The following is a 55,799-nucleotide window of genomic DNA, read 5'->3' as shown; positions in this document are numbered from 1 at the left end:
GCGGTCCACGGCGTTGTAGCAGGTGTTGACCATGCCGTCCGAGAACCATTCGTAGAGGTTGTTCCCGAGGTCGAAGAGCGCCTTGGAGGGGGTCTTGTCCCAGTCGATCGCCTTGGCCGCGTTCATCCAGAACCCTTCGGGGTCGGATTGCCACTGTGCGTAGACTTCCTGATAGGTCGACATGAAAACCTCCTCCGCAAACTGTCTGCCGAGGTGGTAGTGACGTCACGTCGCCGTCGCAAGCCTGTTGGCGGTAACCTGCGACCATATGGCGGGAGAATTTGCAGAAATCAGCGCAAGCGCCCTGCAAATTTTTGCAAAGACGCGGCGGTTTCGCAGTTTCGGGGCCTATGTGGCGTGAGTTTGCAAAGTCGGACTTCGCAACCGGAGAATCGCGCCCGCTTGACAGGGGCGAGACGGCGCGGCTCAAATCCCCACATTGCACCATCGCATTTCAGGCAGTCATTCGGGGGATCACATGCAACGTCTGATCGTATTTCTGGGGGCTCTTTTCGCCGTGTTCGCCGGTCCGGCGCGGGCCGATTGGGTCTCGGGCAAGGGGCAGGGGATCGAGGGGTATTATGCCACCGAGTGCCCGATGAACCATCATAAGGGCACGGGCGATCCGTTTTCCGTCTGCTTCTCGTTGTCCTGCGAGGGTGGGGACGAGCTTGTCGCCAATATCTACGTCGAGAAATGGGATGCGCTTTCGCGGCTCGACCGGTTCGAGGTTCTCATGATCCCCGATGGCGGGCGGGTCGGGCAGTTCGACATGAGGCTCAGGGATGAACGGGTCTGGTCGGCGCCGTTCGAGTTTCGCCATGTCGACTGGCTCGCGGACATGAAGCGCGGGTCCGCCGCGACCCTGTCGATGATGCTCGCGCCGGATCAGGAGGATCGGAAGTTTCCGGTGACCCTGCGCGGGTCGACCAAGGCGCTGACCTTCGTGGTCGAACAATGCGGGTTGCCGGATTTCGCGGCCCAAAGCGTGCGCCTGCGCACCTTCGACGACCCCGAGGCGGCGGTGCGCGACGAGATCGAGCGCGATTGTCACCGCCAGCGCGGCACCGTGACCTATCAGGAGGGGTTCCGGACGGACCGCGATCTGAACGACGACGGGCTGATGGATGTCGAATTCAACTATGGCGCGGCGGTCTGCGACACGGCGCCGTCCTATTATTGCGGATCGGCGGGCTGCACGGGGGCGCTGTTCGTGTCGCATCCCGACGGGCGCAAGATCCGCGTGCTTCGGACCAACTATTTCGAGGTGACCAAGGGCGAACCGGGGGCGATCCAGATCAGCTACCACGGCAGCGCCTGCGGGAAGGCCGGGGTTGAGCCGTGCTTCAAGCATTATCAGGTCGACTATTTCGACCTGATGCCCATCGACCTCGACTAAAGCGGGGGCCAGTCGACTTCGCCCGCGCGGGCCAGCCCCTCGCGGGTGAAGCGGTAAAAGACGGCGCAGGGGCCTTCGCTGTCCGGGGCGCATTCGCTTTCGTGGCGGCGAAAGACCATGCCGCCTTCGACGGTGCGGAACCCTTCGGCGATGCCACGGAAGGCTTGGACGAAGCCGCCGCCTCGGGCGAGGTGGATGGCGACCTCGCAGCCCGCCCAGCCGCACCAGGCCGAGCCGATGGGGCCGCAGTTGGCGGTGCCGTAGTTCACGACCCAATCCATCTGACCGTCGCCGTCGAAGTCTTCCTGCCGGGTGAAGCCGTCGTTCATCACGGCGGCGCGGCTGTGGGTGTCGATGCAATAGGCCGTCACTTCGTCGCGGGCGGCGCGGTCGGGGTCGCGGGCCGGGGCGATCTCGGCCTGCCAGCAGGAGGCGAGCGCGTGGTCGATGGCCTCGCGGCTGCCCTTGAGGGACAGGTGGTCGTGCCAGAGGTAGGTGTCGGTGAAAAAGGTCAGCGCCCCGGACGTTCCCGCTTGCAGGGCTTCGATCCCCGCCCGCCACGCTGGGCCGGAGAGGCCCTTGACGTAACGCCCGTCGCCCGCCGCCGTGAGCCGCAGATCCCAGATCTGGCGCCCGTCCACATCGACGGCAAGGCCGATGTCGCCCGGTTCGTCGAACCCTGCGATGGAGGCCGCGATCAAAAGCGGTTCGCCCGGCACGCATTCCAGCGACAGGCAGTTGTGGACGCCCATGCCGGGGTTTTCATAGGGGCAGATCGCGGCCCCGGTGACGCGGGTGATGGGATTGTCGGGAATGACGGTCCATTCCCGCGACTCGGACAGGGCGGGCACCGCTGCGAGCGGGGCGGCGGCAAGGGTCAGAATCGAAAGCATCCTGCGCATTCGGACAGGTTAGATCGCTTGGCCCGCTCTGCAAACAGCGAGAGGCACCCGCAACCGTCTACGACTTTAGTCGTATTGTTCCGCTATCTTTCGAAGGTGCGGCATATCCTTTTTGCGTTTTGCGAAATGTGAGCCTCCGGGCAGGCGGGTTTCTTGAAAACGGACGCAAAAACAGGGGCTTCCTGCGCGGTCGTTAACCGGGCGGTTCAATTCCATGTTTCTGGATTGTCCAATGAAATTAGACACTTGCACTCGAATCGGGGCGCTTCGAAAACATGAGCGCAAAAAGCATAAATTCTTTCACCATCGCAGGTTGTCCCCCTGTCCTTGCCACAATCTTGCCAAATTCCTTGTCGACACTTTTTGCATTGAGCAAAGGTAGAAGCCGTTCGATCGGTCAGGTTACAGGGTCCAATTTTAATCAGTTTCGCAGCGGTCGGCGCTTCTCCAGACAGATAAATCATCGGGTTCCGCCCTTCGTCCGACGAACATGCGTTCGGCCGGCCGGACCCGGTGCCACCGAGACCGAGGCACGAAAATGGCTGATGCGACAATTACCGCAACGCCCTATGACGGCGACCTGCTTACCCTCCAACTCTTGTCCCCGGACGTGACGCATGTGCTGGCGGACTTCGGCACCCCGACCACGCAAACCCTGAACGACGATGACGGCTGGCTTTCGGATGCGGATGACGGGATCGCGACCTTCGGGGGCGACCCGATCGATTATATCGGTTCGGGGACGGCCACGCCCGGTGTGGACGTCGGCGGCTTCATCGTGCCGCTGGGCACGTCGGTTCCGCTCGTCGCCTTCGAGGCGGGGGGACAGATCTATTTCCACTATCCCGAGGGCCCGCCGAACCTGTTGTCCGCCGTCGCGCTCGTCACCAGCCTGTCGCCCGCGCCCTATGAGGTGTTCACGCCGCTGTGCTTCGGCGCGGGCACCCTGATCGCGACCGCCGAGGGCGAGGCGCGGGTCGAGGATCTGGGCCCCGGCGACCGGGTGCTCGATGCCTTCGGCAAGGTGCACGAGGTGATCTGGCAGGGTGGCCGCGTGCTCGACATTCCCGACGCGCCGGATTTCGAGAAATGGCGGCCTGTGCGGGTGCGCGCCCATGCCTTCGGCCCCGGTTGCCCGGCGCGCGACACCTTCCTGTCGCAGCAGCACCGCGTGTATTTCGAACATCCCGGCCTGACCGTGCCCGACGGCGCGCATGGCGCGTTCGCCCCGGCCCGGCAGATGGTCAACGACCGCTCCGTGCGCATCGCGCGGGGGCGGGCACGGATGAAGTATCATCATGTGCTCTGCGCCGAGCATGTCGTCCTGCTCGCGAACGGGATGCCCGCCGAAAGCCTGTTTGCGGGCGCGCTGATCTGGGAGATCGCCGAGCAGATGCCCGAGGCGGTCCGCGCCCGCCTGCCCGAACTCGCTCGCACAATGAAACCGGCCGCACCCGATATGGGCGCAACCCAGTCGGAAGACCTGAGCGACACCCTGGCCGACAGCTCCCCGCTCCTTGGGGCTGGCGGTGGCCGGTCCGAACCGGACTGGTCGCACGGGGTTCGTATCCGACAGGGATTTCAGGCGGCCTGACCCCTGGCCCGTGCGACCTGCGCGGGCCAGGGACCTTCCCTGCCGTCACCAAGGGGGTGGCCCGCGTTGCACCCCGTGCGCCAAGCGTGCATGACTCGGGGCACTGATCCGGAGGTGCCCGATGCGATTCATGACGCTCATTCTTGGTCTGTTCGGCCTGTTTTCCATGCCCGCCATCGCGCAGGACTGGAGCTTCAACCCGGATATGCAGGGCGAGGTTCAGGCGGTGGCCTGTCCGCTCGACGATGACGAGACCGGGAATTACCTGTGCCTCATGGTCGGCTGCGAACCGGAGCAACCCCTGCGCTGGCGTCTCGTGGCAGCGGGGGGCAATCTGCCGGACCCGCTGCGCATCAATATGTTCATTGACGAAGAGCCTTCGGGGTTCCTGTCGCTCGGTCAGCTCCAGTCGGACGTCCCGTTCGACTTCGTGGCGCAGGTCGATCCAGAGCGCGACGTTCGCCTGCTCGAGGCGCTCAGGGCGGGCGGCGGGGCGATGATGATCCTCGACCCGGAAGGCGCTGCGATCGAACGCCCCTTGTCGCTGCGGGGCAGCGGCAAGGCGATCGCATCGGCGATGGAGGCCTGTCCGATGCGCGCGCCCGCGGTCGCGGACCCGGTGGCGACGGTGCTGTCGTCGCTGGAGGCGGAGTGCAAGGATCTGGGCGGCGTGCTGGAAATGGTCGGAGGGTTCGAACGGTCCGAGGATCTGGACGGCGACGGGCGCGACGATCTCATCATCGAATATGGCGGCGCGCCCTGCACCACGGCCCTGTCGCTGCATTGCGGGTCAGGGGGCTGTGTGTCCGACATCTATATGGCGCGCGACCGGGGCTACATCCGGGCCTGGTCCGACGTCGTGCGCGACGTGCTGAACGAAGAGGGGCCGGGGGTGGCGATCTCGGTTCACGGTTCGGCCTGTGATCTGGCAGGCGTGGAAAGCTGCGTGCTGCGGGTGGACCTGTCCGGGGACACGCCGCAGGTGGTCGAAACCATCGCCGGGGCCGATGCGGACGCCCTCATCGAAGCCCTTGGCGGTGTCGGCCCCGTGGAGTGAGCCGCGCGTCTGCGCCCTAGCCGTAATGCGCCACAGGCGTGCCGGCGATGGCCGACATGTTCAACAGCCCCCGTGCCGTGATGGAGGGCGTGACCACATGCGCGCGGTTGCCCATACCCATGAGGATCGGCCCGACCTCAAGCCCGCCGGCTTTCATCTTGAGCATGTTGCGCACGCCCGAGGCGGCATCCGTATTGGCGAAGACCAGCACGTTCGCGGGCCCTTCGAACCGGGCACCGGGGAACATGCGTTCACGCACGTCGACGTCGAGCGCGCTGTCCACATGCATCTCGCCCTCATAGGCGAAGCTGCGCGCCTCGCTGTCGAGAATGTCGAGCGCCCCGCGCATCCGGCGCCCCGTGTCGCAGTCGAGGTTGCCGAACTGCGAATAGGAACACAGCGCCACCTTGGGGGTCAGGCCGAAGCGTTTGACGTGCCGCGCCGCACCGCAGACGCTTTCCGCGATCTGTTCGGCGGTGGGTTCGGGGTGAACATGGGTATCGGCGATGAAGAGCGGCCCGTCTTGAAGGATCATGAGCGAGAGCGCACCGACGGGATGGTATTTCTCGGCCCCGCCGCCAAGGATTTCTTGCACGTATTTCAGGTGCCACAGGTATTGCCCGAAGGTGCCGCAGATCAGGCTGTCGGCTTCGCCGCGATGCACCATGATCCCGCCGATGGCGGTTGTGTTGGTGCGCATGACGGCGCGGGCGATGTCGGGGGTGACGCCGCGCCGGGCCATGATGGCATGGTAGGTTTCCCAATAGTCGCGGTAACGCGGGTCGTTTTCGGGGTTCACCACCTCGAAATCCGTGCCGGGCTTGAGCGGCAGGCCCGCGCGGGCGAGGCGGGTTTCGATGACCTCGGGGCGTCCGATGAGGATCGGCGCGTCGGTCGTTTCCTCGAGCATCGCGTTGGCCGCGCGCAGCACGCGCTCGTCCTCGCCCTCGGCAAAGACGATCTTGCGTTCGGCGGTGGCGGCGGCTTCGAACACGGGCCGCATGATAAGGGCCGAACGGAACACCGAACGGTCGAGCCGATCTTTGTATTCGGCGAGGCCGGGCAGGGGGCGGGCGGCGACACCCGATTCCATCGCGGCCTTGGCGACCGAACTCGCCACGACGCCCATCAGGCGCGGGTCGAAGGGTTTCGGGATCAGGTAATCCGCGCCGAAGGTGAGTTGCTCGCCTTTGTAGGCGGCTGCCGCCTCGGCGCTCGTCGTGGCGCGGGCCAGCGCCGCGATGCCTTCGATACAGGCGATCTGCATCTCGTCGTTGATCTCGGTCGCGCCGACGTCGAGCGCGCCCCGGAAGATGAACGGGAAGCACAGCACGTTGTTGACCTGATTGGGGTAATCCGAGCGGCCCGTGGCCATGATCGCGTCCGGGGCCACTTCGCGCACGAGGTCCGGCATGATCTCGGGCGTCGGGTTGGCGAGCGCGAAGATGATCGGGCGGTCGGCCATTTTCGTGATGTGCTCTTGCTTCAGCACGCCGGGGCCGGAGAGCCCGAGGAACAGATCCGCGCCCGCGATCACGTCGTCGAGCGTTCGCAGGTCCGTCTTTTGCGCGTAAGCCGCCTTCTGCGGGTTCATCGAGGCTTCGCGCCCCTCGTAGACCAGCCCGTCGATATCACAGAGCCAGACGTTTTCACGTTTGACGCCGAGTTTCAGGAGCATGTTGAGACAGGCGATGCCCGCCGCCCCGCCACCCGTTGAGACGACCTTGATATCCTCGAACGCCTTGCCGGCCACGCGCAGCGCGTTGGTGGCGGCGGCGCCGACGACAATGGCGGTGCCGTGCTGGTCGTCGTGGAAAACCGGGATGTTCATCCGCTCGCGGCACAATTGTTCAACGATGAAACAATCGGGGGCCTTGATGTCTTCGAGGTTGATCGCGCCGAAGGTGGGTTCCAGCGCGCAGACGATGTCGGCCAGCTTCTCGGGGTCGCTTTCGTTCACTTCGATATCGAAGCAGTCGATGTTGGCGAACTTCTTGAACAGAACCGCCTTGCCCTCCATCACCGGCTTCGAGGCCAGCGCGCCGATGTTGCCCAGCCCTAGCACCGCCGAGCCGTTGGAGACGACGGCGACGAGATTGCCGCGCGCGGTGTATTTCGACGCCGTGACCGGATCGTCCTTGATTTCAAGGCAGGCTTCCGCGACGCCGGGGGAATAGGCGAGCGACAGGTCCCGCCCGTTCGCCATCGGCTTGGTGGCGCGGATTTCAAGTTTTCCGGGTTTCGGATATTCGTGATAATCCAGCGCGGGGTGGCGGGCGTTCTTGGATGTATCCTCGGCCATGCGGCGTCCTCCTGAAGATGGTTTAATGTTAAACCACTTTCCGTCGCGCGGGGGATAGCCGATCACGCGGGGTCAAGGCAAGTGTCGTCGCGATTCGCCTTGCGCGTGGCGTAAATCCCCCCAAACTGGACCATACGGTCAAAGGAGGCGCCCGTGTCAGAAAATACGGTGTCGGAGAAATCCCTGTTGGACGAGGCCAAGGGTGTCTGGCCCAAGGCCTATGCGCCCTATTCCGGGTTCCGGGTGGGGGCCGCGATCCGGTCGCCCTCGGGCCGGGTGCACCTTGGCGTGAATGTCGAAAACGCGGCCTATCCCGAAGGCACCTGCGCCGAGGCGGGTGCGATCGCCGCGATGATCGCGGCGGGCGACACCGAGATCGCCGAAATCGCGGTGGTGGGCGATGCGCCCGATCCCGTGACCCCGTGCGGCGGCTGCCGCCAGAAGATTGCCGAGTTCGCGCGCAAGGGCACCAAGGTGACGATGGGCACGCTCGACGGTGGCGAAATGGTCGTCACCATCGAAGACCTGATCCCCTGGGCCTTCGCCAAGGCGCAGATGGAGGGGAAATGACCCGCGCCTTTCTTGTGGTGCTGGACAGCGTCGGGATCGGCGGCGCGCCGGACGCGGATGCGTTCTTCAACGACGGCACGCCGGACACGGGGGCGAACACGGTCGGCCATATCGCCGAAGCCTGTGCCGAGGGCCGGGCGGACGACGGGCGCGAAGGGGCGCTGATGATGCCGAACCTCGACCGGCTCGGCTTGGGTATGGCGGTCAAGCTCGCCTCGGGCCTGATCGCGCCGGGTCTGGGGGCCGAGCCGTGGGGCGCGTGGGGCGCGGCGACCGAGGTGTCCAAAGGCAAGGACACACCATCGGGGCATTGGGAGCTTGCGGGCGTGCCGGTGCCCTTCGACTGGACCTATTTCCCGGATGCGGAACCCGCGTTCCCGCCCGAGATCACGGCGGCGATCTGCAAGGCGGCGGGCGTCGACGGCATCCTCGGCGACAAGCACGCCAGCGGCACGGTCATTCTGGACGAACTGGGGGCCGAGCACATACGCACCGGCCTGCCGATCTGCTACACGAGCGCGGACAGCGTGCTCCAGATCGCGGCGCATGAGGAGGCGTTCGGGCTGGAGCGGCTCTATGCGTTGTGCGAGGCGATTGCGCCGATGTTGCATGAGCGGCGGGTGGGGCGCGTGATCGCCCGGCCTTTCCTTGGTGACGCCGAAACGGGGTTCGAGCGCACGGTGAACCGCCGCGATTTCGCGCTGGCCGCCCCCGAGCCGACCCTTCTGGACTGGGTCTATGACGCGGGCCGCCCGATGCACGCGGTCGGCAAGATCGGGGACATCTTCGCGCACCGGGGCGTCACGGATAACGCCAAGGGCACGGACGAGGCGTTGATGGAGGCGTTGATCGGCTTGGCCGACACCGCCGAGGATGGCAGCCTGACCTTCGCGAATTTCGTGGAGTTCGACTCGAAATACGGGCACCGGCGCAATGTGGCGGGCTATGCCCGTCACCTCGAATGGTTCGACGCGCAGTTGCATCGGTTCTTCGACAGGATGAAGCCCGGTGATCTGGTGATTTTCACCGCCGACCACGGCAACGATCCGACGTGGGTCGGCACCGACCACACGCGCGAACGGGTGCCGGTGCTGTGTCACGGGATCGGGACACGCAAGTTGGGTCAGATCGCCTTCGCCGACGTGGCGGCGAGCGTGGCGGATCACCTCGGGCTGAGTGAGCGCGGGGCGGGGAGGTCGTTCCTGTGACCTTGCCCGAAGAACTTGCCGACGCGATCAAGCGGATGCCCAAGGTGGAACTGCACCACCACATCGAGGGTGCGGCGCCGCCGGCCTTTGTGCGGGGGATGGCCGCCGAGAAGGGCTTGAACATTTCGAACATTTTTGATGAGCGTGGCGCCTATGATTATGCCGACTTCTTGCAGTTTCTCGATGTCTATGAACAGGCGACCAAACCCCTGACCAGCCCGGAGGATTACGGGCGGCTGACCGTCGCGGTGCTTGAGGAAGCTGCCAAGGACAACGTGATCTACCTCGAGACCTTCATCTCGCCCGCCTTCTGCGGGGGCGGCGACGTGGCGGCGTGGAAGGAATACCTGCACGCGATCCGCGAGGCTGCGGCGACGGTGCCGGAGGTGACGCTCAGGGGCATCATCACGGCTGTGCGCCATTTCGGCCCGGACGAAGCCAAGCGCGCGGCGATCTGCGCGCAGGAGACGGTGGGGTCGTTCATCACCGGCTTCGGCATGGGCGGCGATGAGAACGCGGGCACGTTCCGCGATTTCACCTATGCCTATGACGCCGCGCGCGAGGCGGGGCTGCGGCTTACCACCCATGCGGGCGAATGGGGCGGACCCAAGGTGGTGCGCGAGGCGATCGAGGTTCTGAAGGTCGAGCGGATCGGGCATGGCGTGCGCTCCATCGAAGATCCGAAGCTGGTGGATTATCTCGCGGCTTCCGGCGTGGTGCTGGAGGTCTGCCCGCAATCGAACGTCGCGCTGGGCGTCTATCCGTCGACCAAGGCGCACCCGATCCAGAAGCTGCGCAAGGCGGGCGTGACGGTCACCGTGTCCACGGACGATCCGCCGTTCTTTCACACCACGATGACGCGGGAATTCGAGGAATTGGCGCTGGCCTTCGGATGGGACGTTGACGATTTCCGCGCTCTTGGCATAACCGCCGCCGATGCCGCATTCTGCGACAAGGCCACGCGCGCCGCCCTGAAGTCGAAACTGGAGAAATTCGTTGCCTGACCATCTGACCGTCGTCGAACACCCGCTCGTGCAGCACAAACTGACCATCATGCGGGAAAAGGAGACGTCGACGGCGGTGTTCCGGCAGTTGCTCAGGGAAATCTCGCTTCTGCTCGCCTATGAGGTGACGGGCGATCTGGCCATGACGACCAAGGTCATCGATACGCCGATCACCGAGATGGACGCGCCGACGCTCAAGGGCCGCAAGCTGGCGCTGATTTCGATCCTGCGGGCGGGCAACGGTCTGCTCGACGGGATGCTGGAACTGATCCCTTCGGCCCGCGTGGGGTTCGTGGGGCTTTACCGCGACGAGGCGACGCTGGAGCCGGTGCAGTATTATTTCAAAGTGCCCGAATACCTCGACGAACGTGTGGTGATCGCCGTCGATCCGATGCTGGCCACCGGGAATTCGTCCGTCGCGGCGATCGACCTTCTGAAAAAGGCCGGGGCCAAGGATATCCGGTTCCTGTGTCTGCTGGCGGCACCCGAAGGCGTGGCGCGCATGAAAGAGGCGCATCCGGACGTGCCGATCATCACGGCGGCGCTGGACAAGAAGCTCAATGAAAAAGGGTATATCGTGCCCGGTCTGGGCGATGCGGGCGACCGGATGTTCGGAACGAAATAGCCTGTTTCCAATATCTTGACTGAGATTTAGGGTTTCACCCACTGGACAGGCCAAAATCCATCCGCCATGGTGAACCCTAAATCTAGTGTTGGGGGACACGGTATGAAATTTTTCAAGTATGCAAGTGCCTTGGCCATCGCTGCCACGATGTCCGCCGGAGCCGCCCAGGCCGTCACGCTGGCGCAGGGGGCCAAGCCCCGTGAAACGCCGCCAGCCGGATACAAGGGCGATGTCTATGTCGACAGCCGTGGATGCGCCTATGCCCGCGCCAACGTGGGCAGTGCGACCAACTGGGTGCCGCGCCTTTCGCCCAACCGGGGAGAGGTGGTCTGCGGTCTGAACCCGACCTTCGCGGCCGGAAATGCACGCGGTTCGGTCCCCGCGCCGATCGCGCCGCCCCCGCCGGGCGACGTGGCGACGGCCGCCGCCGCTGCCCCTGCGCCGAGCGCACCGACCACCCAGACCCTGCGTACGCCGAGCCCGGCACCGTCCCCCACCAACGTGTCCGCCGCCCCGGTCCGCCCGGTCGAGACCCAGCCGCGTCAGGCCGCGTTCCAGACGACCACCGGCCTGTTCGCCAATCTGCCGACGCCCAGCCCGGCGCCCGAGCCTTCGAACCTGTCGGCGGGCCGCAACACGTCGAGCGGCACCGATCTGGCGGTCGCGCCGTCGAACAACCGCCGGATGGAAGTGACCTGTCCCGGGACCACCGGCACGGCCCGCGTGATGATCGGCGGTCGTCAGGTGAACGTGAACTGCGGGGCGAGCGCCACGCAGCCCCGGCTCTACACGGTTCAGCACACGAACGGCTACACCACCGAACTGGTCGCGACCCCGGCGCCCGTCGTGATGGCGCAGGCCGCGCAGGTCGGCACCTATGGCCAGTACCGCCCGTCGGTGCGCGCCACCCCCTATGGCGCCGTCCCGGTGATCCCCAACCCGCCGTCGCCGCGCGTCACGGTGAATCATCCGACCTATCAGGTCTATGCGGCCACGCCGGACAAGCGCGCGCTGACGACCGCGCCGCGCATGACGATGCAGGACGCTAATATCACCTCGACCTACCGCGTGCCCCATGCGGGCGAGAGCTATGAGTCCTATATCGCCGACAAGGCGCGCGCCCATGCGCAGTCGGGGATCTTCTACGAATACGGGGCCGAGCTTCAGGCGCGCCCGCTGCCGTCGCCGTTCCCGCAGACCGGGGCCGATTATTCGATCAACGGCTATGCCGTGAACCCGCGCTATTCCGGTGTCGAAGTGCCGGACGTCTACAATCCGCGCGTGCGCTATCACCGGGCACCGCAGGTCCAGTCGGACAACACGGTCTATTCCAACCCGCCGGTCGCGCGCGCCACGCCCGCACCCACCGTGCCGGAAGGCTACCGCGCCGCCTGGGACGATGACCGGCTCAACCCGAACCGGGGGCCGCGCACGATTCAGGGCGAGGTGGATATGGTTCAGGTCTGGACCAACACCGTCCCGCGCAGGCTTATCACCGTCCCGCGCTGATCGGGCCGAGACGCGACATCGAGAACCCCGCCCAAGTGGCGGGGTTTTTCATGTCTCGCAGATGCTTTGCAGGCTGACCCAGGACGCGTCGGGGAGGAGCGGCTCCGCCGCCGTGACCGGAACCGGGTCGGCCTCGATCAGGGGCAGCGTGGTCTCGCCCGACGGGTCCAGCGCATAGGCATAGGGTGTGGACCTAAGGCCCGCCGCTTCGAACGCCGTCAAGAGCGCGTCGTTGTCGAGCGGTTCGGCTTCGGCGGTCAGGAGGTGGCGGGCGTAGTCGTCGAGGACGGCGTCCGAAACCTCGCCCGTCGTCAGAAGCTTCGCGGTAGTCATCAGGCCGGCATGGTCGAGAAGCGCACGCATCGGGTCGGTCTGACGCGCGCGCAGGTTCTCGGCGAGGATGAAGCCGGCGACCACGTCGGGCTCGTTCTCGTCCACGATCAGGTCGCGGTTCACGAGGATGATGCTGCCGGGCACGACACGTGCGGTCGCGACCCCGTCGAGAACGACGAACACGCGCGTGCGGCCCGTGCCGAGGACACGGCGCGCCAATTGGTCGAGGGCGGACTGGCCGCTCCCGTCACAAGGGGCGCCCGAGACGCGGCGGATGCGGTTCATGAGGCGGTCCCCGACCTCGGTCCGGGTGGCATCGGGAAGCAGCGCGACGGTCTGGCGGGTCAGCGTTTCCGGCACCCAGACCAGCGTGGCCGTCACCAGCGCCGCCGCGACGGCCCCGGTCAGGACGAGCCGCACGCGCCCGCTGCGCGGCCTGCGCCGCGCGATGGCTTTGCGGATACGCTCGATCGCCGCGATCATGTCGTCATCCGAAAGCTCCAGTTCCTCGGCCTCGTCGGCGGCATCCGAGGGCGCGTAGAGGGCGGGGCGTTTCGAGGGGTTCGTGCGGTGGACGGCGGCGAGCGACCAATGGGCGAGCGCGCGTTCGGCGGTGTCGGTCAGGGTGAGCGTGGCATCCCCGATGGACACGACCACTTCCACCCGCTGCGCCGTGGGATCGGCGCGCCAGAGGCCGGAGGCTTCGAGCCTGTCGTATTCCTTGAGGGCCGTCATGGGGGCCTGCCGCTGCTCATCTTGTCTGTTTTGCGCAGGATACGCCCCGGCGGCGGTTTTGCAAAGCGGTCGCTCACAAGCGGGGTGCGCGCGGGCGCGCACGCAGGATTTGCGCCGCCCCGGCAAGGCCGGGCCGTCGCGGTGGCACGCGCCGATGGCGCGTCTGGAGGACCAGTCCTCCAGACCTCCTGAAGTATTTCGGAAACGAAGAAGATCAGGCGCGTCGGCGTGCGAAGATCAGGATGATCCCGCCGATCAGGCCGACGAGAAGGTAGTCGATGAGGGGGATGCGCGCGACCTCTTCCAGCCGGGTCCAGCCGCGATCGGCATAGACGACGAGCGTCGCTGCGGTGATTGCAAGGCCGAGGATCCAGCGGGCGCGGCGCGACAGGCCCAGACCGTGCATTTGGGTGACGACTATGAGGGCCGCGAAGCCGAAGGCGAACATCGGCCAGAAATCCTGACCGCCGACCACCGCGACGATCACGCCGTGGACCAGCACTGTGCCTTCGAGCACGAAGGTCCACCAGCGGTTCGTGTGGACGCGGGTGAAGATGAAGCTCGCCTGAATGAACAGGAGGAAGGTGTAGAAAAAGCCCCAGATGTGGCCCCAGGTCACCTCCATCGGATGATACCAGTAGGTGAAGGTCACGGCCCAGGCGAAGTAATAGCCGTGGCTGCGGATGAGGAACGGGCGGGTCGCCGCGAACCACGATTTGCCCGCGCCGAAGAAAAGGCCGCGTCGGGGCGCTTCGATCAACAGGACGAGCACGAGGACGAGGACGACGGAGCCTTGCGAATACATGACCGGGACGTCCTGTGCGAGGCCGTCGTAGAAGAGCGCGGTCTGGAGCGCGTGGAGGGCCGCGAAGACCGCCGTTCCCGCGAGTGCGACCCAGTTGAGCGGGTGCATCGTCGCGCGGTTCCTGAGCCGGTCGCGGTTGGTCTGAGCCCACCAGATGAGGCCCCAGATGAAGGCCTGATGCGCGAGGTATCCGCCCCAAGCGGTCGCGCGGCTCCAGACATCCGGGTCGGGGCGTTTCCACAGATACCAGTTGTAGCCCTGATCGGGCGGGAACCGGACCTGCGCGATGAACGGGTGCAGAAGCTGGATGGCGAGGGCCGCGAGCACGGCGAGCGCGACGGACAGCGCAAAGGGGCGGGCGATGGCGGGTGGCATTCTGTGTCCCGGTCTTTCTTGCGACTACGCCACGTCGGGCGCGGCGGATCAACCCGGATCATCGCTTTGCCCAATTTGCGGGCAGCCGGGCGCCCGGACCGTCCTGAGGGTGCGGGAAATTTGCATAGGCGGCGGGGCTTGCCTAAAACCGAGGCAACGGTCTTGCGGGCCCCGACGCCGCAGGACAGCGTGAGGCCATGGAAGGCGCGGATCCGGGCATGAACTACGACAAGATCGACAAGAAGGCCCGCAAGGTTCTGCAAAGCAACGACCGTGGGCTTTACACGGTGCCGACCAAGGGGCTCTATCCCTATCAGTGGAACTGGGACAGCGCCTTTGCCGCCTGGGGCTTTTCGGTGTTCGATGCCAAGCGCGCCTGGGCCGAGTTGGAGACCCTGTTCCAAGGCCAGTGGGACACCGGAATGGTGCCCCATATCGTATTTCACAAGCAGAGTTTCGGCTATTTCCCCGGCCCCGACGTATGGGACATCAACCGGGTGCCGCATACATCGGGGATCAGCCAGCCGCCGATCGCGGCGACGATGGCGCGCGCGGTCTATGAGGCCGACAAGCGATATGGCCGCATCCATATGGAACTGCTCTACGGACGGCTGGTGAGTTGGCATCGCTGGTGGATGAAGAACCGGGTCGAGAACGGCATGGTCTGCATCACCCACCCATGGGAAAGCGGGCGGGACAATGCGCTCGACTGGGATGCGGCGCTCGTCGGCGTGGATACGAGCGAGGTGGGCGAATACCACCGCTCCGACACGGATCACGTCGATGCCTCGATGCGGCCCTCGAAACTCGACTACGACCGCTATGTCGCGCTGTTGCAATTGTCCAAGGCGACGGACTGGAACGAAAAGGTCATCGCCGACAAGAGCCCTTTCCGGGTCGCCGACTGCGGCATGACATTCATGTTCCTGCGCGCGTGCCGTGACCTCCTCCATATCGCGGCGGAGTTCGACATGGGCACGGACGAGATCGAGGGGTGGATCTTCGACCTCAAGCAGGGCGTGAAGAGCCACTGGAACGAGGCGCGGGGGCACTATGACAGCGTCAACGTCAAGACGGGGGCGTTCACCAACACGCTGACATCGGCCAGTTTTCTGAACTGGTATGCAGGTATTCGCGACGACCGGCAGCTAAAGCATCTGCACCGCATTCTGGATCAGGTGCAGTACGGCATTCCGTCGCTCGATCCCGACCATCCGCATTTCGACGAACTGAGGTATTGGCGCGGGCCGGTCTGGGGGATGATGAACGCGATCATCGGTATCGGGCTGGCCGAAACCGGGCATACGGTTCTGGCCGAACGGTTGCGCAAGGATACCCAGAAACTGATCGCGGAGCACGGGTTCTACGAATATTTCAACCCGGTCGACGGCGCGGCGGCGGGGGGTGGCGAGTTCACGTGGACGGCCGCGATCTGGCTGACCTGGGCCAGTCCGCATGCCAAGGGGCGGTTCTAGGCCGTTAGGCGAATCTTCATGCGAAGGTGCGAAGCCTGACTGGAATGGCACGGTGACGTGCGGCGTTTCAGGTCAGGCTTATGCGGTTTCTCAACAATCTGAGCATCTCGAAAAAGATGCCGATCATCATGGTCCTGCTGGTCGTTCTGTCGGCCAGCGTCTCGGGTGTGCTTCAGGGGACCGAACAGAAGGCAGCGCTGCTGGATGGGGCGACGGCGCAGTTGGAGGCGATTGTCGACACCCGGGCCGAACTGATGGCGCAGGCGACGCTGAACGCGGTCCTGCATCTTGACGGGCTGGTCGAGGGGCCCGCGACCGCGGCACAGGTCGCCGCGCTTCTGAACGGTGTCGCGATGCTTGGGGCGGATGCCGAGGCGCGGTTGACCGAGGCGTTCGTCACGGCGAACCCCTATCCCGAAGGCGAACGTGCGGAGTTGCTGGAGCCTGCGGCGGCGGGGCTTTGGGCCTATGGCGGCGCGCACAAGGTGTTCCACCCGCAGGCCCGGACCTTCGCTTCGCACTACGATTTCCTCGACGTCTTCGTGGTCGCCCCGGACGGGCGGGTGATCTACTCGATGAACAAGGGTCCGGATTATGCGACCAACCTCGTGACGGGAACGCAGGCCGACAGCATTCTGGCGCAGACCTTTCAAACCGCGATTGCGGCGGGGGCGCGCGCGGCGGAGGTGCCTGTGGGCGGCCGCTTCGGCCCCTTTCACGGCGATGTCGCGACCTTCATCATGCGTGGCGTGACGGGCGAGGATGGATCGATCCTCGCCTATCTCGCTGTCCAGCCGGATACGCAGGTGTTTTCGACCATCGCGAACGACCCGAACGGGCTGGGCGAGACCGGGATCGTCTTCGTCGTCGGCGAAGACGGAACGTTTCGTTCCCGCTCGCGGTTCGACGCCGGGTTCACGGTGACCGATCCGGTGGCGGCTGGCCCGCAGATCGACGCGGTGCTGGGCGGCGCGACCGGCGCCCAACTGGGCACGGGTCAGGCCGGACAACCGGCGCTGATCGCCTATCGCCCCCTTGGCGGTGCGACGCCGGGTTGGGGCGTGGTGGCCGAAAAGGACATGGCGGAAATCCTCGCGCCGACCCGCGATCTCATGATCCAGATGGCGATTCAGCAGGGTCTAGTCATTCTCGGCGTTTCTATCGTCGCCGTCCTCTTTTCGGCGTCTCTGGCGCGCCCCCTGCGCCGGGTGACTGGGGCCATGGCCGAGATTTCCGAGGGCGCGCTGGACACCCGCGTGCCGGATGTTGCGCGGCGCGACGAAGTCGGCCAGATCGCGAACGCGCTTGAAAGGTTCCGTGTCGGGCTGATCGAAAACGACAAACGGCGGTTCGAGGGTAATTTCCGGTCGGCCGCTTTCGACAACAGCAGCTCCGCGATCATGATGACCGGGCTCGACCAGACCGTCATGCATGTGAACGCGTCGCTGTCGAACATGCTCAAGCGGTATGACACGGCGTTCCGGGCCACGGTGCCGGGCTTTTCCTCGGACGAGATCGTGGGTCGCTCGATTCACGATTTCCACCCGCCCGCGATCGAAAACCGCGTCGAAACGCTGCTGCGCGACCCAGCGAACCTGCCCTATAGCGCCGACATCGCTTTTGGCGACGTGCGGATCACGCTGACGATCACGGCGGTCTACGACATTGCAGGCAAGCACATCGGGTTCGTGACCGAATGGACGGATGTGACGGAAGGCTACATGAACCGTGCGCTTCTGCGCGCGATGGAGGCCAATCAGGTCAAGGTCGAGTTCACCGCCGAGGGGCACTTGCAGCGGGCCAACGATGTCTTCGCAACGACGATGGGCGTGACCGCGCCGGTCGCCGCGCGATATCGGACGGTGGAAGACCTGTCGCCTGCGCTGGGCGAGACGCTTGAAAAAGTCCGCGCGGGCGAAGCGGTGTACGGACGGTTCGAACTCGACAGGCCCGATGGCACGCGGTCGATGATCGACGGATCCTTCGCGCCGGTCAACGACGGGAACGGACGCTTGATGCGGATCGTGCTGGTGGGCAACGACGTGACCGAGGCGACGCTGGCGATGCGTGACAGCGAAGAAAAACGGCTGGAAATGCAGGAAAATCAGGCCCGGGTCGTGGACGCGCTGCGCGAAGGTCTGGAAGCTCTGGCCGAGGGCGATCTTATGACCCGGATCGACGAGGCCTTTACCGAGGATTACGAACAACTGCGCAACGACTTCAACAAGGCGGCCGACAAGCTGCTGGAGGCGATGCGCGGCGTGATCGAAAACGCCGATCTCATCACCGGCGAGGCGGCCGAGATTTCCACCGCCGCCGACGACCTGTCGGCCCGGACCGAGAAACAGGCCGCGACGCTGGAGGAAACCGCCTCCGCGCTCGATCAACTCACCTCGTCGGTGCGGTCGGCGGCCGATGGCGCGACCCATGCCAACGAGATCGTCGACAAGGCCCGCGAGAACGCGGAAGCCTCGGGCGAGGTCGTGCGCGAGGCGGTGACGGCGATGGGCGAGATCGAAAACTCGTCGACCCAGATCTCCAAGATCACCGGCGTCATCGACGATATCGCCTTCCAGACCAACCTTCTGGCCCTAAACGCGGGCGTCGAGGCGGCCCGGGCTGGCGAGGCAGGGCGCGGCTTCGCCGTCGTCGCCTCGGAAGTGCGGGCGCTGGCGCAGCGGTCATCCGATGCCGCGCGTGAAATCAACGAGCTGATTTCGGCCTCGGGCGGTCAGGTCAAACGCGGCGTGGACCTCGTCGGACAGGCGGGCGAGGCTCTGAAAGGGATCGTCGAAAGCGTGTCGGAAATCTCCAAACACGTCTCCGAGATCGCGGTGAGCTCGCGCGAGCAAAGCTCGGGCCTTGCCGAAATCAACGCGGCGGTGAACCAGCTCGATCAGGTGACCCAGCAAAACGCGGCAATGTTCGAGCAGACGACAGCGGCGAGCCATGCGCTGACCCGCGAGGCCGAAACGCTGGCCCGGACCATGGGCCGCTTCCAAACCGGCGCCCCGGCCCGCGACGCGGCTGCCCCCGTGGCCTTCACGACCAAACGCGACACCTCACCGGCGCGGCCACCTGTCAGCGAGGCCCGGGCGACCGCGACTACCGCCACCGCCGTGGCGCAGGCGCCCGACGATGATGGGTGGGACGAATTCTGAGGGACGGGCGCGCGCGTTTACGTCAGCCTTCAGTGAGGCACGTGTCGATGACCGAGGCGATCCCGGTCATGAGTTCGCCATAGAGTTCGGGCCCGGGGGTCAGGGTGCTTCCCATCGGATCGAGCACGCCCGTGCGCAGCCCGGCGCCGGTTTCGATCGCCTCGAGCAGCCCCGGATCGGACCCCGGCTCGGAAAAGGCGCAGGTCACGCCGTGGTCGTCGACAAGGTCTTTGAGGGCGGACAGGGCCGCGGCAGAAGGGGCAGAGGCATCGCCCGGCTGCACGCTGCCGAGGATGTCGATCCCATAGGTCGCGGCGAAGTAGCCGAATGCATCGTGGAAGGTGACGATCTCCGCGCCGGCATGCGGTTCGAGCCGGGCCGAAATCGCGGCATCCATCTGAGTGACATCGACAATCGCAGCCTGCGCGTTCGCGACGTATGTTTCAGCGTTTTCCGGATCGCGCGCCGCGAGTTCTTCTGCCACCGCACCAAGCCAGGCGCGGGCGTTGTCCGGCGACAACCAAGCATGCGGGTCGGTGCCGTCGTGATCGTGCGCCTCGGTATCATGTCCGGCCTCGTGATCCTCTTCCCCCCCGTCCGCATGTGCCCCGTCATCGTCGGGGTGCCCGTCCTCTTCTTCCAGGGCGGCGTCGGAGCCGTCGAAATCGCGCAGGGACGTCGCCGGATGCTCGAGCAGCGCTATGGTTTCGGCGCGGGCGAGTCCGTCGATCGCACGGGCGAGCCACGGCGCCAGATCTTCCCCGACCCAGATCACCAGCTGCGCTCGTTCCAGCATCCGTGCCTGACTTGGTTTCAGGGTCACCGAATGCGGATCGGCGCCACCTTGCAAGAGCAGTTCAGGCTCGCCCACACCGGCCATGACTTGTGAGACGAGCGAGTGGACCGGCGCGATATCGGTCACGACCTGAGGCGGTTCGGCAAATGCGGGCAACGGGGCGAGGGCGGCGGCGATGAGGGGCAGGCGCATGACTTGTCCGGCCTCCAATAATGTTATATCGTTACGCATCTGTAATATCATAACGCATCGGTATGCAACCCATGAGCCTCGATCCCTCCGCCGCTTTCCATGCCCATGACCACAGTGCCTGCGCCCAAACCGCCCTGGAACAGGCCGAGAGAATCTGCGCCAAGGCAGGCGCCCGGTTCACACCGGTGCGGCGTCGGACCTTGGAAATCCTGCTGGCGGAACACCGGGCCCTCGGCGCTTACGACGTTTTGGACAGGCTGGCGGAGGACGGGTTCGGAAAGCAACCGCCCGTCGCCTATCGAGCCCTCGATTTCCTTGTCGAACACGGGCTTGCCCACCGCATCAGACGCCTGAACGCTTTTGCCGCCTGCACCCATCCGCAAGACGCCCACGCCCCCGTCTTTCTCATCTGCTCGGACTGCGACGCCGTGGCCGAGGCGCCGGGGGGAACGGTGCGCGACGCGCTGGAACAGGCCGCCGGGGACATCGGGTTCTCGGTCGCGCGCGCCAGCATCGAAGCGGTCGGCCTGTGCCCGGCCTGCAACGAGGCCGCCGCATGAGCCTGATCGAGGCCAAGGGCCTGTCGCTTTCCTACGGCGCGCAACCCGTGCTCGAGAACGTGAACATCGCCATCGAACCCGGAGAAATCGTCACGCTGGTCGGGCCGAACGGGTCGGGAAAATCCTCTCTCGTCAAGGTGTTGACCGGCCAGGTGAAACCCGATGCGGGCAAGGTGCGCCGCAAGCCGGGCCTGCGTCTCGGCTATGTGCCGCAGAAGCTGGCCCTCGAACGGTCCCTGCCGATGACGGTCGCACGGTTTCTGAACCTGCCCGAACGGCGCGATCCCGAAGCGATCCGCAGGGCGTCAGAGGAAACCGGGATCGAGGGGTTGGAGCACCGGCAGGTCGCCGACCTGTCGGGCGGGCAGCAACAAAGGGTTCTTCTGGCCCGCGCGCTTCTGACGTCGCCGGAACTTCTGATCCTCGACGAGCCGACCCAAGGTCTCGACCAGCCGGGCGAAGCGGCCTTCTACCTGAAACTCGAACACCTGCGCGACGCGCTGGGATGCGCGGTGCTGATGGTCAGCCATGACCTGCATGTCGTGATGAGCGCGAGCGACCGGGTGATCTGCCTGAACCACCACATCTGTTGCGAAGGCACGCCGCATGTGGTGCGCGATGCGCCGGAGTATCGCGCGCTGTTCGGCTATGGCACCGGCGGGGCGCTGGCGCTGTATCAGCACGAACACGACCACCACCACCACCATCATCACGACCACGATCACGACCATGTTTGACGATTTTCTCGTGCGCGCGGGGTTCGCGGGCGTCGGGCTCGCATTTGCCACCGGGCCCTTGGGCAGTTTCGTCGTCTGGCGCCGGATGGCCTATTTCGGCGACGCGACCGCACATGCGGCCATTCTCGGCGTGGCGCTTGCGCTGATCTTTTCCGTCCCGGTGACGCTGGGCACGCTGGCCGTCGCCCTCGCCATGGCGCTGGTGGTGAGCGGTCTGGCCACGCGCGGTCACGCGATGGACGCGACGCTTGGGGTCCTCAGCCACTCGGCGCTCGCGCTCGGACTGGTCGCGATCAGCTTCGTGCCGGGCGTCCGGGTGGACCTGTCCGCGTTCCTGTTCGGCGACATTCTGGCGGTCGGCCGACAGGACCTTTTGGTGATCTGGGGCGGCGCGGCCGTGGTCGTCGCGCTGCTGGTCTGGCGTTGGGCCCCGCTTCTGACGGCGACGATGTCGGAGGATCTGGCGGTCGCATCGGGCATCGATCCGCGGCGGGAGCGGCTGGTCCTGACCCTCGCCCTCGCCATCGTGGTCGCCGTCGCGCTCAAGGTGATCGGGACGCTTCTGATCGCGGCCATGCTCATCATTCCGGCGGCTGCAGCGCGGGGCTTCTCGCGCACACCCGAGGCGATGGCGGTTTCGGCGGTCGGCATCGGGGCGGCGTCCGCGCTTGCCGGGCTTGGCGCGTCTTACCTGGTCGACACGCCGGCGGGGCCGTCGATCGTGACCGCTGCGGCGGTCATCTTCGCGATCACGGCGGCCGTCACGCGGCGGTGAGCCGTCAGGGCAGGACGTGCAGCCAGAGCCAGATCGTCAGGATCGAACTGGCGGTCGCGGCAAGCACGCCCGTCGCGTTTACGCGTTTCGACACGCCATACATGTTTGCGAAGAGGAAGGCATTGACGCCCGGCGCCATGGAGGCGGTGAGCACGGCCGACCGGAACTGCGCGTCGGAGAGGCCGGTGAGCGTGCCCATGACCCATGTGACCGCAGGGTGCAGGACGAGCGAGACGAGCACGATCCACGCCACAACGCGCATGTCGCCTTCGGGTTTGTAGGCGACGAGCAACCCGCCAAGGCCGAAGAGCGCGGCGGGCAGGGCGGCGCGGGCCACAAGGTCCACGGCGTCGCGGGCGGGGCCGGGGAGCGTGAGGCCCGAGAGGTTCGTAGCAATGCCGAGCGCGATGCCGATGACGAGCGGGTTGCGCGCCATGGATTTGGCGACGCCCTTGACCGGGGCCAGAATGCCGCCGCCCCCGGTGCGCACGATCTCCATCGCCGTGACGCCGATCAGGTAGCAGACCGGCGCATGGATCGCGATGATCGCATAGTTGGGGCCGAGCGCGTCCGAGCCGTAGGCGCGCTCCATGATCGGCAGGCCCAGAAGGACCGAGTTGGAGAAAAGCGTGGCGAAACCGATGGCGACGCTGTCGGTCCACGGGCGTTTGAACAGGTAGCGCGCGCCGAACAGGCCCGCGAAGAAGCCGAGGATCGCGCCCGTGTAGAACGAAGCCAGCAGGTTCCAAGCGAAATTCTCGCCCAGTTCGAGGGTCGAGAGGGCGCGGAAGAGCAGCACGGGCACCGCGAAATTCTGGGCGAATTTCATCAGCCCTTGAACGGCGTCGTCGGAAAAGCCGAGTTTCCAGCGGGCGAGGTAGCCGAACCCGAGCACGAGGAAGACGGGCAGGATGACCTCGATCAGCGCCTGCATCAGATGTCGTAGCTGATCTGCATCCCGTCGTAGGCGGCGGTGATGTGTGCGGGCGTTTCGGCCTCGATCGTGGTGTGGTCAATGTCGATATGCATGTTGGTCAGGACGCCGCGTTTCGTGCCGGAACGTTCCAGCCATTCGAGCGATTTCTCGACATGGGCATGGGTCGGGTGCGGGGTGTAGCGCAGGGCGTCGAGCACCCAGCAATCAAGGTCCTGAAGCGCGTTCCAAGCCGCGTCCTTCATATCGGACACGTCGGGCAGATAGGCGAGGTCGGCGACGCGGAAGCCGAGGGCGTCGATGTTGCCATGCTCGACCTCGAACGGAGTGAAGGTGATCGGGCCACCCGCGCCGGTGAGCGTGAAATCCTCGCCGTCGCGGATCGTGTGCATGTCGAGGATGGGGGGATAGCTCGATCCCTCCGGCTGGACGAAGGCGTAGCCGAAGCGGGAAAAGAGCGCGTCCTGCGTGGCACCGTCGGCATAGACCGGCAGGCGCTTGCGCATGTTGTAGACGATCATGCGCAGGTCATCGATGCCGTGAACATGGTCGGCGTGGGCATGGGTGTAAATCACCGCGTCGAGCGCACCGACATTCGCGTCGAGCAATTGCGCGCGCAGATCGGGGGAGGTGTCGATCAGGATGCGGGTGGTGGCATCCCCTTCGGCCCGTTCGACCAGCATCGAACAGCGGCGGCGCGCATTCTTCGGATTGGCCGGATCACAGGCGCCCCAGTTGCCGCCCAGTCGCGGGACGCCACCGGACGAGCCGCAGCCCAGAATGGTGAAGGTCAGGCGCGCCATCAGGCGGCCTTCCAGAACAGGCGGTCGAAATTGTCCTGCGTCGCGCGGGCGAAATCGGCATAGTCGAGCCCGAACACCTCGGCGCCGACGCGGGCCGTATGCGCCGTGAAGGCGGGTTCGTTGCGCTTGCCCCGATGGGGCGGGGGCGCAAGGTAGGGGCTGTCGGTTTCGACGAGGATGCGGTCGAGCGGCGCGTCGGCGAAAATCTCACGCAAATCCGAGGATTTCGGGAAGGTCGCGATGCCCGACATGGACAGGTAAAAGCCAAGGTCGAGCGCGGCCCGTGCCAGCTCCGGCCCCGACGAAAAGCAGTGCATGACGCAGGTGTATGCACCCGCGCTGTGCTCTTCGGTAAGTATACGTGCCATATCGTCATCCGCGTCCCGTGCGTGGATGATGAGCGGCAGCTTGGTCTGGCGGGCCGCTTCGATATGGACGCGCAGGCTTTCCTGCTGAATCTCTTTGGAATCAGCGGTGTAATGGTAATCGAGCCCGGTTTCGCCGATGCCGACGAACTTGGGGTGGTCCGCGAGCGCCACGAGATCTTCGACGGTGGCCAGAGGCTGATCCGCCGCGCTCATCGGGTGGGTCGCGGCGGCGAAATAGACCGGATCGTGCGCCTCGGCGACGGCTTGCACTTTTGGCACATTCGCCAGTTTCGTGGCGATCGTCACCATCCGCGTCACGCCGGCTTCGGCGGCGCGGGCGACGATTTCATCGATCTGACCCTCGAAATCCGGGAAATCGAGGTGGCAATGGCTATCGGTGATACTTGGCTGCTCGGTCATGCGGCGTAGGCTGCTGCGGTCTCGTTGATCCTGAAGGTGATATCAAGGATGAGGGCGGCAGGGTCAAGGTTGACCGCCCGCCCATGTCCGGCGCGCGAAGACACGTCTTGCGCCACCTCGGCCCAACGGCGTGCGCGCCATGCGTCGGGGGCGAGCCGGGCGAACAGCGCGGCCTCGCCGGGGGCGGCTTCGATCAGCGGCGGGTGACCGGCGCCGGAACGTGCGAGGCGGGCGAGGAACTGGTCCACGAGGTCGAGGATCAACGCATAGCGCGTGGCGTTCGCGACGCCTGCCGCGCTTTGCGCCAAGGCGATGGCGCGGGGGCGGTCATAGCGCGGGGCATGGGCGAAGATGGACACCAGATCTTCGTAGATCTTCAGCCCGCCCAACTGGCTGAGGCGCAGGGCCTCGCCCACGGACCCGCCCGCGAGTTCGCCCAAGGCTTCCGCGTCGGGGCCGGGCATGTCGCCCGCGTTTTCCAGCGCGCGGGCGAGGTCGGGGGGCGCCAAGGGCGACAGGCGCAACTCGCGGCACCGTGACCGGATCGTCGGCAGGAGGCGCGAGGGCTGATGGCTGACGAGGAGCAGCGTCGCACCCCGCGGAGGCTCCTCCAGCATCTTCAAAAGCGCGTTGGCGGCCTGCGTGTTCATCTCGTCGGCGGCATCCACGATCACGACGCGCCGGCCCCCGTCCGAGGCGGAGAGACCGAAGAATTCGCGCAGCTTGCGCACCTCGTTCACGCGGATATCGGCGGACAGCTTGTCGCCCTTGTCGTTCGGGCCGCGTCTGAGCAGGAACAGGCCGGGTTCGGCCAGTTGCATCGACCGGCGCACCACGGGGTGCTCGGGGTCGATGTCCAGCGTTTCGGGCGGCGGCGGCGCGCCGAACATGCCGCCGTCGTCGGCGGGTGTGGCCAGCAGGAACCGCGCGATCCGCCAGGCGAGCGTCGCCTTGCCCACGCCGCGCGGGCCGGAAATGAGCCATGCATGGTGCAGCCGCCCGCCGTTATAGGCGGTCAGGAACCCCTGTTCGGCCGCGTCCTGCCCGACAAGCGCACGGGTTTCGCGCGGGTGGGGCGCACCTTCGATGCGGTCGGGTTCGGGAAGCTCCATCGGATCGGCCATGCGGCCAACTTAGAGCAATCGCGGGCAGGCGAAAGGGCGATTGCGCGGCTCAGGCCGGTTTGCGGATCACGCAGGCGAAATCGGCGCGCAGGCCCTTTTCGTATTCGTCGTATTCCGGGCTGCCGGGCATGTCGGCCCAGCGGCGGGCGTAGATCGAGAACGGCCACGGCACGCGGGCCAGCGTGGCTTCGCGGCGGGGCAGGTCGGCCTTGAGCGAGGCGAAGGTGTGCGGCGTGATGTTGCGATAGGTCAGGACTTCGAGCCCTTCCTTGGCGGCGGCCTCGCGAATCTCGCCCTCGACCTTGGCATGGTCGCCCTGACGGTAGCCGCCGGAAAAGCTGATGAGCCCGCCGGGTTTCACGACGCGCCCGGCCTCTTCGACGAAAAGCGTCAGGCCGAAGTAGGTGGGCGATCCGACGGCGACCACCATGTCGAAACTGTCGTCGGCGAAGGCCAGCCCGCCGGAATGCCCTTGCGTGATCGTGGCATCGGTGAAGGGCTTGGTGCGCCGTTTGGCGAGGCGGACGGCGGATTGCGAGCGTTCGGTGCCGGTCAGCTTCGCCTGCGGGTAGAGGCGCGACAGGTAAACGAGCCCGCCGCCCTGACCGCAGCCCACGTCGAGGATCGACGTCGGCGCAGGGCCGTGATCCTTCACCATCGTGCGGCCCGCCTGATGATACATCATGGCCGAATGATCCTCGCCCGCGAACTCGGGGTAGGAGGTGTAGTCTTCGTCGAGCGGCATGTATCCGCCGTTGAAGAACCACATCCGCCGTGCCGGAGACAGGCGATACAGCACCTCGTAGGCGACGAGGTCGAACAGGTGGAACGCGAAGCCGAAAACCCGCTTGCCAAAACTGTCATGGGCGCGGAGAAAGTCTGGCATCTTGCCTCCCGGTCGTGATTAAAGGGCCGGAGCCTTAATGCGATAGCCACAAGAAAAATGGAACAGCCAATGAGCGCCAATCAGGGACAATCGGAGACGCGCAGTTTCCTGTTCCTGCAAGGGCCGACCTCGGGGGTGTTCCGCGATCTGGGCCGGGCGCTGGCCGCGCGGGGGCATAAGGTGCTCAAGGTCAATTTCTGTCCCGGCGACTGGCTGTTCTGGCGCGGCAAGGACACGCGGATGTATCGCGGGTCGCTGGCAGACTGGCCCGACCATCTGCGCGCGCTCATCCGCGAACGTGGCGTGACCGACATCCTCTATTTCGCGGACCGTTTTCCCTATCACAAGGCGGCGCAGCGCGTGGCGCATGAGGAGGGGGTGCGCAGCGTGTCGATGGAGTACGGCTACCTGCGGCCCGACTGGCTGATCCTCGAAGAGGGCGGGCAGTCGACCTATTCCCATTTCCCGAAGGATCCCGCCAAGATCGAAGCGGTGGCAGAGACGCTGGAGCCGGTCGATCAGGCCCAGATCTATGACATCCCGAGTCTGGACGAGGCGGTGCGCGAGGCTTCGTTCCACCTGTCGAACGCCTTCTTCGGATGGCTCACCCCGCGCTATCGCCCGGATCGTTATTACCCGGTCTTGGTCGAGTTTCCGGCCTATGTGCCCCGGCTCCTGAAGCGGCGGCGCAACGCACCGAAGGCGGATGCGCTGGTCAGGCATTTCGAGGCGACGGCCGAGGTGCCGCGCTTCCTCGTGCCGCTACAGATGCAGAACGACTATCAACTGCGCGACAATGCGCCCAAGGGGTTTCAGACCGAGTTCATCCGGCGTGTCATGGCCTCGTTCCGCGATTATGCGCCGGAAGGGGCCGAACTGATCTTCAAAATTCACCCAATGGACAACGGGCTGGAGCGGTGGGAGCGGGTGGTGCCGCGTCTGGCCGCCGAACACGGGCTGGCCGAACGGGTGCATTTTCTGGACGGCGGGTTCCTGCCCGACATCTTCTCCATCGTCGCGGGCTGCGTGGTCATCAACTCGACGACCGGCCTGATCGCGCTTCGGCGCAACGTGCCGACCAAACCTTTGGGCGTGGCGGTCTACGACATCGAGGGGCTGACGCATCAGGGCGATCTGGACGGGTTCTGGACCGATCCCCAGCCCCCGAAGCCCGGCATGCTGAACGCGCTCGTGCGCGCCATGGCCTATGGCATCCATGTGCGTGGGTCGGTCTATGGCGACGAGGGCCGGGCGGCGTTCATCCGTAACGCGATCGAACGGCTGGAGCAGCCGCGCATCAACCAGTTCGGGCTTTATGAGCCGCGCCCGCCGCGTGTCGACAAGGCCGTGTCGCTGGGCATCGCGGTCGATTGGCCCGTGGGCAAGATCGCGTCGTGACCGGGGCGCGCCGCATCCTGCTGACCGGGGCAAGTTCGGGTCTGGGGCGGGAACTGGCGCGCGCCTTGGCGAAACCGGGCGTGACGCTGTGCCTGTCGGGGCGACGTGAGGCGGCCTTGGCGACGGTCGCCGACGAATTGCGCGCCAAAGGAGCCGAGGTCGAGACAGCCATCGTGGACCTGACCGACATTCAGGCGGCCGAGGGTTGGGTCGATGCCGTGGCCCACGCGCCCATCGACCTCGCGCTCCTGAACGCGGGGATGTTCGACGGGCGCGGCAAGGACGGTAAGCTGGAAAGCCCGCGCCGGGCCGCGATCCAGATCGAAACGAACCTGACCGCGCCCACCGTGCTGGCGCTGCGTCTGGCAGACCACATGCGTGAGGCGGGGCAGGGCACGATCCTGTTCGTCTCGTCGCTGGGGGCCTTTGCCAATCAGGCCGACGCGCCGAGTTACTGCGCCTCGAAAGCCGGGATCACGGCATTCGCCCGAGCATTGCGCGAAGACCTCGCCCCCGACGGGGTGCGCGTGGTGATCGCGCATCCGGGCCATATCGAGACGCCGCAGACCGAGGTGCATCGCGGCCCGCTGCCGGGGATCATGCCCGCAGAGCAAGCGGCGAAAACCATCCTCGCAGGGCTGGCGCGTGGGACCGCCGAAATCGACTTCCCCGGCCACCTCAGACTGGGGCTGAAACTCCAGTCGCTGCTGCCGTGGAAAATGCAGGCGAAGATCAATCAGGGGCTGCGGTTTCACGTCGATCACGGCGACGACCCCGACAAGGGGAAGTAACGTCAAGGGCTTGGCCGGTTCGGGCGATGCCCGAAATCCGGGCATTGCGTCGTGATAAGCGGCTTGAAAGCCCTCGGAAATTTTTGAACGTCGGGTCAAATCCGGCGAAAAAGCCAAAATCTATCAACCACCTTGAAAAAACCCGTGCTAGGCTTTCGCATGTCTGCAGGGGGAATCGCTGCCGTCCCGGTCACGCGTTGCCTGCCAAAAAAATAAACTAACCTGCCGCGCCCGAACGTCTTGGCGTGGTTCGACATGGAGGTCTTAATGACGTTTCTCAACAAAATCACGGCCCGCACCGGGCTTGCCGCCGCGCTGCTCGCCGGCACGGTGATGACGGCTTCGGCCTTCACCGCCTGTCAGGTGACCGACACGGGCGGCATCGACGACGCGGGCTTCAACCAGACCGCGTGGAAGGGCGTGCAGGATGCGATGGAGGCTTCGGACATCGAAGGCCGTTTCCTGGAATCGCAGGCCGAAACCGATTACGAGGCCAACCTGAACTCGCTGATCGAAGGCAACTGCGACATCATCGTCACCGTCGGCTTCCTCATGGGCGACGCGACCAAGGCAGCCGCCGAGGCCAACCCGGAGCAGAAATTCTCGATCGTCGACTTCGCCTATGATCCCACGATCCCGAACGTGCTGGGTCAGGTCTATGCGACCGATCAGGGTGCGTTCCTTGCCGGTTATCTGGCCGCTGGCATGTCCCAGACGGGCGTCGTCGGCACTTTCGGCGGCATCAACATCCCGCCGGTCACCGCGTTCATGGACGGCTTCTATTACGGCGTTCAGTATTACAACGAACAGAAGGGCACCGACGTGATGGTTCTGGGCTGGAACCCGGAAAGCTCGGAAGGCCTGTTCACCGGTAACTTCGACAGCCTCGACGATGGCCGTGCCTTCGCCGAGAACCTGCATCAGGAAGGCGCCGACATCGTCATGCCCGTCGCCGGTCCCGTGGGCCTTGGTTCGGCGCAGCTTGCCGACGAGATGGGCACCGACAGCCTGAAGATCATCGGCGTCGACGCCGACCAGACCCAGACCGACCCGGAAAAGGCGCATGTCTATCTGACTTCGGTCCTCAAGCGCATGGACTCGACCGTGACGCAGGTGATCGACATGGCGATGAACGACACGTTCGAAGGCGGGCTGATCGTCGGCACGCTTGAGAACGAAGGCGTGGGCCTTGCCCCTTATGGCGCCTTCGAAGATTCCATTCCGGAAGAGCTGAAAGCCGAGATCGAGGCCGTGAAAGCGGGCATCATCGACGGATCGATTCAGGTCGGCATGTAATCTGACCCTTTGCCGCCGCCGGTGAAACCCGGCGGCGGTTTTCCGTCCAAAACCTGTCCAATCGGGGAGGGCAGCCCATGGATGTCGAACTGCGCGGTCTGACCAAGCGCTTCGGCCCCGTCGTCGCCAACGACAACGTCAATCTGCACATCCGCGCGGGCGAGGTTCTGGGCCTGCTCGGCGAGAACGGTGCGGGCAAATCGACCATGATGAACATGCTCTCGGGGCTCTACACGCCCGACGAGGGCGAGATCCTGATCGACGGCAAGCCGGTTAAGTTCGAAGGCCCCGGTGACGGGATCGCCGCGGGCATCGGCATGGTGCACCAGCATTTCATGCTCGTCCCCGTGATGACGGTCGCCGAAAACGTCGTGCTGGGCGTCGAGCCGACCGGCAAGTTCGGATACCTCGACATCAAGAAGGCCCGCCGTCAGGTCGAGGAGATCAACGAGAAATACCGACTGCACGTGCCCCCCGACGAACTGATCGAAGAGCTTCCGGTGGGCATCCAGCAGCGCGTCGAGATCCTCAAGGTGCTGTTCCGTTCTGCGGATGTGCTGATCCTTGACGAGCCGACCGCCGTGCTCACCCCGCAGGAGGTGCGCGAATTCTTCGGGATCGTGGACACCTTGAAGAAAGCCGGGAAAGCCATTGTTTTCATTACGCATAAGCTGCACGAGGTTCTGGAGATTTCGGACCGGATCAGCGTGCTGCGCCAAGGCCGGATCACCGGCGAAGGCGACCCCAAGACGCTGACGGAATCGGATCTTGCCGAGATGATGGTGGGCCGCCCGGTCAGCTTCACGACCGCCAAGGGCGATGCCAAGCCGGGCCGCACCATGCTGGAATTGCACGATGTGACCATGCTGGACGAGAACGACGACAAGGTGCTCGACCGCGTGTCGATGACCGTGCGCTCGGGCGAGGTCGTGGGCGTTGCGGGGGTGCAGGGCAACGGCCAGACCGAATTGGTCGAGGCGATCACGGGGCTTGAGCGTGTGGCGTCGGGCAAAATCGACTTCGACGGCACCGACATCACCTATGCCCGTGTGCGCGAGCGTCACAAGATGGGCATGGCCCACATCCCCGAGGATCGGCACAAGTCGGGAATGGTGGACAGCTTCTCCGTCGCCGAGAACATGGTGCTGAACAACTATTACGCGCCGGAATATTCAAAAGGCTGGGCGATCGACTGGCCTAAGGTGCACGAGACGGCGGCGAAATATTGCGTCGAATTCGACGTGCGCACGCCGAGCGTGTTTCTGCCCGGCGGGGCGCTGTCGGGCGGCAACCAGCAAAAGATGGTGGTGGCGCGCGAATTGGAGCGTCAGACCAAGCTCGTCATCGCCTCGCAGCCGACACGCGGGGTCGACGTCGGGTCCATCGAGTATATCCACGAGCGGCTCATCGCCAGTCGGGACGAGGGCGACGGGGTGCTGATCGTATCCTCGGAGCTGGACGAGATCATGGGGCTCTCGGATCGCATTTACGTCATGTACGACGGCAGGATCGTCGCGGAATTCGACAACACCGGCGGCAAGGCCGACCGCAATGCCGTGGGCCTCGCGATGGCGGGGTCGTTTGAAGGAGAGGCCGCATGAGTTCGGGACCGGACCTCAAGGAAGTGAATGAACGGATGCGCGGCTTGATGGCGCGCACCACCCATGGCCGCGACGATTTCGAGGATCTCGTGATCGTGCCGCTGTTCGCCGTGGTCGTGGCGCTGATCTTCGGCGCGCTCATCATGCTCGCCACCGCCGTCGACTTGCCGACCATCGGGCGCAGCTTCGTGGCGCTCGCGGTCGGCTCGGTCGGGTCGCTGTCGGCCTGGTCCGAGACGCTGACCGCTTCGATCCCGCTGGTTCTGGCGGGTCTGGGTCTTGGCCTTGGCTTCCGGGCGGGCCTGTTCAACATCGGGGCGGAGGGACAGCTTCTGATGGGCGGTCTGGCCGCCGTCGTCGCGGGCTTCACCTTGGCCGGTCTGCCGTGGATCATCCATTTGCCCCTGACGCTTCTGATCGGGGCGCTGGTCGGGGCGCTTTACGCGGCCATCGCGGGGTTTTTAAAGGCGACGACCGGGGCGCATGAAGTCATCTCGACCATCATGCTCAACCTCATCTCCTATCGCCTGCTCGACTGGCTCCTGCGGCAGCCCTTCATCCAGCGCGAGGGTCGGTCCGACCCGATTTCCAAAGACGTTCCGCCCTCGGCGGAACTGCCCCGCATCCTTGATTTCATCGACGTGAACCTGCGCCTTCACGCGGGTATCTTCGTGATGCTGGCCGCCGTCGCTTTCGTCTACTGGATGCTGTTTCGCTCGAAAATCGGCTTCGCCTTCCGCGCTTCGGGCGAGAACCCGGATGCGGCGAACTACGCGGGCATGAACGCGGCCTTCATCATCGTGCTGGCGATGGGCACGGCGGGTGCGCTCGCCGGTCTTGCTGGTGCGACGCAGGTCACCGGCGTTCTGGGCCGCGCGAGCCCCGGCTTTTCGGCCGGGATCGGGTTCGACGCCATCGCCGTCGCGCTTCTGGGCCGGTCGCATCCCGTCGGCATCCTGTTCGCCGGCATCCTGTTCGGTGCGCTTGAGGCAGGCGGCCGCCAGATGCAGGTTAGCGCGGGTGTCTCCATCGACCTGATCGGGATCATTCAGGCCCTCATCATCATCTTCATCGCGGCCCCGCTTCTCGTGCGCGCGATCTTCCCGTGGGGCTTCCGGAAACGCACCAAACGCGTGGGTGACGCATGACCGACATGACCAGCCAAGCCACCCCGTCGTCCGACGAGAAACTCGACAGCGCCTCGGCCCGCCGTGCGCGGATCATGGGCGGGGTGCTCATCGCGCTCGCCCTTCTGGTGCTGTTCGGGCTGAACGTGACACCGGGCGAGGTCGCGACCTTCCGCCTGACCACGCCGCGCGATGCCATTCAGGTCGGCAACCTCGTCGTCCCCGGCGGGCCGTTCAACATGATCGCCGCGGCGCTGCTTGCCTTTCTCGGCGTGCGCCAGTTCCTGCGCGGCGGCGCGAAGTGGACGAACCTGAGCCTCGGGATCGGTCTCGCCATTCTCGTGATGGCCTTCCTCGTCTGGGCGACGGCGGGCAAATCGTTCTCGCTCACCGGCATGTTGCAGGCCACGATGGTGCGTGCCGTGCCCATCGCGCTGGGCGGGCTCGCGGGCGTGTTGTCCGAGCGTGTGGCGGTGGTGAACATCGCCATCGAAGGGATGCTTCTGGCGGGCGCCTTCACCGGTGCGCTCATCGGGTCGCTTCTGGGCGGGTGGGTCGGCATGTTCGCCGCGATCCTCGTCGGTGGCGGCTTCGGCATGCTCCTCGCCGCCCTCGTCGTGACCTACCGAATGGACCAGATCATCGCGGGGGTGGTCATCAATCTCTTCGTCTTGGGCGTGACGAGTTACGTGTCGTCGCAGGTGTTTTCCGAATACCGGCACCTGAACAACGCGCCCACCTTCCGCGCGTTCAAGATCCCGCTCTTGGGCGACATTCCGGTCATCGGCCCGATGCTGTTCAACCAGAACCTGTTCGTCTACGGCGCCCTGATACTGGTCGCGATCTCGACCTACTACCTGTTTCACACCAAGAACGGGCTGCGCGCGCGCGCCGTGGGCGAGCACCCCCGTGCCGCCGACACGCTGGGCGTCGACGTCTATCGCACGCGCTATATCCACGTGACGCTGGGCGGCATGGTCGCGGGCTTCGGTGGCGCATGGTTCACGCTCGGCTCTGTCGGGCGGTTCGACGAGAACATGACGAACGGGCGCGGCTACATCGGGCTGGCCGCCATGATCTTCGGCCGGTGGCATCCGGTCGGGGCGCTTTCGGCTGCGCTGATCTTCGGCTTCGCGGATTCGATCCAGCAGAAACTGGCGCTTCTGAACACGCCGATCCCGTCCGAATTCCTCGCCATGGCGCCTTATATCGCGACGATCATCGTGGTCGCGGGCCTGATCGGCCGATCGAAACCGCCAGCAGCGAACGGGACGCCCTACACCAAGGAATAAAGGGGTGGAGCGTCCCGAATTCGAACAGTGACAACTGAAAAAGGGTGTTGCGTGACCGTGGATCAGAAGACCGATTTGCCCGATCCGGGAACGCTCCATGTCGCGTTGGGTCGGTCGAACCACTCACAAGACCGAGCCATGCGTAACACCAAGGACTTTAATCTCACACTCTGGGACGTAAAATGGTGGAATTCCACCATGTTGGCGCTTACAAACTTATCTGAGGGAGTCGGGTTTGACCGGTGCGGGGCGGCCGCATGACACCGGACGACCGCGCCCTCCTGACCGACCTCTTCGACGCGGCGATCCGGGCCGCCGATGCGACGCAGGCATTGGGGCCGAACCTGCCTGCCCTCCCAAAGGGCCGGACGGTCGTGATCGGTGCGGGCAAGGGCGCGGCGCAACTCGCCGTCGCTTTCGAGGATCTGTGGGCAGCCCCATACGAAGGCGTCGTGGTCACGCGATACGGATACGGGGCCAAAACCCGAACCATTCGCGTGATGGAAGCCGCCCATCCGGTGCCGGATGCTGCCGGGATCGAAGGGGCCGAGGCTCTGTTCGCGGCGGTCCAGGGGCTGACCGAAGACGACCTCGTCATCGCGTTGATTACCGGGGGCGGGTCGGCCCTGCTGCCTGCGCCCCCCGACGGCTTCACGCTCGCGGATGAGCAGGCCTTGAACGAGGCGCTCCTTGCCTCGGGCGCGCCGATTTCCGCGATGAACGCGATCCGAAAGCATTTCTCGCGCATGAAGGGCGGGCGGCTCGCGGCGGCGGCGCATCCGGCCAAGGTGGTGACGCTGATCGTGTCCGATGTGCCGGGGGACGATCCGGCGCAGGTGGCGTCCGGCCCGACGGTTCCCGATGCGACCGATGCAAAGGCGGCGCTGGCAGCGATCCGGGCTTGGAATGTCGCGTTGCCCGACCGCATGTTGGCCGAAATCGAGGCCTGCGTTGCGCCTGATCCCGCGGACCCGGCCTTCGCGGGCAACGAGGTCAGGGTGATCGCCTCCGCCGCCCGCTCGCTCGACGCCGCCGCCGCCCGTGCGCGGGACCGCGGCCTTCCGGCGGTGATCCTCTCCGACGCCATCGAAGGCGAGGCGCGGGAGGTCGCTCGCGTCCACGCGGCGATCGCGGGCCACTCGGCCACCAAGGCCCAGCCCTTCGAACCGCCCGTCGTCATCCTCTCGGGCGGCGAGACGACAGTGACGCTGAAAGGGCAGGGGCGCGGCGGGCGGAATACCGAATTCCTGCTCGCCTTCGCCATCGCCGTCGACGGGTCGACAGGGATTGCCGCGTTGGCCGCCGACACCGATGGGATCGACGGAAGCGAGGACAACGCGGGGGCCTTTGCCGACGGCACCACCGCCGCGCGCCTGCGCGAAGCGGGCTACGACCCGTCGGCGCTTCTTGCAGGTAACGACGCTTTCACGGCCTTCGAGGTTCTCGGCGATCTGTTCACCCCCGGCCCCACGGGCACCAACGTGAACGACTTCCGCGCCATCCTCGTGCGCCCGTCGGACGGCTAGGCGCCCCACATCCCGTCTTTCCGGTCCGAAAATATCCCCGCCGGAGGCAAGAAAGTTCTGCGAGACCTCGCCAACCGGCGACCGGCCCGAGACCGTCTCGCCACCGCCACATGACACCGAGCGCAGCGAGGCGCCCCCCCCAAAAAAATCAAAGGGCCGCGCGAAGCGCGGCCCCGGATCGTCCCGCGATAGCGGGGCGAAACTTATTTGAACCCGCGCTCGATGGCGTCGAGGGTCTCCATCGCGGGCAGCACCTGAGCGACGGCACCATTCGGCTCGCGGCCTTCGGCGATGGCCGAGACGAACTCTCGGTCGATCAGCTCGATCCCGTTGTTCGACACGGCCACGCCCTCCAGATCGATCGGGTTTTCTTTCCCGTCGAACAGGTCGTCATAGCGCGCGATATAGGTGCCGTTGTCGCAGATGTAGCGGAAGAAGGTCCCGAAGGGGCCGTCGTTGTTGAAGGACAGCGACAGGGTGCAGATCGCGCCCGACGGGGTCTTCATGCCGATGGCCATATCCATCGCGATGTCGAGGTCGGGGTGCTTGGGGCCTTGCAGGCCGAAGCTCTCCGACACGCTCTCGCCGGTCTGGTACTGGAACAGATCGACCGTGTGGCAGGCGTGGTGCCACAGCAGGTGATCGGTCCAGGACCGGGCCTCGCCCTTGGCGTTGGTGTTGGTGCGGCGGAAGAAATAGGTCTGCACGTCCATCTGCTGAATTTTCAGCTCGCCCGCGTCGATCTTGTTCTTGATCCACTGGTGCGACGGGTTGAAGCGGCGGACCTGCCCGGCCATGGCGACCAGCCCGGTTTCCTTCTGCTTCTCGACCACCGCGATGGAATCCTCGAGGCTGTCTGCCATCGGAATTTCCACCAGCACGTGCTTGCCCGCATCCATACAGGCGATCGCCTGTTCGGCGTGCAGCTGCGTGGGCGTCGACAGGATCACCGCGTCCACGTCACCCCGCGCAAGGCATTCGTCCAGCGTCGTCGCCCAATGGCCGACGCCGCGTTCTTTCGCGAAGGCTTCGATCTTTTCCGCGGTCGGCCCCATCACCGAGGTCACTTCGACCTCGGGAATGTTGGCCAGCGCGTCCATGTGTTTGATCCCGAAGGCGCCATAGGCGCCGGCGACACAAATACGCATGAGGGTTCCCCTTCTTAGGCGTGGTTTTCGAGGATGAGGTGACCGACGGCGGTGTTCGACGCGGGCACGTGATAGTGTCGGTGAACTTCCGTCACCTTCTCGTCCAGCGCGCCGCGCATGACGAGCCACATGACCATTTCGATCCCTTCCGAGCCGGTTTCGCGCAGGAACTCGACGTGCGAGATCTTGCGGGCCTTTTCGGGTTCATTGACGAGGATGTCCATGAACTGCTGGTCCCAGGTCGCGTTGATGAGCCCGGCGCGCTGCGCCTGAAGCTGGTGGGACATGCCGCCGGTGCCGTAGATGTGGACGTTGATGTCCTCGTCCCAGCTGTCCACCGCGCGGCGGATCGCCTGACCCAGCGCGTAGCAGCGGTTGGCGGTCGGCGCGGGGTATTGCACGACGTTCACGGCGAGCGGGATCACCAGCGTGCCCCAGTCGTCCTCGGGCGTCTTGTCGCCGAACATCACCGACAGCGGCACGGTCAGGCCGTGGTCCACGTCCATCTCGTTCATGATGGTGATGTCGAATTCGTCAAGGACGAGGCTCTGGGCGATGTGGCTCGCGAATTCCTGATGGTTCTTCACCACCGGCACCGGGCGCGGCCCCCAGCCTTCGTCGGCAGGCGTGAACTCGGCGGCGCAGCCCAGCGCGAAGGTCGGAATGACACTCGCGTCGAAGGCGGTGCAGTGGTCGTTGTAGACGAGGAAGACCACGTCCGGCTTGTTCTTCTTGTTCCACTCGCGGCTGTATTCGAACCCTTCGAACACCGGCACCCAATAGGGTTGCTCGGTGATGTGCTGGTCCATGGCCACGCCGATGGCGGGCACGTGGCTGCACGCGATACCTGCTGTGATCTTGGCCATTATTTCTTCTCCCATTCGGATTTGTAGCGGTTGCCGTCGGGGCTGCGGCCGCCGTCGACCATCATCTTGCGATAGTCGTCCCGGCTCATGCCCGACATCATCGCGGCGAGGTCCTGAAAGACGATGCCGTCGAACGCGCCGAGTTTCGAGGTGTAGTAGATGTTTCCGCCAAGCTCGAGCAGGCGGTTCCAGTCACGGTCGCGGATCGCCTGTTTCTGGTCTTCGGTCATCTTGAACTTGGCCATATGGGCTTCGGGGTCATCCCGAAACGCCTGCCGGTTCTCTTCTTTCGAGAGCGAGATGCAGAACTGGTTCAGCCAGTAACCCTGGCGGGAGCGGTCCGCGTCGAACACGAACGTGCCCGGAATATCGTCGTATTCCTTCGGCTTCCTGGTCATGGGGTATCCTCCATTTGCGCGTTTCCAAGGGCTGCCAGAATGGCCTCGGCCCTGTTTTGATAATCTTCCGGCGTCCCGGTCAGGCCGAGATCGCCCATGGCTTGCTGCCACGCCACGGTCGCGGGTGTCATGCGGGCCGCGATGCCGAGGTCGGCGACGGTCCGCACCACTTCGCGCATTTCGGCGGCCCGGCGGATGCCGTGGGTCGTGGTCCGTTCCATATTATAAGCCGCCCGCGCCGCCCAATCCCAGCCCGGCATGGATGCGTCGAGCGAGGCGACCACTTCCTCCGCCACTCCGGCTTCGACCGCCGACAGGATGCATTCGAGCGTCAGCGCCTCGATCCCCTTGACCATCACGGACCGGATCATCTTGATCGACGAGGCGCGGCCCACATCGCCCTCGACGACGCGGACGGTCATGGACAGCCCGGCCATCAACGCCTTGGCGCGGCGGGCATGGGGGCCGGACACCAGCATGGGCGAGGCGTGCAGCTTGGGGTGGATCGGCGACATGATCGCGGTATCGACATAGCGACCGCCCGCCGCTTCGATCACCGTGGCCGAGGCTTGCTTGGTGCCCGGCGCGCAGGAATTGCAGTCGAAATAGAACGTGCCTTCGGGAATCTCCTCGGCAACGGCGCGGGCCGCGTCATGGGCGCTGTCCGCCGTTACGAGCGAAAAGACGGCGCGGGTGCCCCGCGTCGCGTCGCTCACCGTGTTCGCCCCCGTCACGCCGGCAGCGCCGTAGCGGTCCCACATGGCCGAGGCGAGCGCATTGTCCGCGCCGGTCGTCTTGATGTCGAAGGCGCGAAGCGTGACACCGACCCCGGCCTCACCCCAGCCTTGGGCAAGCGCGGCCCCGGCTTCACCGAAGCCGATCAGCGCGATCGGGGTCGGTTCGGCCCCGAAGCTGTCTATGTCTCGATCTGTTCGCATCTGATTGCGATGTAGGCACGCCCCGGCCCAATTGGAAATTCATTGCCCTGATTGGCTATTCGATTTGGGTAGAGGGCGGGCTTTCACGGCGCGTCGCGGCGGCCCGGATCAGGTCGAGAAACCTTGCCTGCGTGGCCGTCGGCACCCATCCGGTGCGGGTTGTGAGCCCGATGGGGCGGCGGCTGTCGGGCAGGTCCATGTCGAGCTGCACCATGTCGCCATGGGCGATTTCGACCTCGGCCTGATGCGGCGAGAGAATGGTCAGGTAATCGCCCCGCGCCAGAAGCCCCCGGACCAGCACCATGGACGAGGATACGATGCGCACCGGCGTTTCCTGCATGTCACCGATCTGGAGCGTCCGAAACAGGTAGGACCCGCCCGGTGTTTCCTTGGGCGGGGCGATCCACGGATAGGCCAGCGTATCGGAAATGCCGATGTTCCGGCGTTCGGCGAGGGGATGGTTCGGCCCCGCGACGACCGAGAGGCGGTCCTCGAACAGCGGCTCCTGCACCACGTCGTCCACCGGCACCGGATCGCGCAGCGCGCCGATCAGAACGTCGATGTCGCCATAGCGCAGGCCGCGCAGCAATTCGGCATAGGGCGCGTCGATGGTGCGGATCTGGACACCGGCGGACCCTGCGAGCAGGGCGTCGATGGCTTCGGGCAGGATGCGCGTGCGCGACAGCGGCATCGAGCCGACGGTGATGCGCGTGCTGTCGCGCCCTGCAAGCCGGGTCAGATCGTCGAGCCCCTGATTGAGTTCGGCTTCGGCCAGCTTGACCGAACGGGCGAAGGCTTCGGCCTGCGGGGTCAGTTCGATCCCGCGACGGCCCGCTGAGAACAGCTCCATCCCCGACAGCTTTTCCAGATCGCGCCCGGCCCTGTGGATGGAGGGTTGCGAAATGCCCAGCGTTCGGGCGGCGAGGCTGAAGTTGCCCGCGTCCCGGATCGCGATGAGCGCGCGCAACTGGGCGGCCGTGACCCGCAGGTGGAAGTCCGGCACCGGCTTGCCCTCGCGCCGCCCGATCCTGACCGCAAGCGCCGCGCCATGGGCCAGATGCCCGAACATGCGCCGCACCCGCGCCAGAAGCGCGCCGCCCGCCTTGGTCGGGAACATGCCTTCGGTCCGCCGGTCGAGAAGTTTGGTCCCCAGCCGCGCCTCAAGCCCCGAGATCGCCTGCGTCACCGCAGGCTGGCTCAGGTGCACTTTATGGGCGGCGGCCGAAATCCCGTGGGCGTCGGCAACCTCCATGAAGGCGCGCAGATGCCTGAGGTTCAGGAATTCGACCGACATATCAGTTCCTTGTGCATGTGGAGCATTCTGAACCCGCCTCTCGCCTATAGCAAATATTTATGCGCGGCGCGTGGGATTCAAATGGAAAGGCACGTGCCGTCTGCACTAAGCCGTGAGCGATGGTCCGGGGTCGCCCGCAGGGCCGTGGCACGAACAGGATCCATGGGAGATAGACGTTATGTCCGACAAGAAAACCGCCCTCGTCATTTCCGCGCACTCCGCCGACTTCGTCTGGCGGGCCGGTGGCGCGATCGCGAAGCACGCCAAGTTGGGTTACGACGTCACCGTCGTCTGCCTGTCTTACGGCGAGCGTGGCGAAAGCGCGAAGCTGTGGAAGCAGGAGGGCATGACGCTCGACAAGGTCAAGACCGAGCGGCGCAAGGAAGCTGAAAACGCGGCGTCGGCTCTGGGTGTCCACGACATTCAGTTCTTCGATATGGGCGACTACCCGCTGGAGTTCACCCGTGAGTACAAAGACAAGATGGTCGACGTGATCCGCGCGGTGCAGCCGAAGTTCATGTTCAGCCATTCGAAGTGGGACCCCTATAACACCGATCACATGAACACGACGCAGTTCGCGCTCGAAACCCGCATGATGGCGCAGGCCTGGGGTCACAATCCGGGCGAGAAGGTGCTGGGCGCACCCCAGCTTTACCTGTTCGAGCCGCACCAGACCGAGCAGATGAACTGGAAGCCGAACATCTTCCTCGACATCTCGGATGTGTGGGACAAGAAATGGGCCGCCATTCAGTGCATGCAGGGGCAGGAGCATCTGTGGCACTTCTATGAGAACGTCGCCCAGAACCGCGGCAACCACTTCCGCCGCAACTCCGGCGGACAGGCGGGCGGCAAGGCCGCGACCCATGCCGAAGGGTTCGAGGCGATCTTCCCGCGCACCGTCGACGAGCTGGACTGAGGGGAGGCCGCATGACCTATCAACCCGGAACCACCGGTATCGTCGTCCAGAACATCGAACGCGCGGACCCGGCCGTGATCGACGGTCTGGCAAAGTGTGGCGTGGCCACGGTGCATGAGGCGCAGGGCCGCAAGGGGCTTTTGAACAGCTACATGCGCCCGATCTATCCCGGCGCGCGCATCGCCGGCTCGGCCACGACCATCCTCGCCCCGCCGATGGACAACTGGATGATCCACGTGGCGATCGAGCAGTTGCAAGAGGGCGACTTGCTGCTCCTTGGCACGATCAGCCCGTCGGATGCCGGCTATTTCGGCGACCTGCTGGCGACCAGTGCGATGGCGCGGGGCTGTCGCGGGCTGATCATCGACGCCGGCGTGCGCGACGTGGCCGATCTGAAAGAGATGGGGTTCCCCGTGTGGTCCAAGGCCATCGGGGCGCAGGGCACGATCAAGGAGACGCTCGGTTCGGTCAACGTGCCGGTCGTCTGTGCCGACGAGCTGGTGAACCCCGGCGACGTGATCGTGGCCGATGACGACGGTGTCGTCGTCGTGCGCCGGGAAGAGGCCGCCGAAGTGCTGAAAAAGGCGCAGGCGCGCGAAGCGAACGAGGCCGAGAAGCGGGCCAAGTTCGAGGCGGGCGAGCTGGGGCTCGACATCTATGGCATGCGTCCGCGGCTCGAAGAGAAGGGCCTGAAGTACGTCTGAGGGGTTTCGCCCCGGCTGACGCCGGGGCGACCGACCGGGGGAGGCCAGCCTCCCCCGGACCCCCTCCGGGATATTTCGGACCGGAAAGAGGAGGATCGCCGTGAGTGGTGGTGTGCGGTGCATGTGGATGCGGGGCGGGACCTCGAAAGGCGGGTATTTTCTGGCCGAGGATCTGCCGTCGGACGAGGCGGCGCGGGATGCGTTTCTGCTGCGTGTCATGGGAAGCCCCGATGTGCGCCAGATCGACGGGATGGGCGGGACCGATCCGCTGACCTCGAAGGTGGCGGTGGTGAAGCGGTCCGAGCGTGAAGGCGTGGACGTGGATTACCTGTTTTTGCAGGTCTTCGTGGATCAGCCCATCGTGACCGACAAGCAGAACTGCGGGAATATGCTGGCGGGCGTCGGCCCCTTCGCCATCGAGCGCGGGCTGATCCCGGCAACCGGCGATGAGACCAAGGTGTCGATCTACATGGAGAACACCGGGCAGGTGGCGGTCGCCGACGTGAAGACGCCGGGCGGGGTTGTGACCTATGCCGGGGAGGCGTCGATCGACGGGGTGCCGGGAACGGCGGCGCCCATTCCGCTGGAGTTCAAGGACACAGCGGGGTCGTCCTGCGGGGCGCTCTTGCCGACCGGCAACGCTGTGGACACGGTCGAGGGTGTCGAGGTCACGATGATCGACAACGGGATGCCCGTGGTCGTGATGCGCGGCGCGGACATGGGGATCACGGGGGACGAGAGTCCGGAAGAGCTCGAGGCGAACGAGGCGTTGCGCGCGAAGCTCGAGGCGATCCGGCTGGCCTGTGGCCCGATGATGAACCTGGGCGACGTGACAGAGAAATCGGTGCCGAAGATGACGATGGTCACGGCACCCAAGGCCGGGGGCGCGGTCAACACGCGCACCTTCATCCCGCATCGCTGCCACAAGACCATCGGAGTTCTGGGCGCCGTGAGCGTGGCGACCGCCTGTCTGCTCGACGGCTCGCCCGCGCAGGCGCTGGCCGAGACCGGGGAAGGGGCCGAGCGCAGCCTTTCCATCGAACATCCCACGGGCGAAATGACCGTGATCGCGAAACTGGATGCTGGCGGCACGCCGGTGTCCGCCGCCATCCTGCGCACCGCGCGCAAGCTGATGGACGGCGAAGTGTTTGGAGACTGAGATGACTGATGTGCAAGTGAAAGACGCCGACTGGCTGGATTTCCACCCGAACCCGAAAAAGCCGGACTTCAAGCTGCCCGAGGGGGCGGTGGACGCGCATTGCCATGTGTTCGGGCCGTCACCTGAGTTCCCTTTCGCGCCTGAGCGAAAATACACGCCGTGCAACGCGGGCAAGGATAAGCTCTATGAGCTGCGCGATTTTCTGGGCTTCAGCCGGAACGTGATCGTGCAGGCCACCTGCCATGGCAAGGACAACGCTGCGATGGCCGATGCCTGCCGCACGGCAGGCGATCTGGCGCGGGGCGTGGCGAGCGTGCGTCACGACATCACGCGCGAGGAACTGGCGGAACTGGACGAGGCCGGGGTGCGCGGGGTGCGGTTCAACTTCGTCAAACGGCTGGTCGACGCGACGCCGCGCGAGCATTTCATCGAAGTGGCCGAGCGCATTCAGGAATTTGGCTGGTCCATCGTCGTCTATTTCGAAGCGGCCGATCTGGAGGAACTGGTGCCGTTCCTCGAAAGCTTGCCGGGGATCATCGTGGTCGATCACATGGGGCGGCCGGATGTCGAGAAGGGTGTCGATCACCCGGATTTCCAGCGGTTCCTGAAGCTCATGGAGGACAACGACAACATCTGGTCCAAGGTGACCTGCCCGGAGCGTCTGTCGGTGCAAGGCCCGCCCGCCTATGACGACGTGGTGCCGTTCGCGCGCGAGGTGGTGAAGCGGTTCCCGGACCGGGTGCTTTGGGGCACGGACTGGCCGCATCCGAATATGAAAAGCCACATGCCGGATGACGGCAACCTCGTGGATTTCATTCCCAAGATCGCGCCGACGGTGGAGGAACAGCAGAAACTGCTCGTCGACAACCCGATGCGGCTTTACTGGGCGCGCTGAGCGCCACACGGTTTGCGTGGCCGGAGGGTCGGGGCGAGAGATCGCCTCGGCCCATTTCTTTGCGCTATCAGTTTCAGGCAAATGGTGTCCGTCGCATCGGTCGCGCTTGTGCTCGATCCGCCGCCTCTGTTGGCTTATCGGGCCTTTCCGGCGGCATGGGCCGATAAGTTTTGCGTATTCTTCATTCAATCTGCGCCCGGGCCGGTGCCGTTTGATTCAGGTCAAATTCCAGCAGCCACGCGGCATGCGACAAGCCGTCAGGACATGAAAAGGAGGAACGGCCATGCATGATATGCCGGGCTACGATTACCACATCGACATTCCGGGCACGACGATCTTCGACGGCAAGCAGGCCATGAAGGGCTATGCGCTGAACAAGATGTGCTACGACTTCAACCGCGCCGAGAACCGCGAAGGGTTCAAGGCGGACGAAGAGGGCTGGATGGAGAAATACGGCCTGAACGATCAGCAGAAGACTGCCGTGCGCGAACGCAACGTGCTGGGCCTGATCGAGGCCGGGGGCAACATCTATTATCTCGCCAAATTCGCCGGGATCTTCGGTCTGGGCGTGCAGGACGTGGGCGGGCTTCAGACCGGCAAGACCACGGAAGAATTCAAGGAATACCTGGCGAGCCAGGCGTAAGGGGGACGGACAATGGCGAAAATTCTTGGCGGGATCACGACGTCCCACATTCCGGCGGTCGGCAACGCGATCCAGAAAGAGCTTTACGACGATCCGTATTGGAAGCCGTTCTTCGACGGCTATCCGAAGGTCCACCAGTGGATCAAGGATCACAAGCCGGACTATTGCATCAACATCTACAACGACCACGGGCTTGGCTTCTTCCTCGACCGGATGCCGACCTTCGCGATCGGCTGCGCGAACGAGTACCGCAACGAGGACGAGGGCTGGGGCCTGCCCGCGCTCGACCCGTTCCCCGGTGCGCCGGAACTGAGCTGGCATATCGCCGAGAGCATGGTCGCGGATCATTTCGACCTGACGACCTGTCAGGAGCTGGCGGTGGACCACGGCTTCGTCGTGCCGATGCAGCTGTTCTGGCCCGGCGCGCCGCATCACCCGGATATGCCGAAAACGGTGCCGATCTCGGCCAACACCGTGCAGCACCCGATCCCGACGCTGGCGCGGGCGCTGGACTTCGGCAAGGCGCTGGGCAAGGCGCTGCGCTCGTTCCCTGAGGACGCGACGGTCGTGATCCTCGGCACCGGCGGACTGTCGCACCAGTTGGACGGCGAGCGCGCGGGCTTCATCAACAAGGAATTCGACCGCTATTGCCTGGACAATATCGTGTCGAACCCGGAGGAGCTGACCAAGATCACCCGCATGGAGCTGGTCGAAAAGGCCGGCGCGCAGGGGACCGAGTTCCTGATGTGGATGATGATGCGCGGGGCGCTGGGCGACGACGTGAACGAGATCACCCGGAACTACCACATCCCGATTTCGAACACGGCCGCCGGTACGCTTTTGCTGGAATGCGCCGCTTGAGGTGAGGGTGGGAGCGAGGGGCCAGCCCCTCGCGCTCCCCGAGGTTTTTTGAAACAGAGAAGAGGGGGTGCGGGGTTCGCGCTCCCTTTTTCTATTTCGAGAGGAAGCGGTTCGCGGTGCGAAGGTCTTCGATGAACCGGGCTTCTTCGTCGGCTTTCTGGACGGGGTCCGGCAGGCGGAGGATGAAGCTGGGGTGGATCGTCACGAATAACGGCGCGCCGTCGCGGGTTTCTTCCATCCGGCCCCGTCGTTTGAGGAGGTCTTTCCGGCTGCCCGTGAGGCTTTCGAGCGCCGTGGCGCCGAGGGCGACGACAAGGTCGGGGCGGAGACGTTCACGTTCGAGGTCGAGCCACCATCGGCAGTGGTCGATCTCATCCCGGTTCGGCGCCTGATGCAGCCGCCGTTTGCCGCGCGGGGTGAATTTGAAGTGTTTGACGGCGTTGGTGACATAGGCCTTGTCACGCGCGATCCCGGCGCTGGCGAGGGCGCGGTCGAAAAGCTGGCCTGCGGGCCCGACGAAAGGGCGACCTTCGAGGTCTTCGCGGTCGCCGGGTTGTTCGCCCACGAACATCAGGGGCGCATCCGCGGGGCCTTCGCCGGGAACGGCCTGCGTGGCGTTGGCGTGAAGCGGGCAACGGGTGCAGGCGTCGAGCGCGGCGTGGAAGCGGTCTTGCGAGGCGGTGAGCGCCTCCTGCGCCTGGGCCACGCGGGCCACGACCTTTTCGGCGCGTGCGGGGGCGAGGGTGGGCGCGGCTTCGGCCATTTCGCGGGCGCGGGTCTGAGCGGTGGCGATGAGGTCGGGGATCAGCCCCGCCTCCGGCATGTTCTTCCAGTATTTCTTGGGCATCTCGGCCTGCATCGCCTTCGGTTTCAGCCGGGCCGGGTTGAAGATCGAGCGGAAATAGGTGCGCCAGAGATCCTCGGCCGCGTCGCCGGGCAGGTCGGGGCGCGGGGCGGGTTCGGTGAAGGTGAGCCTGCCGGAGGCGAAATGCGCGGTCAGATCGGGGGTGAAGATCGACCAGTCCATGTCGCCGAACCGTTTGGCGAAAAAGGGCGCCGCGAGTTCGAGGATCGGGTGCGACGGCTCGAACCAGGCCGCGAAACGGCGGCGTTCGGTGTCGGAGCCCAGATCGCGGAACCGGACGAAGGCATGCATCTTGTGGCGGTCGCGCCCGACCTCTTTTGCGAGCGCGTTCAGTTTCGCCGAACGCGGGTCGCCCCGGTCGGCAAGGAAACCGCGGTCGGTTTGCAGCGCCCAGAGCGCGGTGTAGAGGCGGGCGAAGCGTTCAGGGTCCGAATGAAACACCACCAGCCGCGCCAGGGCGACGAAAGACTTCGGCACGGTGATCTGCGCGGCCTTCGCAGGGGGCGGGGTGTCCGCGGCGAACAGATCGCGCGCCTCGGTGCCGCGAGACCACAGGATCGCCTCAGGCGGCGTGCGAGCCGTCAGATGCGAGCGGGCGGCGTCGCGCCATGCGTCGTAGACCCCGGTTTGCGGCAATGTGACGTGATGCATCAGAACAGGCTCAACTGCTCGGGCGGCGGGGCGAAGCGCGCCTTGAGGTCCGCCGTGTCGAGGTTGCGTGGCCGCCAGTCGAGCGTGGTGAGGAAGGGGCGGGCGTTTTTCAGGTTCGCGCCCATCCGCACGAGATCGTCGTAGCGCAGCGTGCGGTGGCGCCGGGCGGAGAGGATGCGTTTCACCGTTTTGGTGCCGAGGCCGGGGACGCGCAGGAGCGTTTCGCGTTCGGCCCGGTTCACGTCGACAGGGAAGGCGTGGCGGTTGGCCAGCGCCCAAGCGAGCTTGGGGTCGATGGTCAGGTCGAGGTTGCCGTCAGGGCGGGCCGAGGTGATTTCGCCCACGTCGAAGCCGTAGAACCGCATGAGCCAGTCGGCCTGATAAAGCCGGTGTTCCCGCACGAGAGGGGGCGAGATCAGCGGCAGGGCGGCGGACGCGTCGGGGATCGGCGAGAAGGCGGAGTAGTAGACGCGTTTGAGGCCGTAGCTTGCGTAAAGCCGGGTGGAGCTTTGCAGGATCGTCGCGTCGGTCGCGCCGTCCGCGCCCACGATCATCTGGGTCGACTGGCCGGCCGGTGCGAATTTCGGCGCGCGGCGGCCGGTGTGGGTCTTGTCGCCCGCGGCCTCCTTGCGCAGGCGAACGTCGGCCATCGCCTTGCGGATGCGGGCGGGGGATTTCTCCGGCGCGTAGGATTTGACCGCGGCGTCGGTGGGCAGTTCCACGTTGATCGACAGGCGGTCGGCATAGCGCCCCGCCTCGTCCAGAAGGTCGGGCGAGGCGTCGGGGATGGTCTTGAGGTGGATGTAGCCGCGAAAGCTGTGATCCTCGCGCAGCATGCGAGCGATGCGCACCATGTCGGCCATCGTGTCGTCCGGGGTGCGGATGATGCCGGAGGACAGAAACAGCCCCTCGATGTAGTTGCGGCGGTAGAACTCGAGCGTGAGGGTGACGACCTCTTCCGGTGTGAACCGCGCGCGGGTCACATTGCTGCTGACACGATTCACGCAATAGGCGCAGTCGTAGATGCAGAAGTTCGTCATCAGAATCTTGAGCAGGCTGATGCAACGCCCGTCCGGCGCATAGGCGTGGCAGATGCCGGCGCCGGTGGTCGAGCCGATCCCTTTGCCGTCGCGCGAGTCGCGCCTCTGGCCCCCGCTGGAGGCACAGGAGGCATCGTATTTCGCGGCATCGGACAGGATCGCGAGTTTCTGGTCGAGGGTCAGCGTGGCCATTTGTTCACTATATGTTCACGTTCCTGCCTGGGCAATCCGGGCAGGCGGTGACATTTTAGTGAACGTAAGAGTCTCGCTTACAAATCGGCGACCATCTTGCGCAATTCGAACTTCTGGATCTTGCCGGTCGAGGTTTTGGGCAGCTCGGTGAAGACGACCTTTTTCGGGGTCTTGAAGCCCGCAAGCTGGGCGCGGGTGTGGGCGATCAGCTCGTCCTCGGTGACCTTGGCCCCTTCCTTCAACTCGACGAAGGCGCAGGGCACCTCGCCCCATTTCTCATCCGGTTTGGCGACCACGGCGCAAAGCGCCACGGCGGGGTGGTGCATGAGCACATCCTCGACCTCGACCGACGACACGTTCTCGCCGCCCGAGATGATGACGTCCTTCGCGCGGTCGGTGATCTTGATGTAGCCGTCGGGATGCTGGAACGCGATGTCGCCGGAGTGGAAATAGCCGCCCTTGAAGGCTTTGGCGGTTTCCTCGGGGTTCTTGAGGTAACCTTTCATGACCACGTTCCCGCGCGCCATGATCTCGCCCACCGTCTCGCCGTCCCACGGCACCTGCTGCATCCGGTCGTCCAGCACCGTCACCTCCTCCATATCCGCGTGACCCACGCCCTGACGGGCCTTGATCGCGTAGCGTTCGGTGTCGGGCTTGTCCTCCCACTCGTCTTTCCAGAGCGTCTCGGTGATGTGGCCATAGGTCTCGGTCAGGCCGTAGACCTGACAGACGTGGAACCCCAAAGGCTCGATCCCCGCCAAAACGGCGGCAGGGGGCGGGGCGCCTGCCGTATAGACCTCGACCGTATGATCGAAGGCGCGGCGGTCGGCCTCTTTCGCGTTCACGATCATGCCCAGAACGATGGGCGCGCCGCCGAAATGGGTCACGCCCTCGTCCGCGATGGCGTCGTAGACCGCCTTGGCCGTGATGTCACGGCAGGTGACGATGGTGGCGCCGACGGCGGGCATGGTCCAGGTGTGGCACCAGTTGTTGCAGTGAAACAGCGGCACGATGGTCAGATAGCGGGTCTTGGGTGTCAGCGCCCATGCCACCGCGACGCCCATCGTGTGCAGGTAGGCGCCGCGATGGGAATAGACCACGCCCTTGGGGCGGCCCGTTGTGCCGGAAGTGTAATTGAGCGCGAGGCTTTCCCACTCGTCCTCGGGCATGATCCAGTCGAAACCGGGATCGCCGGAGGCCAGAAATTCCTCATATTCCTCGTGGCGTCCCGTGGCCGGAAAGCCCGCTTCGGGCGCTGCGACTTCCACCACCTTGGGTTTGGGGCCATTCATCTGGGTCAGGGCCTTTTCCACGACCGACAGGAACTGCGTGTCGCACAGGACGACCTTGGCCTCGCCGTGTTCAAGGATATAGGCGACGGTGCCGACATCCAGCCGCACGTTGATCGTGTTCAGGATCGCGCCGGCGGCGGGCACGCCCCAGCTTGCCTCGACCTGCGCCAGCGTGTTGGGAATGACCGTCGCGACCACGTCACCGGGGGCGACACCGTTGCGCGCGAGGGCCGAGGCAAAGCGGGTGGCCCGTTCGAAGGTCTGGCCCCAAGTGAACCGGCGATCAGCATGGACGACCGAGGTGCGTTCGGGAAACAGCCGGTTCGCGCGCCGGATATGCGACAAGGGCGTGAGCGGCACGAAGTTCGCCGCGTTCTTGTCCAGTCCGGTCTCATCCTTGAGCCAACCCATGATGTCCCTCCCGTAAAACCTCGGACCCCGATTAGGGCGGATCGGCCCCGCGCGGTCAATCCGGGTTTTTTCGTATGCGCCGGGGGTTTAGGGTCGGCCCATGATCATTTCACGCGGCCGCCGCTACATTTTCGTCCACGCGCCCAAGACGGGGGGCACGTCGCTGGCCCTCATGCTCGAGGACAAGGCGATGAAGGACGACATCATGCTCGGCGATACGCCGAAAGCGAAGAAACGGCGCGGCAAGGTGAAGGGGATCGAGACATCCGGGCGGCTGTGGAAGCATTCGATGCTCTCGGATCTTTACGGGCTGGTGACGCAACAGGAGATGGAGGATTTCTTCGTCTTCACCCTCGTGCGCAACCCGTGGGACCGGATGGTGAGCTACTATCACTGGCTTCAGGCGCAGAGCTTCGATCATCCGGCGGTGGGCAAAGCCAAGGCGCTGGCCTTCGAGGATTTCGTGACCGACCCGATGATCCTGAGGTCGATGGAATTGAACCCCTATGGCCGCTATGTCGAGGATCAGGACGGGATCGAGCGCGGGGACCATTTCATCCGGCTCGAGCACTTGCGCGAGGATCTGGAACTGGTCGAGGCCACACTTGGGGTGAAATTTCACGAAATTGCCCATGAAAACGCCTCGAATCGGGGGCGAGACTATCGAAGTGCCTACGATCAAAGGGGCCGAGAGGCGGTTGGAAAGGCCTGCGCCACCGATATCGAGCGGTTCGGCTACCGGTTCGACGGGTAAGTCTGTCGCGCTTGGGGCGACAATGCGGCGGACTGTGCCGGGATCGTGCGAGAATTCGCAACATTGACTAAAATTCACCTTATTTCTGCCCGAGAATCTGCCCTGAGCCTTTCCAGTCTGTGAACAAGCGACGAGGCCACATGGGCTGCCACCCGGTCTTGTCGCGATCGAAGACTGGGGAATGACCGATGTTCGGGATGCACGACATGCGCGCCACAAGCGCCAGCCGCCAGCGGGCGGGGCGTTCCGACGACGTGTCGGGCGAAGCCTACTGCACCACCGGCCTTGTCGCCGGCACCCGGATCGCAACCGCGATGGGATGGCGGGCGGTCGAGGCGATCGCGGTCGGTGACCTCGTCCTCACCTTCGACAACGGCCTGCAACCGGTCGTCGCCGTGACCCGCACGCCGGTCGCCACACCCCTGCGCCCCTCGTCCCAGACCATGCCCGTCGTCGTGCCCGCCGGGGCCCTCGGCAACGCGACCCCCATGACGCTTACGGCCGAGCAGCGGGTCGTCGTCGAAAGCGACGCGGCCGAAGACCTGTTCGGAGATCCCTTCGCGGTGCTCAAGGCCCGTGATCTGGTCGGCTACGCCGGGATCGCGCAGGATGCGGCGCAGGTGCACGCCGTCCTTACACTCCATTTCGCCGAAGATCAGGTTCTGCACGTCGATGGCGGCGCGCTGATCGTGGCCACGGCGGATATCCCTGGCGAGACGACACTCGCCTTCCTGACCAGAACGCCGAAACCGGCACCCTATGCAACCTATGACGGTCCGGCGGCACGTATGCTCGTGTCCGCCATGACCGACCCGGATGCCCGGCTGGGGGAGGGGGGGCTTTTGCGACCCGCCGCCTAGAACGGGCCGCGACGCGCGCCTTCCGCACCCTCGGCGCGCGTCGCGATTTCCCTTAGACCTTACCGAGTTTTTCGCGCTCGTTCCTGCCCCCCCATATCACCAGCGCGAAATGGCCCCGTCCGACCCCCTTGCCGGACGGGGCCTTCTTATATCCGGGGGTCAGTGATGGAACCGCTGTGTGGGGAAGGCGATGATACCGTCATCCGAAAGCTGTTTCGAGGCATGGGACGACCCCGCGCGAGCGGCTTCGATCAGGTCGCGCACGCCTTCGGGCGGATGGCCCGTCGCGGCGGCGATCACGTCGCGCATATGCGGGAACGAGTAAGCCTGTTCGGTGAGAGCGGCGGCGCCATAGGCGGTCTGGCCGAGACCGGAGTAATGGCGCAGCGATCCCCCGGCGCGGCGCAGCCGTCGTTCGAAGATCGAGCAGGCGATGAGGCAGCAATCCGCAAGGCCCCGCAGTTCGCGCGCATCCGCCCGTCGGTCCATCGCCGAGACCACCCGGATCGTCAGCCCGTCGACATGCACCTGTTCGCGCATGTAGCGGGCGAGGGTGATCGCTATGTAGTGCCGCAAGGTATCGGTGAGCGTAATGCCTGTTTCCTGCATTCCATCGCCGACAAGGTCGTTGGCGGCGGCGACCAGCGCATCCTGCATCACGTGACCTCCTGTTCTTGTCTTTGGGTCCGTGCAGTCTCAACGCCGGACCATGGGAAAAAGGTTAACGCGCCGCCAAATTTGATCAAAAGAATTTTTCCGAGTGTGGCGAATGTGTTGCGGGATTGCCCGCGCCCTGTGCGCCTTTGCCCGAAAGCCGTGCGGTCTGTGGACGGTATCAAGCGGAGCGGGCGTGCGCCCGCGCATGTCTTGCGCGGGTCCGCCTGCGGCAGACACCGCGCGGGTGGGGGAGGCCAGCCTCCCCGCGACGTCGGCAAGCCGCCGTCGCCCCCCTCCGAGGTTTCCGGAAACGAAGAAGGATCAGGCGAGCGGGCTTTGGCCGCCGAGCCGGATGAAAAGCGACTCTTCCTCGTCGTTCTTGAAATAGGGCACCGATGCGGGGGCATCGAGATCGGGAAGGCGTCCCGCGATTTCGGCGAGCACGACCTGCGTGATGAACGGCAGGTCGAAATCGCGCACGTCGCTGAGTGCGATCCACTGAAGGTGGCTGAGTTCGTCTTCGGCCCGCGAGAAGTCGTCTGGATCGGTCTTGATCCGGGCCGCGTCGGCCACGAAGAACCGCGCGTCGAACCGGCGCGAGCGTCCCGGCGGCGTGATCGCGCGGAACACGAAGGCGAGCCCGTCCGGCGAGGGCAGGTAGCCCGCCCTCGCGAAGCCTTCCCATGTCGGCGGCGGGGCGGTCGGCCAGTCGCCGGGGGTGCCGAGGATCTGCCCGGTTTCCTCGAAAAGCTCACGGATCGCGGCGGCGAGGAGTGCGGGGCCGATCCCGTCCTTGGCGTCCTCACCCAGTCGGGTGCGGCAAGGCTCGGCCCCCTTGTCGCCCAGCGGCAGGCCGTGATCGGCCTTGTCGACCGCGCCGCCCGGAAAGACGAACTTGTTCGGCATGAACGCGGCCTTGGCGCCGCGCTGGCCCATCAGGACGCGCGGCTTGGTGTCCGCGTCACGGATCAGCACGACGGTGGCCGCGTCGCGGATCACCTTGGATTTGTCGATGGTCTCGGTCGCCATGGGCCTCCCTCGCGCGGGGGGAAGCGCCCGCGTCAGTTTTCGCTTTTGGCCTCGGGCGGGGCGAAGCCATGCATCCGCTTGGCCCACTGCACCCCCACCATGAGGCCCTTGAACCTTGGCAGAAGGTAGAGGGAGAGCGCAACCGCGAGGATCGCCAGAACCGAGAACAGCACCATCGGATCGGGGCGGAAGATGGTGAAGCCGTAGTGGAAGAACGGCACCATCAGGTGACCGACCACGAGAATGGTGAGATAGGCCGGGCCGTCGTCGGCGCGTTGGTGATGCAGTTCCTCGCCGCAGACCGGGCAGGTCTCGCGCACCTTGAGGTAGCTTTTCATCAACGGGCCGGTGCCGCACTGCGGGCACTTGCGCCGCCACCCGCGCCAGACGGCGGGTTTCAGCGGGCGTTCGTCGCCGGTGTCGGTGGCGCGTGCCAGATCGGCGGTCGTCGAGGCGTCCATGCGTGTCTCTCAAAGTGGTCTGTTCGCTTTGGGTTTACCTAGGGACTTCGCGCCGGGTTGCCTATGGCGCGATATGTCGCGCCGCCCGGATCGGCGGAATGATGCACGTTTTTTTTCGTCATGTGCGACGGAACCGGGCAGGGTGCCCGTTTGAAGGTCATGCAGGGCGCGAGAAACGCCCGGCTTCAAGGCAGGACACCTTGAACCCCGAGAGGAGTAAGACATGAAACGAGCACTCAAGATAGCGGGCTACGGCCTTTTGACCGCATCGGCCCTGACTTTGGCCGCAACCGGCGTGGCCTCGGCCAAGCCCGGCGGGCACCGGTCGGACGACATGCGCGGCATGATGCGCGGACCGCAGATGAGTTTCACCGAACTCGATGCCAATGGCGACGGGGCGCTTACGCCCGAAGATGCTCTGCAACGCGCGACCGAGCGGTTCGCCGAGGCCGATGCCGATGGCGACGGGTCGGTCACGCTTCAGGAGCTGACCGATGCCGGTGTGGCGCGGTTCGAAGAGAAGTATCAGCAGCGCGTGAACGCCGCTGCGCCGGGCGAAGTGCCGGGGCGTCCGTCGGATGCGCAGGTTCTGGCGCGGGCCGAGAAGATGGCGAGCGGTCTGCTCCAGCGCGCGGATACCGACGGGAACGGTGCGATCGACGAGGCCGAGATGCAGGCGATGCCGGGTCTCGACCGGCTGATCGCCCGGGCCGATACCGACGATGACGGTGCGGTTTCGGAAGAGGAGTTCGATGCGGCGCGCCAGAAGGTGCTGTCGCGGATGGACCGGTTCGAAGAGCGCGGCGGGCGTGAGGGCCATTCGATGCGGGACGGTCACGGCCCGCGCGGGGGCGAGCGGATGCCGCAGATGCCCGACCGGCACTAAGAGTTGCGTGACCGGGGCGGGTCCCTTCGGGGGCCTGCCCATCCGGATTGCGCGCGTGAAGGGGACAGAGTTTACTACCGGACGCGATGGATATGGCATTCGACCAAGCCCGAGACGTCTCGGACGAGGCGCTTCTGGTCGCCTATGGCAACGGCGACCGTGAGGCGGCCCGGCTTCTGACCGCGCGCCTTGCGCCGCGGGTGCTGGGGTTCGCCGCGCGTATGCTGGGCGGCGACCGGGCCGAGGCCGAGGACGTGACGCAGGAGGCCATGTTGCGCCTGTGGAAGATCGCACCCGATTGGCGGCAGGGCGAAGCGAAGGTGTCGACGTGGCTGTTTCGCGTGGCATCGAACCTGTGCACCGACCGTCTGCGCAAGCGCCGAAGCGTGGACATCGACAGCGTGGCGGAACCCGAGGACGATGCGCCGGGGGCCGTGGCGGGGCTGATCGAAGCCGACCGGGCGCGGGCGCTCGAAGGGGCGCTGGCGCAATTGCCGGACCGGCAAAGGGAAGCGGTGGTGCTCAGGCATCTCGAGGGGCTGACGAACCCCGAGATCGCCGAAGCGATGGAGATCAGCGTCGAGGCGGTCGAAAGCCTGACCGCCCGGGGCAAAAGGACGCTGGCCGGGATACTCTCCGGCCGGCGCGAGGAGTTGGGATATGGCTCGGATTGACGAAAACGGTCGCGACGACGCGATGCTGGACGAGTTCTTCGAAGCGGGGCGGGCCGACGCGCCCGTGCCGTCCTTGGATCTTCTGGCGCGGATCATGGCGGATGCCGAGGGCGAAGCGGTCGCGCGCGAACATGTAAAGCCCGTGTCGCGCAGCCGGCGCGGATTGTTCGCGGCGCTGGCGGCGGTGATCGGAGGATGGCCCGCGCTCGCCGGAATGGCCACGGCTGCGGCGGCGGGGGTCTGGATCGGCGCGGCCCAGCCCGAGGCGCTGACCGTGTTGACGGGTGGTGTGCTTTCCACCTCGGCGTCGGACTTTGAACTGGAAGAGATTTATCCGGGCTATTCGGCCTATGTCACTTATCAGGAGGCGATGTCGCAATGAGCGGGACAGACACATCGACGCGGCGCGGGTTCCCGATCTGGGCCAAGGCGCTTCTTGCCGTATCGCTCGCGCTGAACCTGCTTGTGGCGGGTGTGGTGGTCGGGGCGCGGTTCGATGGTGACGGGCCGAAGGGTCCGCCGGGC

General features: G+C 65.5%; 54 protein-coding genes (2 of these 54 cut by a window edge). 32 read left to right on the top strand and 22 right to left on the bottom strand.

Annotation, left to right across the window (positions count from 1 at the left end):
• On the bottom strand, positions 1 to 183 hold the beginning of the coding sequence (locus tag HOY44_RS02815; RefSeq protein ID WP_287432904.1) for a propionyl-CoA synthetase. The gene continues 1,710 nt to the left of window position 1, outside the view; 183 of the gene's 1,893 nt are visible here — the first part of the coding sequence; its start codon is at positions 181 to 183; the stop codon falls past the left edge of the window.
• A 295-nt stretch (positions 184 to 478) separates the two neighbouring features.
• Here HOY44_RS02815 and HOY44_RS02810 point away from each other — a divergent pair, with 295 nt between their 5' ends.
• A complete protein-coding gene (locus HOY44_RS02810) occupies positions 479 to 1,399 on the top strand; it encodes a hypothetical protein (RefSeq protein ID WP_287432902.1) in 921 nt (306 codons plus the stop codon).
• Here HOY44_RS02810 and HOY44_RS02805 read toward each other — a convergent pair.
• Positions 1,396 to 2,292 carry a hypothetical protein gene (locus tag HOY44_RS02805; RefSeq protein ID WP_287432901.1) on the bottom strand — a complete coding sequence of 299 codons (897 nt, stop codon included), beginning with the start codon at positions 2,290 to 2,292 and terminating at the stop codon, positions 1,396 to 1,398. The genes HOY44_RS02810 and HOY44_RS02805 overlap by 4 nt on opposite strands.
• Before the next feature lie 547 nt (positions 2,293 to 2,839).
• On the opposite strand from HOY44_RS02805, the gene HOY44_RS02800 reads away from it, so the two are divergent.
• Positions 2,840 to 3,895: a Hint domain-containing protein gene (locus tag HOY44_RS02800; protein WP_287432899.1), complete on the top strand. Its 1,056-nt coding sequence runs from the start codon at positions 2,840 to 2,842 to the stop codon at positions 3,893 to 3,895.
• 130 nt (positions 3,896 to 4,025) lie between these two features.
• Entirely contained in the window at positions 4,026 to 4,952 is a 927-nt protein-coding gene (locus HOY44_RS02795; protein WP_287432897.1) for a hypothetical protein, read from the top strand.
• A 16-nt stretch (positions 4,953 to 4,968) separates the two neighbouring features.
• On the opposite strand, the gene HOY44_RS02790 is transcribed toward HOY44_RS02795, so the two are convergent.
• Entirely contained in the window at positions 4,969 to 7,254 is a 2,286-nt protein-coding gene (locus HOY44_RS02790) for an NADP-dependent malic enzyme (protein ID WP_287432895.1), read from the bottom strand.
• Positions 7,255 to 7,407: 153 nt separating this feature from the next.
• Between HOY44_RS02790 and HOY44_RS02785 the strand changes: the two genes are divergently transcribed.
• The 5 genes from HOY44_RS02785 to HOY44_RS02765 all read left to right on the top strand — a co-directional run bounded on the left by HOY44_RS02785 (position 7,408) and on the right by HOY44_RS02765 (position 12,170).
• A complete protein-coding gene (locus tag HOY44_RS02785) occupies positions 7,408 to 7,824 on the top strand; it encodes a cytidine deaminase (RefSeq protein ID WP_008335146.1) in 417 nt (138 codons plus the stop codon).
• On the top strand, positions 7,821 to 9,032 hold the full coding sequence (locus HOY44_RS02780; protein ID WP_287432891.1) for a phosphopentomutase: 1,212 nt from the start codon (positions 7,821 to 7,823) through the stop codon (positions 9,030 to 9,032). The genes HOY44_RS02785 and HOY44_RS02780 overlap by 4 nt, the downstream gene beginning before the upstream one ends.
• Positions 9,029 to 10,036: an adenosine deaminase gene (locus HOY44_RS02775; RefSeq protein ID WP_287432888.1), complete on the top strand. Its 1,008-nt coding sequence runs from the start codon at positions 9,029 to 9,031 to the stop codon at positions 10,034 to 10,036. The genes HOY44_RS02780 and HOY44_RS02775 overlap by 4 nt, the downstream gene beginning before the upstream one ends.
• Complete coding sequence (gene upp / locus HOY44_RS02770) at positions 10,029 to 10,661, top strand: uracil phosphoribosyltransferase (protein ID WP_008335151.1); 633 nt, start codon at positions 10,029 to 10,031, stop codon at positions 10,659 to 10,661. The genes HOY44_RS02775 and upp overlap by 8 nt, the downstream gene beginning before the upstream one ends.
• A gap of 102 nt (positions 10,662 to 10,763) precedes the next feature.
• The gene (locus HOY44_RS02765) at positions 10,764 to 12,170 is read left to right on the top strand and encodes a hypothetical protein (RefSeq protein ID WP_287432885.1); all 1,407 of its coding nucleotides are present in this window, start codon (positions 10,764 to 10,766) and stop codon (positions 12,168 to 12,170) included.
• Between the two features lie 48 nt (positions 12,171 to 12,218).
• On the opposite strand, the gene HOY44_RS02760 is transcribed toward HOY44_RS02765, so the two are convergent.
• Both HOY44_RS02760 and HOY44_RS02755 read right to left on the bottom strand, forming a co-directional pair.
• Entirely contained in the window at positions 12,219 to 13,238 is a 1,020-nt protein-coding gene (locus HOY44_RS02760) for a hypothetical protein (RefSeq protein WP_287432884.1), read from the bottom strand.
• Between the two features lie 214 nt (positions 13,239 to 13,452).
• Positions 13,453 to 14,418, bottom strand: a complete 966-nt coding sequence (locus HOY44_RS02755) for a hypothetical protein (RefSeq protein WP_287432882.1) — start codon at positions 14,416 to 14,418, stop codon at positions 13,453 to 13,455.
• Positions 14,419 to 14,615: 197 nt separating this feature from the next.
• Here HOY44_RS02755 and HOY44_RS02750 point away from each other — a divergent pair, with 197 nt between their 5' ends.
• Complete coding sequence (locus tag HOY44_RS02750; RefSeq protein ID WP_287432881.1) at positions 14,616 to 15,893, top strand: MGH1-like glycoside hydrolase domain-containing protein; 1,278 nt, start codon at positions 14,616 to 14,618, stop codon at positions 15,891 to 15,893.
• A gap of 80 nt (positions 15,894 to 15,973) precedes the next feature.
• On the top strand, positions 15,974 to 19,054 hold the full coding sequence (locus HOY44_RS02745) for a methyl-accepting chemotaxis protein (protein WP_287432880.1): 3,081 nt from the start codon (positions 15,974 to 15,976) through the stop codon (positions 19,052 to 19,054).
• 22 nt (positions 19,055 to 19,076) lie between these two features.
• Here HOY44_RS02745 and HOY44_RS02740 read toward each other — a convergent pair whose 3' ends face one another.
• On the bottom strand, positions 19,077 to 20,042 hold the full coding sequence (locus HOY44_RS02740; RefSeq protein WP_287432878.1) for a zinc ABC transporter substrate-binding protein: 966 nt from the start codon (positions 20,040 to 20,042) through the stop codon (positions 19,077 to 19,079).
• A gap of 71 nt (positions 20,043 to 20,113) precedes the next feature.
• On the opposite strand from HOY44_RS02740, the gene HOY44_RS02735 reads away from it, so the two are divergent.
• The 3 genes from HOY44_RS02735 to HOY44_RS02725 are packed head-to-tail and all read left to right on the top strand — an operon-like array spanning position 20,114 to position 22,114.
• Positions 20,114 to 20,602 carry a transcriptional repressor gene (locus HOY44_RS02735; protein ID WP_287432876.1) on the top strand — a complete coding sequence of 163 codons (489 nt, stop codon included), beginning with the start codon at positions 20,114 to 20,116 and terminating at the stop codon, positions 20,600 to 20,602.
• A complete protein-coding gene (locus HOY44_RS02730; RefSeq protein ID WP_287432875.1) occupies positions 20,599 to 21,339 on the top strand; it encodes a metal ABC transporter ATP-binding protein in 741 nt (246 codons plus the stop codon). Before HOY44_RS02735 ends, HOY44_RS02730 begins: the two co-directional genes overlap by 4 nt.
• Positions 21,332 to 22,114, top strand: a complete 783-nt coding sequence (locus tag HOY44_RS02725) for a metal ABC transporter permease (protein WP_040885336.1) — start codon at positions 21,332 to 21,334, stop codon at positions 22,112 to 22,114. Before HOY44_RS02730 ends, HOY44_RS02725 begins: the two co-directional genes overlap by 8 nt.
• Positions 22,115 to 22,118: 4 nt before the next feature.
• On the opposite strand, the gene HOY44_RS02720 is transcribed toward HOY44_RS02725, so the two are convergent.
• The 5 genes from HOY44_RS02720 to HOY44_RS02700 are packed head-to-tail and all read right to left on the bottom strand — an operon-like array spanning position 22,119 to position 26,649.
• A complete protein-coding gene (locus HOY44_RS02720; RefSeq protein ID WP_287432873.1) occupies positions 22,119 to 23,048 on the bottom strand; it encodes an AEC family transporter in 930 nt (309 codons plus the stop codon).
• On the bottom strand, positions 23,048 to 23,851 hold the full coding sequence (locus tag HOY44_RS02715; protein WP_287432872.1) for an MBL fold metallo-hydrolase: 804 nt from the start codon (positions 23,849 to 23,851) through the stop codon (positions 23,048 to 23,050). Before HOY44_RS02715 ends, HOY44_RS02720 begins: the two co-directional genes overlap by 1 nt.
• Positions 23,851 to 24,639 carry a TatD family hydrolase gene (locus HOY44_RS02710; protein WP_287432870.1) on the bottom strand — a complete coding sequence of 263 codons (789 nt, stop codon included), beginning with the start codon at positions 24,637 to 24,639 and terminating at the stop codon, positions 23,851 to 23,853. Before HOY44_RS02710 ends, HOY44_RS02715 begins: the two co-directional genes overlap by 1 nt.
• Positions 24,636 to 25,763 carry a DNA polymerase III subunit delta' gene (locus HOY44_RS02705; RefSeq protein ID WP_138422711.1) on the bottom strand — a complete coding sequence of 376 codons (1,128 nt, stop codon included), beginning with the start codon at positions 25,761 to 25,763 and terminating at the stop codon, positions 24,636 to 24,638. The genes HOY44_RS02710 and HOY44_RS02705 overlap by 4 nt, the downstream gene beginning before the upstream one ends.
• 49 nt (positions 25,764 to 25,812) lie before the next feature.
• Positions 25,813 to 26,649, bottom strand: coding sequence for a class I SAM-dependent methyltransferase (locus HOY44_RS02700; protein ID WP_287432868.1), 837 nt, complete (start codon positions 26,647 to 26,649; stop codon positions 25,813 to 25,815).
• 69 nt (positions 26,650 to 26,718) lie between these two features.
• On the opposite strand from HOY44_RS02700, the gene HOY44_RS02695 reads away from it, so the two are divergent.
• From HOY44_RS02695 to HOY44_RS02665, 7 genes are all read left to right on the top strand, one after another.
• The gene (locus tag HOY44_RS02695; RefSeq protein ID WP_287432867.1) at positions 26,719 to 28,047 is read left to right on the top strand and encodes a capsule polysaccharide biogenesis protein; all 1,329 of its coding nucleotides are present in this window, start codon (positions 26,719 to 26,721) and stop codon (positions 28,045 to 28,047) included.
• The gene (locus HOY44_RS02690) at positions 28,044 to 28,838 is read left to right on the top strand and encodes an SDR family NAD(P)-dependent oxidoreductase (RefSeq protein WP_287432866.1); all 795 of its coding nucleotides are present in this window, start codon (positions 28,044 to 28,046) and stop codon (positions 28,836 to 28,838) included. The genes HOY44_RS02695 and HOY44_RS02690 overlap by 4 nt, the downstream gene beginning before the upstream one ends.
• A 267-nt stretch (positions 28,839 to 29,105) precedes the next feature.
• Positions 29,106 to 30,134, top strand: a complete 1,029-nt coding sequence (locus HOY44_RS02685) for a BMP family lipoprotein (RefSeq protein ID WP_008335175.1) — start codon at positions 29,106 to 29,108, stop codon at positions 30,132 to 30,134.
• Between the two features lie 77 nt (positions 30,135 to 30,211).
• Complete coding sequence (locus HOY44_RS02680) at positions 30,212 to 31,735, top strand: ABC transporter ATP-binding protein (protein ID WP_008335176.1); 1,524 nt, start codon at positions 30,212 to 30,214, stop codon at positions 31,733 to 31,735.
• A complete protein-coding gene (locus HOY44_RS02675; RefSeq protein ID WP_008335177.1) occupies positions 31,732 to 32,883 on the top strand; it encodes an ABC transporter permease in 1,152 nt (383 codons plus the stop codon). Before HOY44_RS02680 ends, HOY44_RS02675 begins: the two co-directional genes overlap by 4 nt.
• Positions 32,880 to 34,154, top strand: coding sequence for an ABC transporter permease (locus HOY44_RS02670; RefSeq protein WP_287432865.1), 1,275 nt, complete (start codon positions 32,880 to 32,882; stop codon positions 34,152 to 34,154). The genes HOY44_RS02675 and HOY44_RS02670 overlap by 4 nt, the downstream gene beginning before the upstream one ends.
• A 257-nt stretch (positions 34,155 to 34,411) precedes the next feature.
• Positions 34,412 to 35,680, top strand: coding sequence for a glycerate kinase type-2 family protein (locus HOY44_RS02665; RefSeq protein WP_287432864.1), 1,269 nt, complete (start codon positions 34,412 to 34,414; stop codon positions 35,678 to 35,680).
• A gap of 203 nt (positions 35,681 to 35,883) precedes the next feature.
• Here the strand turns inward: HOY44_RS02665 and HOY44_RS02660 are convergent, their stop codons facing one another.
• The 5 genes from HOY44_RS02660 to HOY44_RS02640 are packed head-to-tail and all read right to left on the bottom strand — an operon-like array spanning position 35,884 to position 40,324.
• Positions 35,884 to 36,828 (bottom strand): Gfo/Idh/MocA family oxidoreductase, encoded by a 945-nt coding sequence (locus HOY44_RS02660; protein ID WP_287432862.1) that lies wholly within the window; start codon positions 36,826 to 36,828, stop codon positions 35,884 to 35,886.
• 14 nt (positions 36,829 to 36,842) lie between these two features.
• Positions 36,843 to 37,694, bottom strand: coding sequence for a class III extradiol dioxygenase subunit beta (locus HOY44_RS02655; RefSeq protein ID WP_008335186.1), 852 nt, complete (start codon positions 37,692 to 37,694; stop codon positions 36,843 to 36,845).
• A complete protein-coding gene (gene ligA, locus HOY44_RS02650; protein WP_008335187.1) occupies positions 37,694 to 38,092 on the bottom strand; it encodes a protocatechuate 4,5-dioxygenase subunit alpha in 399 nt (132 codons plus the stop codon). The genes HOY44_RS02655 and ligA overlap by 1 nt, the downstream gene beginning before the upstream one ends.
• Positions 38,089 to 39,030, bottom strand: coding sequence for a DUF1932 domain-containing protein (locus tag HOY44_RS02645; protein ID WP_287432860.1), 942 nt, complete (start codon positions 39,028 to 39,030; stop codon positions 38,089 to 38,091). Before HOY44_RS02645 ends, ligA begins: the two co-directional genes overlap by 4 nt.
• A gap of 55 nt (positions 39,031 to 39,085) precedes the next feature.
• Positions 39,086 to 40,324, bottom strand: coding sequence for a LysR family transcriptional regulator (locus HOY44_RS02640; RefSeq protein WP_287432858.1), 1,239 nt, complete (start codon positions 40,322 to 40,324; stop codon positions 39,086 to 39,088).
• 178 nt (positions 40,325 to 40,502) lie between these two features.
• Between HOY44_RS02640 and HOY44_RS02635 the strand changes: the two genes are divergently transcribed.
• The 6 genes from HOY44_RS02635 (at position 40,503) to HOY44_RS02610 (ending at position 45,502) form a co-directional block, all read left to right on the top strand.
• A complete protein-coding gene (locus tag HOY44_RS02635) occupies positions 40,503 to 41,240 on the top strand; it encodes a PIG-L deacetylase family protein (protein WP_008335190.1) in 738 nt (245 codons plus the stop codon).
• 11 nt (positions 41,241 to 41,251) lie between these two features.
• Positions 41,252 to 41,944: a 4-carboxy-4-hydroxy-2-oxoadipate aldolase/oxaloacetate decarboxylase gene (gene ligK, locus HOY44_RS02630; protein ID WP_287432857.1), complete on the top strand. Its 693-nt coding sequence runs from the start codon at positions 41,252 to 41,254 to the stop codon at positions 41,942 to 41,944.
• Positions 41,945 to 42,044: 100 nt separating this feature from the next.
• Positions 42,045 to 43,103: a 4-oxalomesaconate tautomerase gene (locus HOY44_RS02625; protein WP_287432856.1), complete on the top strand. Its 1,059-nt coding sequence runs from the start codon at positions 42,045 to 42,047 to the stop codon at positions 43,101 to 43,103.
• A gap of 1 nt (position 43,104) precedes the next feature.
• Positions 43,105 to 43,998 (top strand): amidohydrolase family protein, encoded by an 894-nt coding sequence (locus HOY44_RS02620; RefSeq protein ID WP_287432854.1) that lies wholly within the window; start codon positions 43,105 to 43,107, stop codon positions 43,996 to 43,998.
• Positions 43,999 to 44,281: 283 nt separating this feature from the next.
• On the top strand, positions 44,282 to 44,641 hold the full coding sequence (locus HOY44_RS02615; protein WP_008335200.1) for a protocatechuate 4,5-dioxygenase subunit alpha: 360 nt from the start codon (positions 44,282 to 44,284) through the stop codon (positions 44,639 to 44,641).
• Positions 44,642 to 44,653: 12 nt separating this feature from the next.
• Positions 44,654 to 45,502, top strand: a complete 849-nt coding sequence (locus HOY44_RS02610; protein WP_138422724.1) for a class III extradiol dioxygenase family protein — start codon at positions 44,654 to 44,656, stop codon at positions 45,500 to 45,502.
• A 91-nt stretch (positions 45,503 to 45,593) separates the two neighbouring features.
• Here HOY44_RS02610 and HOY44_RS02605 read toward each other — a convergent pair whose 3' ends face one another.
• The 3 genes from HOY44_RS02605 to HOY44_RS02595 form a co-directional block, all read right to left on the bottom strand.
• On the bottom strand, positions 45,594 to 47,018 hold the full coding sequence (locus HOY44_RS02605; RefSeq protein WP_287432851.1) for a UdgX family uracil-DNA binding protein: 1,425 nt from the start codon (positions 47,016 to 47,018) through the stop codon (positions 45,594 to 45,596).
• Entirely contained in the window at positions 47,018 to 48,250 is a 1,233-nt protein-coding gene (locus tag HOY44_RS02600; protein WP_287432850.1) for a putative DNA modification/repair radical SAM protein, read from the bottom strand. Before HOY44_RS02600 ends, HOY44_RS02605 begins: the two co-directional genes overlap by 1 nt.
• Before the next feature lie 77 nt (positions 48,251 to 48,327).
• Positions 48,328 to 49,953: a long-chain-fatty-acid--CoA ligase gene (locus HOY44_RS02595; RefSeq protein ID WP_287432849.1), complete on the bottom strand. Its 1,626-nt coding sequence runs from the start codon at positions 49,951 to 49,953 to the stop codon at positions 48,328 to 48,330.
• 100 nt (positions 49,954 to 50,053) lie between these two features.
• Between HOY44_RS02595 and HOY44_RS02590 the strand changes: the two genes are divergently transcribed.
• Positions 50,054 to 50,707 (top strand): sulfotransferase family 2 domain-containing protein, encoded by a 654-nt coding sequence (locus HOY44_RS02590; protein ID WP_287432848.1) that lies wholly within the window; start codon positions 50,054 to 50,056, stop codon positions 50,705 to 50,707.
• 206 nt (positions 50,708 to 50,913) lie between these two features.
• Positions 50,914 to 51,567, top strand: a complete 654-nt coding sequence (locus tag HOY44_RS02585) for a Hint domain-containing protein (RefSeq protein WP_287432847.1) — start codon at positions 50,914 to 50,916, stop codon at positions 51,565 to 51,567.
• A 159-nt stretch (positions 51,568 to 51,726) separates the two neighbouring features.
• On the opposite strand, the gene HOY44_RS02580 is transcribed toward HOY44_RS02585, so the two are convergent.
• The 3 genes from HOY44_RS02580 to HOY44_RS02570 all read right to left on the bottom strand — a co-directional run bounded on the left by HOY44_RS02580 (position 51,727) and on the right by HOY44_RS02570 (position 53,714).
• A complete protein-coding gene (locus HOY44_RS02580; RefSeq protein WP_008335210.1) occupies positions 51,727 to 52,224 on the bottom strand; it encodes a hypothetical protein in 498 nt (165 codons plus the stop codon).
• 321 nt (positions 52,225 to 52,545) lie between these two features.
• Entirely contained in the window at positions 52,546 to 53,253 is a 708-nt protein-coding gene (locus HOY44_RS02575; RefSeq protein ID WP_287432846.1) for an NUDIX hydrolase, read from the bottom strand.
• Between the two features lie 32 nt (positions 53,254 to 53,285).
• Entirely contained in the window at positions 53,286 to 53,714 is a 429-nt protein-coding gene (locus HOY44_RS02570; RefSeq protein ID WP_008335213.1) for a DUF983 domain-containing protein, read from the bottom strand.
• 223 nt (positions 53,715 to 53,937) lie between these two features.
• Between HOY44_RS02570 and HOY44_RS02565 the strand changes: the two genes are divergently transcribed.
• From HOY44_RS02565 to HOY44_RS02550, 4 genes are all read left to right on the top strand, one after another.
• Positions 53,938 to 54,600, top strand: coding sequence for an EF-hand domain-containing protein (locus tag HOY44_RS02565; protein WP_287432845.1), 663 nt, complete (start codon positions 53,938 to 53,940; stop codon positions 54,598 to 54,600).
• Positions 54,601 to 54,686: 86 nt separating this feature from the next.
• Entirely contained in the window at positions 54,687 to 55,274 is a 588-nt protein-coding gene (locus tag HOY44_RS02560) for an RNA polymerase sigma factor (protein WP_287432844.1), read from the top strand.
• On the top strand, positions 55,261 to 55,656 hold the full coding sequence (locus tag HOY44_RS02555) for a hypothetical protein (protein ID WP_287432843.1): 396 nt from the start codon (positions 55,261 to 55,263) through the stop codon (positions 55,654 to 55,656). Before HOY44_RS02560 ends, HOY44_RS02555 begins: the two co-directional genes overlap by 14 nt.
• On the top strand, positions 55,653 to 55,799 hold the 5' portion of the coding sequence (locus HOY44_RS02550) for a periplasmic heavy metal sensor (RefSeq protein ID WP_287432842.1). 378 nt of this gene lie beyond the right edge of the window; 147 of the gene's 525 nt are visible here — the first part of the coding sequence; the start codon lies at positions 55,653 to 55,655; its stop codon lies off the right edge, out of view. The genes HOY44_RS02555 and HOY44_RS02550 overlap by 4 nt, the downstream gene beginning before the upstream one ends.

The sequence above is a fragment of the Maritimibacter sp. genome, assembly GCF_016774595.1.
In the GTDB taxonomy this organism is placed as follows: Bacteria; Pseudomonadota; Alphaproteobacteria; order Rhodobacterales; family Rhodobacteraceae; genus Maritimibacter; species Maritimibacter alkaliphilus.
Note: the sequence above shows the minus strand (reverse complement) of the source record. Positions and strands in the feature narration are given on the sequence as shown.

Coding starts and splice junctions, on each gene's coding strand:
- HOY44_RS02810 (WP_287432902.1), top strand. CDS start 479: ATGCAACGTCTGATCGTATTTCTGGGGGCTCTTTTCGCCGTGTTCGCC.
- HOY44_RS02805 (WP_287432901.1), bottom strand. CDS start 2,292: ATGCTTTCGATTCTGACCCTTGCCGCCGCCCCGCTCGCAGCGGTGCCC.
- HOY44_RS02800 (WP_287432899.1), top strand. CDS start 2,840: ATGGCTGATGCGACAATTACCGCAACGCCCTATGACGGCGACCTGCTT.
- HOY44_RS02795 (WP_287432897.1), top strand. CDS start 4,026: ATGACGCTCATTCTTGGTCTGTTCGGCCTGTTTTCCATGCCCGCCATC.
- HOY44_RS02790 (WP_287432895.1), bottom strand. CDS start 7,254: ATGGCCGAGGATACATCCAAGAACGCCCGCCACCCCGCGCTGGATTAT.
- HOY44_RS02780 (WP_287432891.1), top strand. CDS start 7,821: ATGACCCGCGCCTTTCTTGTGGTGCTGGACAGCGTCGGGATCGGCGGC.
- HOY44_RS02765 (WP_287432885.1), top strand. CDS start 10,764: ATGAAATTTTTCAAGTATGCAAGTGCCTTGGCCATCGCTGCCACGATG.
- HOY44_RS02760 (WP_287432884.1), bottom strand. CDS start 13,238: ATGACGGCCCTCAAGGAATACGACAGGCTCGAAGCCTCCGGCCTCTGG.
- HOY44_RS02755 (WP_287432882.1), bottom strand. CDS start 14,418: ATGCCACCCGCCATCGCCCGCCCCTTTGCGCTGTCCGTCGCGCTCGCC.
- HOY44_RS02750 (WP_287432881.1), top strand. CDS start 14,616: ATGGAAGGCGCGGATCCGGGCATGAACTACGACAAGATCGACAAGAAG.
- HOY44_RS02745 (WP_287432880.1), top strand. CDS start 15,974: ATGCGGTTTCTCAACAATCTGAGCATCTCGAAAAAGATGCCGATCATC.
- HOY44_RS02740 (WP_287432878.1), bottom strand. CDS start 20,042: ATGCGCCTGCCCCTCATCGCCGCCGCCCTCGCCCCGTTGCCCGCATTT.
- HOY44_RS02735 (WP_287432876.1), top strand. CDS start 20,114: ATGAGCCTCGATCCCTCCGCCGCTTTCCATGCCCATGACCACAGTGCC.
- HOY44_RS02730 (WP_287432875.1), top strand. CDS start 20,599: ATGAGCCTGATCGAGGCCAAGGGCCTGTCGCTTTCCTACGGCGCGCAA.
- HOY44_RS02725 (WP_040885336.1), top strand. CDS start 21,332: ATGTTTGACGATTTTCTCGTGCGCGCGGGGTTCGCGGGCGTCGGGCTC.
- HOY44_RS02720 (WP_287432873.1), bottom strand. CDS start 23,048: ATGCAGGCGCTGATCGAGGTCATCCTGCCCGTCTTCCTCGTGCTCGGG.
- HOY44_RS02715 (WP_287432872.1), bottom strand. CDS start 23,851: ATGGCGCGCCTGACCTTCACCATTCTGGGCTGCGGCTCGTCCGGTGGC.
- HOY44_RS02710 (WP_287432870.1), bottom strand. CDS start 24,639: ATGACCGAGCAGCCAAGTATCACCGATAGCCATTGCCACCTCGATTTC.
- HOY44_RS02705 (WP_138422711.1), bottom strand. CDS start 25,763: ATGGCCGATCCGATGGAGCTTCCCGAACCCGACCGCATCGAAGGTGCG.
- HOY44_RS02700 (WP_287432868.1), bottom strand. CDS start 26,649: ATGCCAGACTTTCTCCGCGCCCATGACAGTTTTGGCAAGCGGGTTTTC.
- HOY44_RS02695 (WP_287432867.1), top strand. CDS start 26,719: ATGAGCGCCAATCAGGGACAATCGGAGACGCGCAGTTTCCTGTTCCTG.
- HOY44_RS02685 (WP_008335175.1), top strand. CDS start 29,106: ATGACGTTTCTCAACAAAATCACGGCCCGCACCGGGCTTGCCGCCGCG.
- HOY44_RS02680 (WP_008335176.1), top strand. CDS start 30,212: ATGGATGTCGAACTGCGCGGTCTGACCAAGCGCTTCGGCCCCGTCGTC.
- HOY44_RS02675 (WP_008335177.1), top strand. CDS start 31,732: ATGAGTTCGGGACCGGACCTCAAGGAAGTGAATGAACGGATGCGCGGC.
- HOY44_RS02670 (WP_287432865.1), top strand. CDS start 32,880: ATGACCGACATGACCAGCCAAGCCACCCCGTCGTCCGACGAGAAACTC.
- HOY44_RS02665 (WP_287432864.1), top strand. CDS start 34,412: ATGACACCGGACGACCGCGCCCTCCTGACCGACCTCTTCGACGCGGCG.
- HOY44_RS02660 (WP_287432862.1), bottom strand. CDS start 36,828: ATGCGTATTTGTGTCGCCGGCGCCTATGGCGCCTTCGGGATCAAACAC.
- HOY44_RS02655 (WP_008335186.1), bottom strand. CDS start 37,694: ATGGCCAAGATCACAGCAGGTATCGCGTGCAGCCACGTGCCCGCCATC.
- ligA (WP_008335187.1), bottom strand. CDS start 38,092: ATGACCAGGAAGCCGAAGGAATACGACGATATTCCGGGCACGTTCGTG.
- HOY44_RS02645 (WP_287432860.1), bottom strand. CDS start 39,030: ATGCGAACAGATCGAGACATAGACAGCTTCGGGGCCGAACCGACCCCG.
- HOY44_RS02640 (WP_287432858.1), bottom strand. CDS start 40,324: ATGTCGGTCGAATTCCTGAACCTCAGGCATCTGCGCGCCTTCATGGAG.
- HOY44_RS02635 (WP_008335190.1), top strand. CDS start 40,503: ATGTCCGACAAGAAAACCGCCCTCGTCATTTCCGCGCACTCCGCCGAC.
- ligK (WP_287432857.1), top strand. CDS start 41,252: ATGACCTATCAACCCGGAACCACCGGTATCGTCGTCCAGAACATCGAA.
- HOY44_RS02620 (WP_287432854.1), top strand. CDS start 43,105: ATGACTGATGTGCAAGTGAAAGACGCCGACTGGCTGGATTTCCACCCG.
- HOY44_RS02615 (WP_008335200.1), top strand. CDS start 44,282: ATGCATGATATGCCGGGCTACGATTACCACATCGACATTCCGGGCACG.
- HOY44_RS02610 (WP_138422724.1), top strand. CDS start 44,654: ATGGCGAAAATTCTTGGCGGGATCACGACGTCCCACATTCCGGCGGTC.
- HOY44_RS02605 (WP_287432851.1), bottom strand. CDS start 47,018: ATGCATCACGTCACATTGCCGCAAACCGGGGTCTACGACGCATGGCGC.
- HOY44_RS02600 (WP_287432850.1), bottom strand. CDS start 48,250: ATGGCCACGCTGACCCTCGACCAGAAACTCGCGATCCTGTCCGATGCC.
- HOY44_RS02595 (WP_287432849.1), bottom strand. CDS start 49,953: ATGGGTTGGCTCAAGGATGAGACCGGACTGGACAAGAACGCGGCGAAC.
- HOY44_RS02590 (WP_287432848.1), top strand. CDS start 50,054: ATGATCATTTCACGCGGCCGCCGCTACATTTTCGTCCACGCGCCCAAG.
- HOY44_RS02585 (WP_287432847.1), top strand. CDS start 50,914: ATGCGCGCCACAAGCGCCAGCCGCCAGCGGGCGGGGCGTTCCGACGAC.
- HOY44_RS02580 (WP_008335210.1), bottom strand. CDS start 52,224: ATGCAGGATGCGCTGGTCGCCGCCGCCAACGACCTTGTCGGCGATGGA.
- HOY44_RS02575 (WP_287432846.1), bottom strand. CDS start 53,253: ATGGCGACCGAGACCATCGACAAATCCAAGGTGATCCGCGACGCGGCC.
- HOY44_RS02570 (WP_008335213.1), bottom strand. CDS start 53,714: ATGGACGCCTCGACGACCGCCGATCTGGCACGCGCCACCGACACCGGC.
- HOY44_RS02565 (WP_287432845.1), top strand. CDS start 53,938: ATGAAACGAGCACTCAAGATAGCGGGCTACGGCCTTTTGACCGCATCG.
- HOY44_RS02560 (WP_287432844.1), top strand. CDS start 54,687: ATGGATATGGCATTCGACCAAGCCCGAGACGTCTCGGACGAGGCGCTT.
- HOY44_RS02555 (WP_287432843.1), top strand. CDS start 55,261: ATGGCTCGGATTGACGAAAACGGTCGCGACGACGCGATGCTGGACGAG.